A 57,671-nucleotide genomic window follows, 5' to 3' on the forward strand; every position below is an offset into this window, starting at 1 on the left:
CGACCCGCGGCCGGCGCTACCACCCATTGACGTGGAGGAATTTCGGAAGGTGGTGCGAAGCCGCCGTTCTATCAGGCGATTTACCGACGAGGAGGTGCCCGGGCGTATCCTTGACGACTGCCTGGAACTGGCCATGCTGGCACCCAATTCCAGCAACCTCCAGCCCTGGGAATTCTACGTGGTGTCGACGCCCGCCATAAAGCAGAGACTGGCCGAGGCCTGCCTGGGTCAGAACGCCGCCAGAACCGCGCCGGTCCTCATCGGCATAGTCGCGCGGACCAACACCTGGCGGGCCAACAGTCAGCGTAACCTTGACGAATGGCCTGAGGAAAAACGCCCGGGCATCGTTGAAAAATATTATTCCAGGATCGCCCCACTCCATTACAACCAGGGGCCGCTTGGCCTGTTCGGGCTGGCGAAAAAGGCCGCCGGTTTGGCGGTTGGGCTTCGCAGGCCGGTACCCCGGGGGCCCTATTCGCCCTGTGAAATGAAAGTATGGGCTGCCAAATCCACGGCGCTCGCCGCCGAGAATCTCATGTTGGCGGCCCGGGCCCACGGCTTTGACAGCTGCCCCATGGAAGGTTTCGATGACCATCGGGTGAGAAAGATCCTCGGAGTACCCAGGGACGGAATTGTCATTATGGTCCTTGCCCTGGGACGTCGCGCTGAAAATGGCGTGTACAACCGTCAGTACCGCTTTGCGCCGGAAGACTTTATCCGCCGGTTGTAGAGTTCGCCGGACACCGAATTTAACAATAATTTTGTAGGGACAGAGGTCTCCGGTAGCTACCATATAGTTTGGGATGAAGTTTCAGGTCCGGTAGGCCAAGGGCGACTCTGCATGGCTGGCAAGCCGGCACTGCGTGCATGAATAACGGGGTGGGCTTTGGAAGCGTTAGAATTCGTTGAGACCGAAGTTCCGGTGTCTGACCTGCAGCTAGGCATGCACGTTCTGAGACTCGATTGCGACTGGGAATCCACCGATTTTCCGCTGCAAGGGTTCATTATTCGCTGCCAGGAAGACATCCACGCCCTGCAGGAACAATGCACATCGGTTTTCATTGAAGGGCGCGTAACCTACCAGTCCCGTCATACCTCCTCTTCACTGTTTCGCAAGACAAAGGCCGCAGCTCCCGTTCGGCGGGTGACCTATATCAACAAGATTCCTTTCCGGGACGAGCTGGACGCCGCCATGGCGAGTTTCCATGCCTGTCGCAACCTGGCCAAGGACATACTCACCTCCGTCCGGCTGGGCCGTGTTATCGATCTCAATGAAGTGCGTCCAGTGGTGAAAGGTGTAGTGAACAGTGTCATCCGAAATCAGGCGGCACTGCTGTGGCTGACCCAGATCCGGAACAAGGATGACTACACTGCCGAACACTGCATGAATGTCTGTGTGCTGTCCGCCGCCTTCGGAAGGCATCTGGGCATCGAAGGCAAGGACCTTGAGGTTCTCGCCCTGGCTGGTTTGCTGCATGATGTTGGCAAGATCAAGGTGGACGACGCTGTACTTAACAAGCCCGGCGCTTATACGCCGGAAGAATTTGCTGAAATGAAGATGCACCCGGTCTATGGGCGCCAGGTGTTGATGGCGGTTAACGGCCTGGAATCAACTGCGGTCGACGTTGCCTACGACCATCATGAACGCATGGATGGCACTGGCTACCCCAGGGGCTTACTTCAACACCAGATTCCCTATTTTGCCAAGATCGTTGCGGTGGTCGATGCCTACGATGCGATTACCGGCCACCGGGTCTACGACAGCGCCAAATCCTCAAAACAGGCGCTGGATATTCTTTATAAATGCCGCGGCACCCAGTTCGACGATGACCTTGCGCTAGAATTCATCCGCTTCACCGGCATATACCCACCCGGTGCCCTGGTGGAGCTATCCACGGGGGAAATCGGGCTGATACTGCAATCCAACCCCGTCAATCGGTTGCGCCCGCGCCTGTTGGTTGTGCGGGACGCCGGCAAGGCCCCATGCCGTGAGCGGGTGCTTGATCTGATGAGCCTTAACATCGGCGACGGCAAACCCGTCACCGTGCTGAAGGAGTGGCCCAACGGCAGCTTCGGAATAGACCTGAAGCACTACCTTGAGCTTGGCCTTCAGCTCAGGAAAGAGGCAGAGGCTGGGGGACAGGCTGAAAGCGACGTGCTTGAGTACTTCACCTAGCCACAACTCAGTTCTGCAAGCGGCCGACCTCCTCGTTGCCAAGAGCTTCTGCCGAGCCATACAGGGCAGTAGCGTCGTCAGTCACCAGATACACAGGGGTAGCCTCCATTATCGAACGCATTCTGCCCTTGGCCTCGAACCCCGCCCGAAATCCGCTTTCAGCCAGAAACTCCGCCATCCGCGGCAGCAATCCGCCACACAGGTACACCCCGCCACGACTGCCCAGGGTAAGTGCCGCGTTACCGGCAACCCGTCCGAGCCATTCGCAGAACTGTAAGAGCGTTGCCCGGGCCAGTGTATCGGAGTTCCCGACCGCTGCTTGCACAACCTGTTGCGGTGTCGTGAACGGTCCGGACTGGCCCTGCATCTGAGCATAGGCCTGATAGAGGTTGACCAGGCCCGGTCCCGATAGAACCCGCTCTGCGGATACCCGCCCGAATCGCCTGCGCAGGATACGCAGCAGTTCGATCTCGTCATCGGAGCTGACCGGTAGATCCACATGGCCCCCTTCGGTGGCCAGTGGCACCCAGCCATTTCGGGTGGGCACCAACCCCGATACCCCGAGACCAGTTCCGGGACCGATCACCAGACGTGGGCTTGCATGTTCTGCCGGCCCTCCCCCAAGTGCCACCAGATGTTCATTTGATACATGAGGCACTCCCAGTGCCATGGCGGTGAAGTCATTGATCACCTTGAGTGTCTGCCAGCCAAATCGCCTTTTAAGCTCCGAAATACGGAATTGCCAGGGGTTATTGGTCATGGCAATTGCATCACCCCGAATGGGAGAGGCCAGTGCGATACAGGCCCTGTCGATAGCATCCCCGGAGATGGCTGCCTTTTCCAGGTAGGTTTCAATAGCCTGCTGGAGACTTCGATAATCCGCGCACAGGACTCGCTGTGCATGGTCCGGCTGTGCCGGATCGTCTGCCACAAGGGCGAAGCGTGCGTGGGTACCACCGATATCCGCTACCAGCCCTAGGCTTGTTGTGGCGGTCGTGCTGGTCATGATTCATGATTCCAGAACGAGCAGGCGCCCTCCTCCGGGGTGCTCGCAGAGCGGCGCATCCAGCCGAACAACTCACGACCCAGCCCGGTATGCGAGCCTCGCAGATCGGGTAATGCCGGTGACCGCTCCGCCAACTCATGCTCCGGTACATTCAGGTTGAGCCTGCCTTCGACAGCGTCGACACAGATCATGTCACCGGTTTGGATCTTTGCCAGTACGCCGCCGTCCAGGGCCTCAGGGTATACGTGAATGGCAGCCGGAACCTTCCCGGAAGCGCCGGACATACGCCCATCCGTCACCAGGGCGACATGAAAACCCCGGTCCTGCAGGACCCCCAGATAAGGGGTCAGGTTGTGAAGTTCGGGCATGCCGTTTGCCCTCGGTCCCTGAAACCGGACAACCACCACGCAGTCCCGGTTCAGCTCGCCGGCCTCAAACGCGGCGGCAAGCTCATTCTGGTCATTGAACACCACGGCTGGCGCCTCCACCCGATGGTGCTCGCGGGCGACTGCCGAGACCTTCATGACCCCCCGCCCCAGGTTGCCATCAAGAACCCTCAGGCCCCCCTCCGGTGCAAAGGGCTGGCGGGCGGTGCTGAGCACCGAAGGATCTTGGCTTTCCCTGGCAGCGGGCGTCCAGACCAATTTGCTGTCCTTGCATTCAGGCATGCGGGTATACCGGTCCAGGCCGTGACCGACGATGGTCTGGACGTCGTTGTGCAGATATCCCGCATCAAGCAGCTCGCGGATCAGGAAAGGCGTGCCGCCAGCGTCATGAAATGCGTTAACGTCGGCCTGGCCGTTGGGATAAATTCGGGTCATGGAGGGTACAACTGATGACAGCTCAGCATAGTCGTTCCAGTCGATCAGTATGCCGGCGGCACGGGCGACAGCAATCCAGTGAATGGTATGGTTGGTTGAGCCTCCGGTAACCAGCAAGGCGACCACGGCATTAACGATGCTCTTCTCATCAACCATATCTGCCAGGCCGAGCTCGCCGCCGTTGGGACGTGACAGCCGGATCGCCTGTTCTGCTGCGGCTCGCGTCAGTCCATCACGGACCGGCGTATTGGGATTAGCAAACGCTGCGCCAGGCAAGTGCAACCCCATGACCTCAACCATCATCTGGTTACTGTTGGCAGTGCCATAAAATGTGCAGGTACCCGGGCTGTGGTACGACTGTATCTCTGCTTCCAGAAGCTCGTCCTTACCAATCTTGCCCTCCGCATAGAGCTGGCGAATCCGCTGTTTCTCCTTGTTTGGCAAGCCGGAAGGCATGGGCCCCCCGGGCACCAGCACAGTGGGCAGGTAGCCAAAGCTAAGGGCACCAATTAACAGTCCTGGCACGATCTTGTCGCAGATACCCAGAAGGGCCACCGCATCGAACATGTTGTGACTGAGCGCTATGGCCGTGCTCATGGCAATGACGTCCCGGGAGAACAGGCTCAGTTCCATACCGGGCTGGCCCTGGGTTACCCCGTCACACATGGCCGGCGTGCCGCCCGCAAACTGGGCCACTGACCCCATGCTATGGGCGGCATCACGAATGAGCCCGGGAAAGCGTTCATAGGGCTGATGCGCTGACAACATGTCGTTATAGGCCGATACGATGGCCAGATTGGCCTTGTTCATGAGCTTCAAGGTGTCCTTGTCACCAGGACTACAGGAGGCAAAGCCATGGGCGAGGTTGCCACAGGAGAGCACTTCCCTGTGGGGCGACTGGGAAGCGAGTTCCGCCATATGGGCAAGATAGTCCCCCCGGCTTTTGCGACTCCTGTCAATGATTCGGCGAGTAACCTTGTCGACGGTCGGGTGCATGCGTGTTCTCCTCAGTCAGCTTGGGCGGCCCTTTTGACCGTAATTTTACGTTCTTTTGTTCGTTTATTCACGATTCATTGTTCATTAGCTCATAAAATGTTGTTATATTTACTACATCAACAATAAAATTACCTACGCCAGTGGAGCTAATCATGACTATTCGCATTGCAATCAATGGCTTCGGCCGCATTGGCCGCAACATCGTCCGCGCACTTTACGAAAATAACTACCGCAACCGCATTCAGGTCGTGGCGATCAACGATCTGGGCGATGCGGAAACCAACGCCCATCTGTTGAAATATGACAGCGTACATGGACGCTTCAATGCAACGGTGCAACACGATGCCGAATCACTGTCTGTGGACGGCGACCGCATCGCCATTACCGCCATTAAAAACCCGGAAGAGCTTCCATGGAAAGACTACCATGTGGACGTGGTTATGGAATGTACCGGGCTCTTCACCTCCCGGACCAAAGCCGCTGCCCACCTCACAGCGGGCGCGCGCAAGGTCATTATTTCGGCGCCCTCCCCTGATGCGGACGCCATGATTGTATTCGGCGTCAACGACGACATGCTCAACAGCGGCCATGACGTCATTTCCAATGCCTCCTGCACCACTAACTGTCTGGCGCCCGTGGTCAAGGCCCTGCATGAAGCCATAGGCATCGAAAGCGGGCTCATGACAACCATCCATTCCTACACCAACGACCAGAAACTGAGCGACGTCTACCATACGGACCTTTATCGCGCGCGCTCGGCCACCCAGTCCATGATTCCGACCAAGACCGGAGCAGCCGCTGCCATTGGCAAGGTGCTTCCAGCCCTGGAAGGGAAGCTCGATGGCCTGGCCGTCCGGGTCCCGGCAATAAATGTTTCGCTGGTCGATTTCAGTTTCATTGCCTGCCGCGACACCAGCGTCGATGAAATCAATCAGGTGGTCAAGGCGGCAGCGTCAGGCAGCGCCGTCATGGGCTATAACAGTGACAAGCTGGTGAGTGTGGACTTCAATCATGACTCGCTCTCAAGTATTTTTGACAGCAACCACACCCGGATGATCGGCCGTCAGGCAAAGGTCATGGCCTGGTACGATAATGAGTGGGCATTCTCCAACCGTATGCTGGACAATACCCTGGCGCTTATTAAAGCTGCGGGCTAGACCCCGCGAACAGGCAGCAGGTTTCATTGGGACGACTGGTTTCCATGAGTATGGGCTGGCGTAACGAACGAATGAACGAATGAACGAATGAACGAATGAACAAGGATCCGGATAATGCTCAGGCGCACCAAAATTGTCGCTACCTTAGGCCCGGCAACAGACTCACCCGAATCCCTGGCGGCTATTATCGCCGCCGGCGTGGATGTGACCCGACTCAATTTCTCCCACGGCAGCGCCGAAGATCATATCCAGCGTGCTCGCAATGTGCGGGAGACAGCCAGGGCCCAGGGTCGCTTCGTGGCACTGTTGGCCGACCTGCAGGGACCGAAACTCCGGATTGCCCGGTTCAGTGAAAACAAGGTCACACTCAAGCCGGGACAGACCTTTGTGCTCGATGCCGCCATGGATAAAGAGGCAGGCACCAGTGACCGCGTCGGCATCGACTATGAGCAGCTGATACAGGACGTTAAAACCGGTGACATCCTGGTACTGGATGACGGTCGCATTGAAATGACCGTGGAGTCAGTGGACGAACACAGCATTACCTCCCGCGTCCTCATCGGCGGCCCCCTTTCCAATAATAAAGGGTTGAACAAGCGCGGCGGCGGACTGTCTGCCAGCGCGCTGACTGAAAAAGACAAAGAGGACATAAAAACAGCGGCAGCATTGGGAGCCGACTACGTGGCGGTTTCTTTCGTTCGGACGGCTGAAGACATGCATGTCGCCCGGGCGCTCCTGAAAGAAGCGGGCTCTTCCGCCGGCCTGGTTGCCAAGATTGAACGGGCTGAGCTGGCAGACGATGACGAAGCCCTGGACCGCGTTATCGAGGCCTCGGATGCGGTCATGGTGGCACGGGGCGATCTGGCGGTGGAAATAGGCGATGCCGCTCTTGTGGGCGTGCAGAAGCACATAATCAACCGGGCCCGCACCCTTAACAAAGTAGTGATCACCGCAACGCAGATGATGGAGTCCATGATCGAAAACCCGATGCCGACAAGGGCTGAGGTTTCGGATGTGGCAAACGCGGTTTTCGACTACACCGATGCAGTCATGCTGTCAGCAGAGACGGCCGTAGGCGATTACCCAAAAGAAGCCGTGGAGGCGATGGTACGTATCTGCATCGGCGCCGAAAAGCACCCCTCGACCCATCAATCCAAGCATCGCATTCATGAGTCCATGTCGGAAGTGGATGAAGCCATCGCCCTGTCAGCCATGTACGCCGCCAATCACCTGGAGAACGTGACGGCCATCATCTGCATGAGTGAAACCGGCGCCACGCCGCTGATGATGTCCCGCATAAAGTCCAGCCTGCCCATTTTCTGCTTCTCCCGCCACCATAGCACCCAGCATCGAGTAGCTATGTATCGTGGGGTTCAGACGGTGCCTTTTGATACCGAATCCCTGCCCAACGACCAGATCAATGCCCGGGCTGTGACTCAGTTGATGGACCAGGGTGTGGTAAAAGACGGTGATCTTGTGGTCATGACCAAGGGCGATTATGTGAACGCCCAGGGCGGCACCAATACCATGAAGATCGTTCGAGCCGGTGCTGCCATTCAGTAGGGGCGCTAGCTACAAAAAAGCCCGGGGTGGCCGGGCTTTCCATTACCGTCTCTTTTTCGCAGTCCAGCCGGCCATAAACCAAGCCGGTCTCCGGACTCCAGAATCAGAGATCCGCCAGGCTGGCCCGGGCCAGCTCCGCTATACCCTGCCAGTCCCCTGCATTGACCAGCTCTTGCGGTGTCAACCAGGTTCCACCCACCGCAACCACGTTTGACTGAGCCAAATAGTCTTTCGCGGTATCTCTACGCACACCTCCGGTAGGACAGAACGAAACATCCCCGAAGGGCCCGGCGAACGCCCTCAAGGCCGCAATGCCTCCCGAAACCTCGGCTGGGAAAAACTTGAATTCGCGGTACCCGAGCGCGTAGCCCATCATCATTTCCGATATGGTGGAAACGCCAGGCAGCAGAGGTACGTGGGCCGTCATGCCAAACTCGAGTAGTTCCCGGGTGACACCGGGGGTAATCACGAACTGGGAGCCCACTGCTTCGGCCTCCCGATACTGACTTACGTGGGATACTGTGCCTGCCCCTACCCATACGTCGGGGAAAGCCTTCCGCAGCTGCCGGATGGCACCCAAGCCATGTTCGGTCCGGAGCGTGACCTCGAGTATTTTAATGCCGCCGTCCACGAGTGCCCGGGCAAGGGGTATCGTGTGCTCCGGATTCTGAATGCTAATCACCGGTATCAGGGGACATGCCGCCAATACCGACCGCACCTGGTGACGATGTTCCATGGATAGCTGCGACATAACAGGCTCCTTATAGTCACTCACAACCCTGAGGCCGTGTTCGGCCAGACTCTGGCATGGCACAGAGCGAAGCTCACGGGCTCCAGAAAATCCGGAGACCTGGTTTCAGAAAAGCCCGAATCGGCATGACCTGCTCATCGGACCGGGCAAACGCCTCCTCAAGCGTGGCCAGCTTGTCCGTGCCATGGATAAGCAGCACGGCAGACCTTGCCTGTATCAGAGCCGAGCGGGTAAGGGAGAGGCGCTCGGTCGACTGGGAGGGCGGCGTCATGGCAATGGAACGGGCACTGTTACCGGGGTCCAGGGCACGGCTCAGCTCAGGAGCGTCGGGAAAAAGCGAAGCTGTATGGCCATCGCTACCCATGCCAAGGATTACCACATCCAGCGGCCACTTCAGCTGGTCAAGAGCCCGCTCAGCAGCTGATTGACCTTCAAGTGCCGAAGCACCCTCGAGCTTCAAGGGGTAGAATGTCGCGGCTGCGGCCCGGTCCTGGAGCAGATTGGCGTTCACCAGCCTGGCGTTGCTGTCTTCACTGCTTTGCGGTACCCACCGTTCATCGGTGAGAGTAATCTCCACCCTGGCCCAGTCCAGCGCCTGGGTCCGTAAGGCACGAAAGAACTGAACCGGCGTGCTTCCGCCCGGAACCGCCAGGCTGGCGCGGCCATCCCGGTCAATAGCCCGGCTTAGCTCGCGGGCAACAAACTCCGCTAGGTGGCGCGCGAGGGTCTGCTGATCGGCCGCGATCTCTGGCAGGAGCCCCGCCGGCCAAGACAGATCAGGCATCTTCATACCAGCTTCTCCCGTCTCTGGTGATCATGGCAATAGAGGCAACCGGCCCCCAGGTTCCAGCTGCGTACCTTTTCGGGTGAGCCGCTGGGTCCTGCCAGTGGGACATCACCTGATCTACCCAATGCCAGGCATACTCAACCTCATCGCGACGGACAAACAGGTACTGATTACCTTTCATAGCTTCCCACAGCAGGCGCTCGTAGGCATCAGGAATGCGACTTGTGCTGAACGCTTCGGAAAAGGTCAGCTCCAGCGGACCCTGACGTAACCTCATGCCCTTATCCAGGCCTTGGTCCTTGGTCAGTATCTGAAGCTCCATGCCCTCGTCGGGCTGAAGCCGGATGATGAGCTTGTTGTTGGCCAGATGCTTCTGGTCCGGATCAAAGATGTAGTGGGGAGCCGGCTTGAAATGGATGATGATCTGGGAAAGCTTTTCCGGCAAACGCTTGCCCGTACGTATGTAGAAGGGTACGCCGGCCCAGCGCCAGTTGTGGATCTCAGCCTTCAGCGCCACGAATGTTTCTGTGCTGCTTCCTTTCGCAGCGCCCTCCTCCTGCAGATAACCGGGGACAGGTAAACCGTTACTGGTCCCTGCCGTGTACTGACCGCGCACCAGGTGAGTATCGATCATGTCAGAGGTAATGGGGCGGAGCGCCTTGAGCACTTTTACTTTTTCATCACGGATGCTGTTTGCTGAAAGATCCGCCGGCGGGTCCATGGCAATCAGACATAACAATTGCAGAAGATGATTCTGGATCATATCCCGCATCTGGCCGGCTTTGTCAAAGTACCCCCAGCGGCCTTCAATGCCTACGCTCTCGGCTACGGTAATTTCCACGTGGGAGATATGGTTCTGGTTCCACTGTGTAGCGAACAGATTATTGGCAAAACGTAAGGCGATCAGGTTCTGGACGGTTTCCTTGCCAAGGTAGTGATCAATACGGAACAGCTGGTTCTCGTTGAAAACCTCCGCAAGCTGGTTATTGATAACTTTTGACGAGCTCAGGTCGTGCCCGATGGGTTTTTCTACCACGATACGGGTGTCCGCATTGCAACAGCCCTGGTCACGCAGGTTCCGCGCTATCACGCCATAGAGGGAGGGTGGGGTCGCCATATAGACAATCAGCTCCCCACCGCCCCGGGCACGCCATTCATTCAGAAGGCCGTAGCCCTGTTCACTCTCAAAGTCGAAACAGAGGTAATCGACCCGATCCAGGAACCGGGCCAGCACCCCCTCGTCAATATCCTCAGCTTTGACATAGCTCTGAATGCTCTCTGCCAGCTGAGCCCTGATAGCAGCCGTACTGTCATCACTGCGAGCCAGCGCCAGGACACGACTGTTTGGCTCAAGCAAGCCGGCTCGTTCCAGCTGGTAAAGGGCCGGGAACAATTTGCGCTGAGCCAGATCACCCAGAGCACCGAACATGATCAGGTCACAACGCGTACTGCTTTTGCCGACCATAGGCATTTCTTCCTGTCACAGGTGCCGGTGCCAATCCCGCTTGTCTGGGGACAGGCCCGACATATAATGTAGTAATATTACCTAAGTTATGACACACAGAAGTGTGTATTCCCAGGTGGCGCCCGGATATTTGATACTTATACTACCGCTTTTGCTGGCGAAACAGGGTATAATCCGCCTCCAGAGGGTCCTTAAACGCCAAGCCAGAGAGGAGCTTTTCATGGCAGCCAAGCATGCCTACCAGGATGACAATATTCTTAGCGTTATCCAGGACAGACTCGACACGCTGAACAAGTCCGAACGTAAGGTCGCTGAAGCCATACTGAACGACCCGACGTCAGCCACCCGGTACAGTATCGCATCCCTCGCCCGGGCAGCGGAGGTCAGCGAACCGACCGTAAACAGGTTCTGCCGAAATTTCTCCGCCACCGGCTTCCCCGACTTCAAGATACGCCTGGCTCAAAGCATCGCAACCGGCACCCCTTATGTGGGGCAGAACATCAGCCCTGAAGATTCGGTGGCCGAGTTTGCGGACAAGATCGTTCTCACCACCATAGCCAATCTGGATAAAGCCCGGCAAGCCCTCTCGGCCAAAGCGCTAGCCCTGACTATCGACCATCTTATCCAGGCCAAACAGATCAATTTTTTCGGAATGGGCGGATCCGCCCCGGTTGCCCTGGACGCCCAACACAAGTTTTTTCGTTTTAACATTCCGGTGATGAGTTATGACGATGCGCTTATGCAGCGGATGGTTGCCGCAGGCTCTGCTACAGGGGATGTGATCGTGGTGATCTCCTATACCGGTCGTACTAGGGAGATGATCGAAATTGCGGAAATAGCCCGTGCCAATGGGGCCACGGTGATCGGAATTACTGCGCCAGATTCGCCCCTGTCCAAGGTGTGCACGGTAGCACTCGAGGTTACCGCATCAGAGGACACAGAGGTCTATATGCCGATGACTTCGCGGATCATTCACCTGACAGTGATCGATATCCTGGCTACCGGAGTGACCCTCAAGCGCGGCCCTGATTTCCAGCAACACCTCAAGAAAATCAAGGACAGCCTCAAGCCTACCCGCTTACCTATTCAATAAGGGTCAGCGGTCGGCCCCTGAAGAGCGAAGATACAGGACGATAGAGATAGTACAGCCATAGACTGCCGCAATGGGAAGGGTCCGGCAGCCCTGACGCGCCGTCGCATGCCAGGGCTGCCGGATGATTCAGGGCCTTTCGACGTCCGCGCGGTCACGCAGCAGTTGGCGATAAGCCCGGTATTCGCGCTCGGCCATTTGGGCCGCAACAAACTCCTGCCATTGCTCCAGTTCCTGCTCCTTGTTCTCCGTTGCCACGGCTTCCACATCATCAAGGGCAATGATGGTGAGAGCCTGGCCAGACTCGGTCATACCGTAGGTAGTGGCTTCTCCCTCGGGTTCCGGCAGCTCAAAGGTACGACGCAGAACCTGTTGGTCGACTTCCTGACTGGAGCGCGATACGCCCGTGTATGACTGCCAGCTCTCGACAGGTATCTCAAGATCCTCCAGGGATTCCCCATCCTGAAGCCGGGCGATCAGATCACGCCCGAGGTCCGAAAGAGCTTCCTGGGTACGCTGCTCAACCAGCTGCGTCCGAATCTCTTCACGCACCTCTTCAAATGGCTGCTGGGCACCAGGCTGATACTCACGTACCCGCGCCACAACAGAAGTGCCGGGGCTGACATCAATGACTTCGGTATTGTATTGATCATCGAGCACATCATCAGAGAACAGCTGGCGCACCAGCCCCTGATGACTGAAGACGCCCTCGCCCCCTTCCCGGGTTATGCCATCCTGAGTCTTCAGCTCCAGACCCAGCTCTTCTGCCGGTACCTCCAGGTTATCCTCGGCATACGCAAGGTCAGAAAGGCGCGAGCGCAGCTCGGCATATCGGTCGCCGGCGCGCTCCTCGGCCAGCTGACTACGCAGCTGAGGCTTCATCTCCTCAAAAGACGGCGGCTCCTTGGAGCGAACATCCGTGACCTTGATCAGATGAGTGCCGTACTGGGTTTCAACCGGATCGGATACCTCGCCCTCTTCCAGGGCAAACATCGCATCCTCAAACGCACTGTCGAAGACTCCCCGACCGGCATAACCCAGGTCACCGCCGTCCTGCGCTGATGACAGGTCGTCGGAATAGGTTTTAGCCAGCTCGTCGAAGTCCTCGCCGGCTTCCAGCTTCTGCTGTACCTCAGCCAGCTTCTGCTCTGCCTCATCACCGTCTTCAATGAGAATGTGTGAGGTTTTGCGCTCTTCGGAGGCAAGATCGTCCACCTGGTTCTCGTACTCTTGGCGAAGATCACTTTCACTGACTTCGATCTGTTCAGCCAGGTCGTCAAGAGAAAGCTCGACATAGGCGGCTTCAACCTGCTCCGGCTGCTTGAACTGCCCGGGATTCTGTTCGTAGTATTCCTTTACGTCCTCGTCAGAAACCTCAACCTGCCCTTCAACCATGCTGGGGCTAAGCTCAAAGGTCCGGAAGTCCCGGGCTTGATACTGAATGTCCAGGAGTCTCTGTACGACCTGAGGAGACACAAGCCCGCTTTTGAGAATACCGGCACGGATCTGGTTGACGACAAACTGGCGTCGCATAGCATCCCGGAATTCCATGGGCCCCATACCCATATTTCTGATAACAGCCACGAAGCGGTCGCGGTTAAATTCGCCGTCTACCTGGAACTGGGCCATCTGGGTGATCAGGCGGTCAATGTCCTCGTCGGACAGCTCAAGACCCTGACGGGCCGCATCCTGAGTAAGGACCGTTTCCTGGATCATGGCGTTCAGTACCTCGCGCCGGATCTCGTCGTCGTCCAGCAGCGACGGGTCAGCCGTATCCATCTCAGACAGGGCACGTTGACGCTCCATCTGCACCACGCGCATGAACTCGCGTTCGGTAATGGGCTCACCATCAACAACAGCCACTTCGGGCTCTCCTGAGAAGCCGCCAATAATAGCGTCCACGCCCCACATGGAAAGGGCGACAATCAGAAGTCCCACAATGATTTTGGCAATAGTGCCCTGGGAATTTTCTCGGATATCTTGAAGCATGGTCCTCCCAGATCGCCGGCGGCAGTGCAGCCCTTCGTAAAAGAGCGATCACATTTGCAGGCGTCAGGCCTCTCGCAATTCATTCGGAAAGCCAGCGTTCAGGCCCTGCTTTGCACTGTGCGGCAAGCGGTAGTCCCCGATAAACTGACATGCGCAACGTAAAAAGGCGCACCCTGATGGAATGCGCCCCGACTTCGTTTGAAAGCAACCTCTACCCGGTTTTACCGTCCCGAACTTGGATAAGCCGATGGGTCATACGGGGGTCGCTCCGGCTACACCATAAATGATGGAGCCTAGCGAAAGAGACCGTTACTTAACGGCGTCCTTCAGAGCCTTACCTGCCTTGAACCCAGGCACCTTGGATGCCGGAATCTTGATTTCAGCGCCAGTTTGCGGATTGCGACCAGTACGGGCTGCACGCTCTTTAACGGAGAAAGTACCGAAACCAATCAAAGTCACCTGATCGCCTTCTTTAAGGGCACTAGTAACGGAGTTGATCATGGCATCCAGGGCACGACCGGCACTGGCTTTGGAGATATCAGCTGACTCTGCAATTGAATCAATAAGTTCGGACTTGTTCACACTAAACCCCTTCGATTTCAGGTTGAAGATGTTATAGGTTGGTTTGTTTTTCTTGGACGCTCTCGACTATCGCACAAGCAGTCGGAGAATTCCATTTTTCACTTTTCTTATTCCCTGCGGCTGACTCTAGAAGATCAAAATAGCCGCATACTGCGCGGGAGCCCTTGGTATTGGCTGCTTCACGGCGAAACAGTTATACCAATGGGCTCTCTAGCCTGTCAACAAGACCTGTGCTGTTTAATGTGTATTTATGCGCTCTGCGTTGTCCCCGTCATCGTCACGGGTGCTGCCTGATTTGGACCGTGACTCGGGATCTTCAGCGAGCGGTGCTGGCGGGTAGGCCAGTGCGATATCTAGAACTTCGTCAATCCATTTCGCCGGAAGGATCTCCAGTGACTTCTTGATATTGTCTGGTATCTCCTTGAGATCGCGAACATTCTCATCTGGAATGATGACCGTCTTGATGCCGCCCCGGTGAGCCGCAAGCAGCTTTTCCTTGAGGCCGCCTATGGGCAGCACACGCCCGCGCAGAGTGATTTCGCCGGTCATGGCGACATCCGCACGGACCGGAATATTGGTCAGCGCAGAGACCAGGGCCGTGCACATCCCAATACCGGCGCTAGGGCCGTCTTTCGGCGTTGCCCCCTCCGGCACGTGGACATGCAGGTCATGTTTCTCATGGAAATCCTCGGCGATACCAAGACCGACGGCACGGCTTCTGACCACGGTAAGGGCGGCCTGTATCGACTCCTGCATGACGTCACCGAGAGAGCCCGTCTTGACCACGCGACCCTTGCCCTTGGTCAGGGCACATTCGATGGTGAGCAATTCACCGCCCACCTGGGTCCAGGCCAGACCGGTCACCTGACCAACCTGGTTCTTTTCTTCCGCAAGACCATACTTGTACTTCTGGACGCCGGAGTAATCCTCAAGCACCTCAGGGGTGATCTCTACCGTGGTCTTTTCCCCGCTCTGAACGTGGTCGCGAACCACTTTTCGACAGATCTTGGCAATTTCCCGTTCCAGGCCACGTACACCGGCTTCCCGGGTGTAGTACCTGATGACATCACGCAAGGTCGCCTCAGGCATTTCAAGCTCCCCTTTGCGCAGGCCATTGGCCTTGATCTGCTTGGGCAAAAGGTACTTGAGGGCAATATTGACCTTTTCATCCTCGGTGTACCCCGGGATTCGGATAATTTCCATCCGGTCCAAAAGTGCTGACGGAATGTCCATGGAGTTGGAGGTACAAACAAACATCACATCCGACAGATCATAATCCACTTCCAGGTAATGATCGTTGAAGGTGTGATTTTGCTCTGGATCAAGCACCTCCAGCAAGGCAGAGGCCGGGTCGCCCCTGTGATCCATACCCATCTTGTCTATTTCGTCAAACAGAAACAGCGGGTTCTTGACTTCGACCTTTGCCAGCTTCTGCAACAATTTGCCAGGCAGCGCTCCAATGTAGGTCTTTCGGTGACCGCGGATCTCGGCCTCGTCCCGAACGCCACCCAAAGCCATGCGGGTGTATTTCCGGTTGGTTGCCCGGGCAATGGACTGACCCAGGGAGGTCTTACCGACGCCAGGAGGGCCCACCAGGCACAGCACAGGGCCCTTGATCTTCTTGACCCGGCTCTGGACTGCCAGATACTCAAGAATACGCTTTTTGACCTCATCCAGGCCGTAGTGATCCTCATCCAGAATTTCACGGGCCTTCTCTATATCATGACGAACGCGACTGCGCTTTTTCCAGGGCACAGCCAGCATCCAGTCAATATAGCCCCGCACCACGGTGGCTTCGGCCGACATGGGCGACATCATCTTGAGCTTGTTCAGCTCAATTTCGGTTTTCTTGCGCGCCTCTTCCGGCAGGCCGGCTTCCTCAAGCCTGTTTTCGAGATCTTCGAAGTCGTTGTTACCTTCCCCCATAGAGCCCATCTCTTTCTGGATGGCCTTCATCTGCTCGTTGAGGTAGTACTCACGCTGGCTGCGCTCCATCTGCTTCTTGACGCGGCCGCGGATCCGCTTCTCCACCTCGATCAGGTCGATCTCACCATCCAGCTTACCCAGCAGCAGGTCAACGCGCAGCCGGACATCCAGGGCTTCAAGCAGTTCCTGCTTTTCCGGTATCCGCAACTCAAGATGGGCAGCCATGGTGTCGGCAAGACGCTCAAGCTCATGAATGCCGGTCAGGGCATTGGAGACTTCCGAGGGGACTTTTTTGGAGAGTTTGACGTATTTTTCGAATTCCTCGGTCAGGGTTTTAACCAGAACCTCTTCTTCACGCTCAGGCAGCGATTCCTCTTCCATCAGCACGGCTTGAGCGGTCAGATAGTCGCCGTCCGCAATACTGTCCAGTTTGGCCCGGGCGTTGCCCTCCACCAGCACCTTGACCGTGCCGTCCGGCAATCTCAGCATCTGCAGCACAGTTGCCAGGGTACCCATGTTGAACACATCCTTTGGGCCTGGATCATCGGTTCCGGCATCCCTCTGGGCTACCAGCAGAATCTCCTTGCTACCTTCCATCGCGGCTTCCAATGCCTGTATCGATTTTTCGCGCCCGACAAACAGCGGTACCACCATATGCGGGAAAACCACCACATCACGCAGCGGGAGCATCGGGTACTCGTTTACAGACACTTGGGCTGTCAGGGTCATATGGAATCCTCTGATGACGTTTAATTCAGCATACCATCGTTCATTGGGGCAGCCTGCGTAATTACAATCTCTTTTGGGCCGCCTTGGCTGCCTGGAACCGCGGCGCTGCAGCGATGGAACCAACGCCTAAAAGCTTTCCGGTAGCCCCGCGGCGCAAAAAAGAGAAAAAAAAAGGGCGTCGCCGCCCTTTTTTCATCCGTTATCGGTAACCGGAGCAGAACCTGGGTCAATCCTCCGGCACGGCCTTGGCATGATCGCTGCTGGCGTAAATTTTGAACGGCTCCGAATCGCCCTTGATCACGCTTTCATCGATCACCACCTTGGAAATGCCATGCTCAGACGGTATCTGATACATGGTATCCAGCAAGGTCGCTTCCATTATGGAGCGCAAACCACGGGCCCCGGTCTTACGGCTCATGGCTTTATGGGCCACAGCTCGCAGGGCATCTTCCCGGAAGTCCAGTTCGACACCTTCCATGTCAAAAAGTTTCTGGTACTGCTTGGTCAGCGCATTCTTGGGCTCGGTCAGAATCTGGATCAGCGCCTCTTCATCAAGTTCGGTCAGTGTTGCCACAACCGGAAGCCGGCCGACAAACTCCGGAATCAGGCCGTACTTGACCAGATCCTCGGTTTCAACATCCTTGATGATCTCACCGGTATTCTTGCGATCCTCCTGGCTGACAACAGACGCCGAGAAACCGATGCTGCTGCGCTCTGAACGGGCCTGGATCACTTTGTCCAGGCCAGCGAAGGCACCGCCACAAATAAACAGGATGTTACCAGTATCAACCTGCAGGAATTCCTGTTGTGGATGCTTGCGGCCGCCCTGGGGCGGCACAGAGGCAACAGTACCTTCGATCAGCTTCAGCAACGCCTGCTGTACGCCTTCACCGGAGACATCACGGGTAATAGACGGGTTATCCGACTTACGTGAGATCTTGTCAATCTCATCAATGTAGACGATGCCACGCTGGGCCTTCTCTACATCGTAGTCGCACTTCTGAAGCAGTTTCTGGATAATATTTTCAACGTCTTCACCCACATAGCCCGCTTCGGTCAGGGTCGTCGCATCGGCAATGGTGAAGGGCACGTTCAGTACCCGCGCCAGAGTCTCTGCGAGCAGCGTCTTGCCGCTGCCTGTAGGGCCAATCAGCAGGATATTGCTTTTGCCAAGCTCGACATCGGCCTTGCCTTCACCGTATCGCAAGCGCTTGTAGTGGTTATAAACCGCAACAGCGAGTACCACCTTGGCTCTATCCTGCCCTATGACATACTCGTTGAGGGTGTCCCGGATTTCAGACGGTGTGGGAAGACGATCACGGCTGTCTTCCTGTGCATTCTCCTGGATTTCTTCCCGGATTATGTCGTTGCACAGGTCGACGCACTCGTCACAGATGAACACCGAAGGCCCTGCGATGAGCTTCCGGACTTCATGCTGGCTCTTTCCACAAAACGAGCAGTAGAGCAACTTGCCGTTATCGTCGCTTCTGCCGTTTCTTTCATCTGCCATTGAAATACCTCTGTCTTTGAGTGCCGGCGCACAGTCAATCGTTAACTAAACAATACGCCGCCAAAGGAAGTTGCGACCATTTCAGTATTATTTATCCGATACACGCTTATCAAGTACCGAATCAACCAAACCGTATTCCTTGGCCTGTATCGGGTCCATGAAATAGTCACGGTCAGTGTCTTTCGCGACCGTTTCGAGATCCTGGCCCGTATGATGGGCGAGAATTTCATTCAGGCTGTTCCTGATCTTGAGGATCTCGCGGGTATGTATCTCAATATCCGAAGCCTGGCCCTGGTACCCACCCAACGGCTGGTGGATCATGACACGGGAATTGGGCAGACAGGCCCGCTTGCCTGCAGCACCGCCGGCCAGCAACAATGCACCCATACTGGCAGCCTGGCCGACACACAGAGTCGCAACATCCGGCTTTACGAATTGCATGGTGTCATAGATTGACATGCCAGCAGTAACCGACCCACCGGGACTGTTGATATAGAGATGAATGTCCTTATCGGGATTCTCCGACTCAAGAAACAGAAGCTGAGCCACAATCAGGTTAGCCATGTGGTCTTCGACCTGGCCGACCATGAAAATAACGCGCTCCTTAAGCAGGCGCGAGTAGATATCGAAAGAACGCTCGCCGCGCGCTGTCTGTTCGATAACAATAGGCACCAGGCCGGAATTTGTAACCATCGTCGGACCATCGATCGGTTTCTGCATCATGATGCGCCTGAACTCCTTGTGGACGTTGAACGGCCTGGCAGGCCGTAAATGTATCAGTGCTGTGTCGAGCGCTCTAATCATTGCGCAGTCATTGCTTCCTGATGCCTGATGGGCATCCGATATCGCGTACTTTGCCAGCAATGCAACAAGATGAAAACAGCCGGGCATGCCGGCTGTTCACTCTCTTCAGGCGCGAGACCCGACAAAGCGGGGTACGACAGCCTTGCTCAGCGCTGCGGCTGGGCAGTCTGGATCGCTTCCTCGTACTTCATTTTCTTATCGGTGACCTGGGCCTGCTCCAGGACAAAATCAACAACCTTATCCTCCAGCACTGCTGACTCGATCTGTGCTTTTTGCTCAGGGCTGCTGCTGAAATGGGCAATCACTTCCTCTGGCTGTTCATACGTAGACGCCAGTTCCTGGATCTTTTCGTCGACCTTTTCGGGCTCGGCTTTCAGGTCATTCTTCTTGACCAACTCCTGGAACAAGAGGCCGGTTTTAACCCGACGCTGCGCCTGTTCAGTGAACAGCTCGGCAGGCAACTGTTTGGGATCCATCTGACCCCCAAAGCGCTGCACTGCATCCTGACGCAAACGGTCAATTTCCTGGTCGACCAATGACTGGGGAACTTCCAGCTCGGTGGTCTCCAGAAGCCCTTCAACCACATCATTCTTGAGCTTGTTGGACACAGCCTGCTTGAGCTCCCGAGCCATGTTTTTCTCAACTTCAGCCCGAAACTCAGTTTCGTCTTCGGCTTTGATGCCAAACTTTTCGAAGAATTCCTGGTTGAGCTCAGGAAGCACAGGCTCTTCAACCTCATTAACCTTGATTTCGAATTTGGCGGGTTTACCGGCCAGCTCCTCGTTCTGGTAGTCCTCCGGAAAGGTCACCTCAATTTCGAGTTCTTCGCCTGCTTTGGCGCCGACGATGCCTTCTTCAAAGCCCGGAATCATCTGCCCGGAACCCAGGGTCAGCTTATGCCCTTCAGCAGTTCCACCCTCGAACGCTTCGCCATCCACGTAGCCCTTGAAGTCGATGTTCACGACATCCTTCTTCTTAGACTTGCGCTTGACTGACTTCATGGTTGCCTGCTGGCGACGCAGGTTATCAATCATGGTGTCGATATCTTTGTCCGTGATCTCGGTCTTGGGTCGTTCTACCTTGATCTTGCTGAGATCTCCCAGTTCGATTTCGGGCATCACCTCGAAAATGGCGATAAATTCCAGGTCCTTGCCTGGCTCCATGGCCTTGGGCTCAAATTTGGGCCAGCCCGCAGGCGCGATCTTCTGCTCTTCCAAAGCCTTCACGTAGCTGTCACGCATGACTTCACTGACTACTTCCTGGCGAACACCCTCGCCAAAACGACGCCTTACAACACTCAGGGGCACCTTGCCCGGACGGAAACCGTTCATCTTGACGGTACGGGCGGTGTTCTGCAGGCGCTTTTCAACCGCCTGGTCGATTTCCTGGGCGGGCACACCGATCGTCATCCGACGTTCGATGTTAGACGTCGTTTCAACAGACACTTGCATGGAAGATCCTCAAATTGCCGTTTCAGTAGCTGAGTGAATCACGGGCCAGAAGGCGGGTAAAATTGAGGCCTGACTATGCCACTTTCCCCTAACCTACAGGTACACGCGAAAATTAAAAGCGGTAGTTTACCACGGTTTTACAGCTGGAGAGAATCATCAAAGGGATGTTCGTAAAGAAGACGCAATCAAAGCAGATAATGCCCGGAAAAATCGCTCTGTAACTGAACGCAGGCTTACGGCTGATAACAAATAAAGGATGGTACTCCGGGAGGGACTTGAACCCCCACACCTTGCGGCAACAGGACCTAAACCTGTCGTGTCTACCAATTCCACCACCGGAGCTTAATCAACTTCTAGTCGACTCTGGCCTGCCCTGGGCAGTGACAACAGCCGTATTCATCTTAAAGTTCTTGATCTGCGGAAATCAACTCAAGTCAGAAAATTGGGGTGGACGAAGGGGTTCGAACCCTCGACCGCAGGAGTCACAATCCTGAGCTCTACCAACTGAGCTACGCCCACCACATCAAATAACTGCAGAGCACGCTGGGCGTGTCTTGAGCCTCATTACTACCAGTTAACTTTGCAAAGGGCATGGCATGACGCCTGGACCTGAACAGGAACCTTGCCGACGGCATATGGCGCGCCCGGCAGGACTTGAACCTGCGACCCACGGCTTAGAAGGCCGTTGCTCTATCCAGCTGAGCTACGGGCGCATAACCTTTCGCCCACCTGACCTATCCAGCTTAATAATGGTCGGGGTAGAGAGATTCGAACTCCCGACATCCTGCTCCCAAAGCAGGCGCGCTACCAGACTGCGCTATACCCCGATTAACCTGAACAACAAGTGCCTCAGCAAAGTTGGCGCGAATCATACCGGCGGTTTTAAGGCTCGTCAACAGACAATTTCCATAAACCGACGGGGTCCTCGTCCCCTTCTGCGCCGCAAGAGCATACCACAGGAAACACCACGGGTTGACTAAAAATTCCCATGGATTGGCGAAAACGACGGGGCGTGCGACAATACGGTCCTTTCGAGCAAGGGGCGGTGCCATTCCTTTTGGCCATTCGCTGCTATCAGAGTGCCTGACCTCTTGAATGATGCCTTCACTTCAAAGAATTTGTCATGACCGCCAAACTGATAAATGGAAAAGAAATCGCCGCCGGTGTCTGCCAGCAGGTTGCTGCCGGTGTTGAAGCCCGTCGTCAGCAGGGTCTCAGGGCTCCTGGCCTGGCGGTTGTGCTGGTTGGCCAGGATCCGGCTTCGCACATTTACGTGCGCAACAAGCGCAATGCCTGTGATAAAGCCGGCATCATGTCGTTGTCCTATGATCTGCCTGCTGACACTTCCCAGGAAGCCCTCGAGGGCCTGATTGACGAACTCAACAGCAACCCGGCGGTGGACGGCATTCTCGTGCAACTGCCTTTGCCTGACCACCTTGACCCGGACCCGATCCTGGTCAAGATCCGCTCGGACAAGGACGTCGATGGCTTTCACCCTTACAACATAGGGCGCCTGGTTCAACGTCGCCCCGAGCTGCGCCCCTGCACTCCTGCCGGCATTATCGCTCTGCTTGACAGTATCGATACCCCGTATAAAGGCCAGCATGCGGTTATCGTCGGGGCATCGAACATTGTCGGTCGGCCAATGTCCATGGAACTGTTGTTGCGAGGCGCCACTACAACCGTCACCCACCGGTTCACTCCGGATCTGGCAAGCTTCGTTCGCAGTGCCGATATTGTAATAGCGGCGGCGGGCAAACCGGACCTGGTCAAGGGCGAATGGATCAAACCGGGCGCCACGGTCATTGATGTGGGCATCAACCGCATGTCAGACGGCACGCTAAACGGCGATGTTGAGTTTGAAGCCGCCGCAGAGCGCGCTGGCCACATAACACCGGTCCCTGGCGGGGTTGGCCCCATGACGATCGCCATGCTGCTACAGAACACGCTGTACGCCGCCAACATCCTCCACGGCGACTAGACGCCCAGACAACGACCAGCGCCACCGCAACCTGGTTCTCAGCCACAAAAAAACCCGCCTGAGCGGGTTTTTCTGATTCCGGAGCTTACTTATTGCCCGGCTTTTCTTTTCGCCTTGAGGCGATAGGCATGCAGCAGCGGCTCAGTGTAGCCATTGGGCTGCTCGCGGCCTTTCAGCACCAGGTCCAGGGCAGCCTGATAGGCCACTGAATCATCAAAGTTCGGCGCCATTGGCTGGTACAGAGCATCGCCCGCGTTCTGCCGGTCGACAACTGCGGCCATGCGCTGCATCGCCTCGACCACTTGCGCTTCTGTATAAATGCCGTGATAGAGCCAATTGCATATGTGCTGTGACGAGATACGCAGCGTAGCTCGATCTTCCATCAGACCGACATCGTTGATGTCAGGAACCTTGGAGCAGCCGACACCCTGATCAACCCAGCGCACAACATAGCCCAGAATTCCCTGGGCATTGTTGTCGAGCTCCTTCTTGGCAGCTTCATCCGACAGCGACTTGGGGTCGTCCATCAATGGCACGGTGAGGATATCGTCGAGACTGGCGCGCTCGCGCTTGGCCAGTTCCGCCTGGACCTCCGCCACATCTACCTGATGGTAGTGAATGGCGTGCAGGGTAGCCGCTGTGGGCGACGGAACCCAGGCGGTGTTGGCCCCGGCCTTCGGATGGCCGATCTTGGCCGTCATCATATCCGCCATCAGGTCAGGCATAGCCCACATGCCTTTGCCGATCTGGGCTTTTCCGCTGAGGCCAGCTTCCAGGCCGATGTCCACGTTCCAGTTCTCGTAAGCCTGGATCCAGGCGGCCTTTTTCATATCAGCCTTGGGCAGAACCGGACCGGCTTCCATGGAGGTATGAATCTCATCGCCAGTACGGTCAAGGAAGCCAGTGTTGATAAAGACACAACGCTCTTTTGCCGCTTCAATGCAGGCTTTCAGGTTGACCGTGGTGCGACGCTCTTCATCCATGATTCCTACTTTGAGGGTATAGCGCGGCAGACCAAGCGCATCCTCAACCCGACCGAAGAACTCGTTGGTAAAGGCTACCTCTTCAGGGCCGTGCATCTTGGGCTTGACGATGTAAACGCTGCCAGTCGTACTGTTCTGGAAGTTACCGCTGTTCTTGAGATCATGGATTGCGATCAGGGAGGTGAAGGCACCGTCCATCAGTCCTTCGGGAACTTCGTTTCCATCCTTGTCCAGGATCGCGCCGTTGGTCATCAGGTGACCGACGTTGCGGATGAACATAAGGCTTCGTCCTTTCAGGGTCAGGTCACGGCCATCTGCCCCGGTATAGGTACGGTCCGAATGCATCTTGCGTGTGATTGTCTCGCCACCTTTGTCGAAGCTCTCCTGCAGATCGCCCTTCATCAGACCCAGCCAGTTGCGATACGCCAGGGTCTTGTCACCGGCGTCGACAGCTGCAACGGAATCTTCACAGTCCATGATGGTGGTCAGGGCCGATTCCATGAGGACGTCCTTGACGTGAGCACCGTCACTCTTGCCAATCGGATGGCCGGCGTCGATCTGTATCTCGAAGTGCATGCCGTTCCTGATCAGCAGGATCCCTGTAGGCTCGTTCTTGGAACCGGTATAACCCACGAAAGCAGCCTCATCCTTCAGACCGGTAACGGTGCCGTTCTGGAGCTTGACCGCAAGCTTGCCGTCCTCGACGGAGTACTTGACCGAGTCTTTATGGCTGCCGTTCGCCAGTGGAGCCGAGTCGTCGAGAAGCTCACGGGCATAGGCAATCACCTTGGCGCCACGGACCGGGTTGTAACCACGACCCTTCTCTGCCCCGTCTTCCTCGGAAAGCACGTCAGTGCCGTACAAGGCATCGTACAGACTCCCCCAGCGAGCGTTGACGGCGTTGAGAGCGAAGCGGGCATTCATGATCGGAACCACCAGCTGCGGTCCGGCCATGGTGGCGATTTCCGGATCCACGTTTGAAGTGCTGATCTTGAAGTCAGTCGGCTCTTCGACCAGGTAGCCGATCTCAGCCAGGAAATTCTTATACTCTTCCATGTTCAGCTTCTGGCCTTTGCGGTCGCGGTACCAGGCATCCATCTTGGACTGGATCTCGTCACGCTTGGCAAGCAAATCGCGGTTGCGGGGTGCCAGCTCGTGGATGGTGGCGTCCAGTTCTGACCAGAATTTGTCAGAGTCGACACCCGTTCCAGGAATCGCTTCCTTATTAATGAAGTCGAACAGTGTTTTTGCGACCTGCAGGCCGCCCACTTGCACGCGTTCCGTCATCGTTGTTGCCTCGATAGTTGCTGAGTTATCGGAACCGGTATTTAGCAAGGCCGGCTCCCACCCGCCGTTCCCGCGGGTTTGTCGTTTAATTGGGCCGCTAGTTTACGTCAAAAACCGGAGCAGTTCACACCCGGGCGAATCAGCCCCGTCGCCAGCTCGTACCGTCCCGTGAGTCGTCAAGTACGACGCCGTTGTCGGCCAACTCGTCCCGGATCCGATCTGCTTCTGCGAAGTTGCGTTCTTTCCGGGCCTTATTGCGAGCGGCAATCAGACTTTCTATGGTTTCTGCGGTCAGGTCACCTACATTGCCGGCCTTGAAATACGCCTCGGGATCCTGCTGCAGAATCCCAAGCACCTTGCCCAGGCTTACCATCACGGCAGCCGCCTCTGACGCTTCCCGGTCCCTGCCCTCGCGGCGGAAGACATTGATGTCCGACGCAAGGGCATGAAGCACTGTCAGTGCGCCGGGTGTATTGAAATCGTCGTCCATGGCGGCGTGGAATTGCTGGTCGGCGTCCCCTGCAATTTCAACGGAAGGTTTTTTATCCGGGACAATCCCTCTCAGCGCCGTGTACAGACGTGTAAGCGTCCGGCCTGCCTCTTCCAGGTTCTCTTCCGAGTAGTCCACCTGGCTCCGGTAGTGGCTTGAAACCAGAAAATAGCGCACCACTTCGGCAGGGTACTTTTCCAGGATCTCGCGAATGGTAAAGAAGTTGCCCAGGGACTTGGACATCTTCTCTTTATTGACCCGAACGGCACCAGCGTGCATCCACACATTGACAAAGGGCTTGCCGGTCGCCGCTTCCGATTGCGCAATTTCGTTTTCATGGTGGGGAAACAGCAGGTCCGGGCCGCCGCCGTGTATGTCGAAAGTGTCCCCCAGGCAGCAGGTCGACATGGCAGAGCACTCGATATGCCAGCCCGGGCGCCCGTCACCCCAGGGCGAGGGCCAACTGACCTCGCCGGCTTTGGCTGCTTTCCACAAGGCAAAGTCGGCGGGACTACGCTTGGCCTCTGACACACCTACTCGGGCGCCGGCAATCAGATCTTCCAGCTTTTTCTTGCTTAACTTGCCGTAGCCTTCAAACCCGTCAACCGCAAAATACACATCGCCATTGTCAGCCGGATAGGCAAAACCCTTGCTGATCAGGATGTGAATCATGGCAATGATTTCGTCAATGTAAGCTGTAGCTCTCGGCTCTTTGGTGGGCGGAAGGATACCGAGACGGGCTTCATCCTCGTGCATGGCCTTGATCATGCGGTCGGTCAGGGCCAGGTAGTCCTCGCCATTGGCCTCGGCCCGCTGAAGTATCTTGTCATCTATATCGGTGATGTTTCTAATATAGGTGACGTCGTAATTCCGGTGCCTCAGGTAACGGGTAATCACATCAAAAGCGGTCAGTACACGGGCATGCCCAAGATGGCAGTAGTCATAGACAGTCATGCCGCAGACGTACATCCGTACCTTGCCGGGCTCCAGGGGTCTGAATTCTTCCTTGCGCTGACTCAGGGTGTTATGGATCTGGATCACGTGTTGGTTGCCCGTTGCTCAGGTGTTGGCTTTGGCCCAGGAATCCCTGAGCGTGACGGTCCGGTTGAAGGTCGGTCGGCCCTCTTCAGATACCTCGGGATCGAAGAAGAAGTAGCCTTCCCGTTCAAACTGGTAGGGCAGATCCTGCCGAGGTTTCAGCAGACTCTTTTCCACCCGTGCGGCGCTGATCCGGACAAGAGAGTCAGGATTCAGGTGAGCAACGAAATCGCCTTCCTTATCGCTGTCAGGGGACTCATGGAGGAACAGCCTGTCATATTGATTAACGTCCACCTCGACGCTGTCGGTAGCGGAGACCCAATGAATGACACCGTTGGGTTTGTAACCCTGGGGGTTCACTCCCAGTGTGTCAGGGTCGTAGTCACAACGCAGCTCGGTTATTTCGCCTGCGTTGTTCCGGATCACTTCCCGACAGGTCATCACATAGCCTCCGCGCAGCCGCACGGCCTGATCCGGTGCAAGGCGCTTCCATTTCCGCGGTGGCTCTTCAGAAAAGTCCTCGCGATCGATATACAGGGTCTGTGTCCAGGTCACGTCCCGTGTTCCCATGGCCTCGTTCTGCGGATGCACAGGCAGAGAAAGGGTTTCGCTCTGGTTCTGCGGATAATTGCTCAGAGTCACCTTCAACGGACGCATGACGCACATGGCCCGCGGCGCCCGTATATTCAGGTCTTCCCGGATAGCATGTTCAAGCATGCCCATGTCCACTGTGCCGCCGGCCTTGTTCACCCCGATCATGTCGCAAAAGGTGCGGATGGATTCCGGCGTGTAACCACGACGGCGCATACCGGAAATCGTCGGCATACGGGGGTCGTCCCAGCCCGTGCAATGGCCTTCCTCCACAAGGCGCCTGAGCTTGCGCTTGCTGGTGATGGTGTAGTTCAGGTTCAGCCGCGCAAACTCGATCTGCCGTGGTTGGGCTGGCGCGGAAATATTCTCCAGAACCCAGTCGTAGAGTGGACGATGGTCTTCGAATTCCAGAGTGCACAGGGAATGCGAAACACCCTCAAGAGCGTCTGAGATCGGGTGAGTAAAGTCGTACATCGGGTAGATGCACCACTTGTTGCCGGTCTGGTGATGCTCGGCATAACGTATGCGGTACAGAATGGGGTCACGCAGGTTGATATTGGGCGAGGCCATGTCGATCCTGGCTCTCAGTACCAGTTCACCATTGGCATACTTGCCATCACGCATGTCCCTGAACATCTGCAGATTTTCATCCACCGGCCGGTCGCGATCCGGACTGTTGCGGCCCGGCTCCTTCAGGGTGCCGCGGTACTCGGCCATCTGGTCCGCGCTCAGACCGCAGACGTAGGCCTTGCCTTTTTCAATCAGCTCAACCGCGAAATCGTAGATGGCATCGAAATAGTCAGATGCGTAGCGGACCTCTCCGGCCCACTCGTAACCCAGCCAGCTGACGTCCCGCTTGATGGCATCAATGTATTCCTGCGATTCTTTCTCGGGATTGGTATCGTCAAAGCGCAGGGTGCAAACCCCGTCAAAGGTCTCGGCAATGCCAAAGTTCAGACAGATAGACTTGGCGTGCCCCACGTGCAGGTAACCATTGGGCTCCGGCGGGAACCGGGTAACCACCTGACCTGTGTGTTTGCCCTCACGGATGCTGTCTTCAATAAGGCTGCGTATAAAGTTATGGGCTTTCTTTGACTCGGCGCTCATACGGTCTCGACTAATGGGGTGAATCCAGGGCCGATATTATACGCATAATTGGCGGCCTAACTCATGCACGGGGCCAAACTCTCCCGTACAATGACCGATAATCAGCCAACACCACGCTCTCATATTCAACTGAACAGGAAACTGGAATGATTCTGCTGAAAACCACCCACGGTGATATCAAGATTGAACTGGACTACGAAAAAGCGCCGGTGACCGCCAAAAATTTCGAAAAATACGTCCGTGACGGATTCTACGATGGCCTCATCTTCCACCGTGTAATCAGCAACTTCATGATCCAGGGGGGTGGTTTCGAACCGGGCATGAAGCCCCGGAAATCTGGCGAACCGATCCGGAGTGAAGCGGACAACGGGCTCAGCAATATGGCAGGAACCGTTGCCATGGCCCGCACTATGGACCCCCACTCGGCCACCGCGCAATTTTTCATAAATGTCGAGAACAACGGCTTTCTGGACCACACCGGCAAAAATGCCGAGGGCTGGGGCTACACGGTGTTTGGCAGGGTCGTGGAAGGCATGGACGTTGTGAACGACATCCGGTTCGCCAAGACTACCCTCAAGCACGGCCACCAGGACGTGCCGGTGGAAGATGTTGTGATTGAAAAAGCGGAAGTGGTGGAGGAAGAGGGAAACGGAGGCACCGCTTGACCACGCTTTTCATCTCTGACCTTCATCTTGAGGAAGCCCGCCCGGACATTACCCGGGCCTTCCTGGGCTTTCTGGATAGTCATACAGCCAATGCCCGGGAACTCTATATCCTGGGAGATTTCTTCGAAGCCTGGATTGGCGACGACGAGCACACCCCCTTGCAGGACCAGGTGGCCGAAGCACTGAGCACCGTTAGTGATCGCGGCACCCGGGTCTTCCTGATGCATGGCAACCGCGATTTTCTCATTGGCGATGATTTCTGTGCCCGGGCAGGTGCGGAGCTGCTGGAAGATCCGACCGTAGTAGACCTCTATGGCACACCGACTCTCCTCATGCACGGCGACAGTCTCTGCACGGCGGATGTGGAGTACCAGAAGTTCCGGACCAGTATGAGGAACCGGGAGTGGCAGCAAACGTTTCTGCAGCGCACCCTGGCCGAACGCCAGACCGTTGCCCGCCAGTTACGGGAACTCAGCATGGCCAAGAACAAGGGCAAGCAGGAGTCCATCATGGATGTGACACCGGAAGAAGTTGTCCGAGTGATGGAGACATTCAGGGTGCAGCGCCTCATCCACGGCCATACTCACCGCCCTGCGGTGCATCAGCTAGAGGCGAACGGTAGCCCCGCCGAGCGAATCGTGCTGGGGGACTGGGGCGATCATATCTGGTGGGTTGAAGCTCAGGCCGGCCAGCAGCCGCAGCTGAAAAAAGCCCCTTTGTCCTGAGGAATCGACTCGGGAGCGCTGAGCAACTGAGCCATAAACGCCCCGCCTCTCACCCTGGCTTTGATGCCGCAGGTACCGACTAGTTTTCGCGTTCGCACTCGATTAAAGGTCGGACGCCTTCGAGCTTTTCGGCCAGAAACTCCATCACCAACCTGATACGTGCACCCTGGCGCAGGTTAGGATGTGTCAACAGCCACAGGTCAATACCCTCCCCCTTGATAGGCGGTGACAGTCGCTGGAGCTCCGGGTCGGCGTCGCCAATATAGCAGGGCAGGACCCCCACCCCACTGCCTGCCCGGATCAGGCTGTACATCGAATAAAGGCTGTTACAACGGATTACCGGCTGGGATTCCTTGAGGTTTTTCTGGTACCAGCGCGCGCCCGTGGCCAGGTGACTGAAGCTGTCATCCGGCATCACCCAGGCCTGGGCTTCAGGGTGTTTCGGGTCAAAATCGGGATTGCAGTCCATATACTGGACCGCACTGTAGATAGCGGACCCGATGGTGGCTACTCGCCGGCTTACCATGGCCTCGGGTGGCTGATTACTGGGATGCAGGGCAAGATCGACATCACGCCGACTCAAACTGTTTACCTCATTGCCGGTATTGAGCTCCAGCTGGATACCTGGGTAAACCGCCACCAGATCGCTGAGCACGGGGTTCAGAAGGCAGTTGAGCAACGTATCGGTGGTTGCCAGGCGCACTTTACCCTCTGGTCGCACGCTCTGGCCCGCCAGCTTCTGTTCCAGGTTTTCCATTTCATGGCTAAGCCTGTCGGCTTCCTTGAAAGCGGTCTCACCGGCAACCGTCATCACCAGTCCGTCCCGGTTGCGCTCGAACAATTGCACGCCCAATTGCTCTTCTATCTGGTCCAGTCGGCGCAAAACCGTGGTCTGGTGGACCCCAAGAATTTCACCCGCCCGACTCAGCGTCCCACCGGTCGCAAGGGCGTGAACGTATCGAAGATAATCCCAATCCATTGTCGCTGCACTTTTGCAAAATTATATGAGTTTAAACCTATTCAAACTGCAAAAATAAACGTTTATAGTTCCGCCCACAAGTCACCCACATGGAGGAAGAACCATGGCACAACATCTTTATACCTCAACACCCGTACCCTCCAGCATTCTGCACAACAGCACGAATGTCCGGGCTCACTATACCCGGGTGGCGGCAAAACAGGCGAGTAATGCGATCCGCAAGCAGTTGGAATTACTGTACAAGCAGGTTCGCGCCAAGAAAACATGGCAGAATCCGCCCATGCCAGAAACCTGATTTAGTGTAAGAAACAAAAAAAGGCCTCTCGAGGCCTTTTTTTGTTCCAGGTACACAGCACAGGTCAGATACCGAGCCTGTCACGGAGACCATAATACCAGGCGCCCAGGGCTGTGAAGGGTACCCGCAGGAGCCGACCACCCGGAAAAGGGTAATGAGGCAAACTGGCAAAAGCATCGAACCGCTCGGCCTGACCCTCTATTGCCAGAGCCACCGCCTTGCCAGCCACATGAGTGAATGTGACACCGTGTCCGGAGCAGCCCTGGGAATAGAGTATATTCCGGTCCAGCCTGCCCAACTGTGGCAGCCGGGATAACGTAAGCAGGAAGTTGCCGGTCCAACTGAAATCGATGCCTACGCCGGCGAGCTCCGGAAAGGTCCTGAGCATCTTGGGCCCAATGATCTTCTTGATATTGGCCGGGTCCCGGGCACCGTAGACTACCCCTCCGCCGTAGATCAGGCGTCTGTCGGCCGAAAGTCGGAAGTAGTCCAGCAGGTAGTTGCAGTCCTCTACACAGTTATCATCCGGCAACAGCCGCTGTGCCAATGCTTCGTCCAGAGGTTCTGTGGCAATGATCTGGGACCCGCAGGGCATGGATTTCGCATTCAGTTCCGGCATCAAGCCACCAAGGTAAGCGTTACCTGCTACCACGACGAACTGCGCCGTCACCCGGCCATCGGCCGTACTTACCACGGCAGGCTCACCCCGCTCAACCTCGATTACAGCAGAGTGCTCGCAAATAACGCCGCCCAGGCTCTCTAGCGCGGCCGCTTCTCCAAGAGCAAGATTAAGGGGATGGACATGGCCGCCAGTATGATCAATAGCGCCTCCTACGTAACGCTCGCTGCCCACGCGCTTGCGGATCGCCGGTCGGTCCAGGAGCTCCAGCCCGGTGTAGCCGAACCGCCGCCACAGTCGCTCCTGTCCTTCAAGATGAGTCAGTTGCCCCCGGTTAAGTGCCGCAAACACACCACCGTCCTTCAGGTCGCAGTCGATGCCGTAGTGTCCGACGCGCTGGCGGATGATCTGGCTGCCTTCGAAAGCCATATCGGCCAATAGCTTGAGATTGTCACCACCGGTCTGTTTCTCAATGCTATCCAGATCCCGGCTGTAGCTGTTAACGATCTGCCCGCCATTGCGTCCAGAGGCACCCCAGCCTACGGTCGCGGCCTCCAGAACCACTACCCGAAAGCCGGCTTCAGCCAGAAACAGTGCCGTGGACAACCCCGTGAAGCCGGCACCGATCACGCACACATCGGCTTCCCGCTCACCATCCAAAGGCGGACGGGAAGGTGCTGGTTTGGCAGTAGCCTCGTAGAGTGAAGGAACCGGCTCGAACTGCTTCATGGCAATATCTGGCGTAAGGGAAAGGACCGCTAGTTTATGCCACAGAAAACACCCTGGGAAGCCAGCGCCCATGCGTACAAATTGCTATGATTCTGGCATCGAATCACCCTTTCTGCCATCCGAGGCCGCTATGCCGATACCTGACACCCGCGAACAATGGCAACACCTTGCTGACAGCCTGAAGATCAACGGTCAGGCCTTTATCAACGGCCAGTATCAATCCGCCAGCAGTGGCAAAACCTTTACCTGTATTAGTCCCATTGATGGCCGGACTCTGGCAGAAGTAGCCAGTTGCGACGCAAAGGATGCTGACATCGCTGTGGTGGCTGCGAGGCAGTCCTTCGAAAGGGGTACCTGGCGCCACTTGGCCCCGGCCCGCCGCAAGGCGGTGCTTATGGCGTTCGCCGACCTGATACGCCAGCACCAGGAAGAACTCGCGCTGCTGGAATGCCTCGATATGGGCAAGCCCATTAGCCATGCCCTGACCGGCGACGTTCCCGCCTGCGCCCGGGCGATCAGCTGGACCGCTGAAGCCATTGATAAGGTCTACGGCGAGTTGGCTGCAACCCCTCATGACCAGATCGGCATGGTCTCCCGTGAGCCGGTGGGCGTGGTCGCGGCTATCGTGCCCTGGAACTTTCCTCTTATCATGGCGGCCTGGAAAGTCGCGCCGGCGTTGGCAACCGGCAACTCGGTGATCCTCAAGCCCTCCGAGAAATCACCACTAAGCGCCATCCGCCTGGCCGCCCTGGCGCAGGAGGCGGGCATTCCCGATGGCGTTTTCAACGTACTACCGGGTTACGGTCATACCGTGGGCAGGGCCCTGGCTCTCCATATGGACGTGGATTGCCTGGTGTTTACCGGCTCAACAGCGGTCGCGAAACAGCTCATGATCTACGCCGGCCAGTCCAACATGAAGCGGGTCTGGCTGGAAGCCGGCGGCAAGAGCCCCAATATTGTGTTCGCCGACGCTCCTGACCTGCCCAAAGCCGCTGCCGAGGCAGCCAGCGCCTTCGCTTACAACCAGGGGGAAGTCTGTACTGCAGGCACCCGCCTGCTGGTTGAAGAAAGCATTCGTGCCGAGTTCGTCGGCCTGGTCAGGGAAGCTCTGCAGCAGTGGAAGCCAGGGCATCCCCTTGACCCGTCTACTACCTGCGGCGCCATTGTTGACCAGCAACAACTTGATCGAATAATTGAATACATTGGCGTAGGACGGGATGAAGGTGCCGAACTGGTCGAAGGCGGGCAGCAGGTCATGCAGGACAGCGGAGGCTTTTTTGTCCAGCCCACGGTCTTTGACAAGGTGAACAACGGCATGCGCATCGCCTCGGAGGAGATCTTTGGCCCTGTACTCGCCGTAATCGGCTTTCGAACGCCAGAGGAGGCCATTGCCATAGCCAATGACTCAGTCTACGGCCTGGCCGCAGCGGTATGGACCTCCAACATCAATGTTGCCCACAAAACAGCCAAAGCCCTCCGGGCCGGCAGCGTGTGGATTAACCACTATGGCGGCGGCGACATGACTGCGCCCTTTGGTGGTTTCAAGCAGTCCGGCAACGGCCGCGACAAATCCCTGCATGCCTTTGACAAGTACACCGAGCTGAAGGCGACCTGGCTGATGCTGGAGTAATTGCCAGGTTGGCCTGATGTCCCGGACAGCTTGGCGTGTGCACCGCTTAGCAGATTGCAGTGCAGCTAGACCGTATGCAGGTACCAGAGATACTCCAGGTCTGAAATGGTCATCTCGAACTCTGTCAGTTCGTGTTCCTTGCAGGCCACGAACACATCGAGAAAGCGGCTGCCCAGGTAGTCGTTCATGACTGGTGACTGGGTCAGGCCGCGCAGAGCGTCCCTGAGATTATTGACCAGGCTGGCTTCGTGTTGCTCATGGGCATTGCCAACCGTAATCGGCGGCGGCTCGATTCTGTTGGTAATGCCATGGTGGATGCCTGCGAGCACCGCAGCCATGACCAGGTACGGATTGGCATCGGCCCCGGCGACCCGGTGCTCGATACGTAGCGCCTCTGGATCACCCCCGGGCAACCGGAGCGCAGCGGTGCGGTTATCGACACCCCAGGTCGGCGCGCTGGCAACATAGTATTCCGGGCTGAAGCGACGGTAGGAATTGATATTGGGACAGAACATGCCCATGGCGTCGTTCATGGTTTCGGATAGCCCGCCCAGGGCCCAACGCAGCATCTCGTTGGGGGAATCCGCATTGCCGGCAAAGACGTTGCGGCCATTACTGTCAATCAGGCTGACGTGAAGGTGCATGCCACTGCCAGCCTGGTCGTGATAAGGCTTTGCCATGAACGTGGTATCCATTTCATGGTCGTAGGCCATATTCTTGATCAGGCGCTTGAGCAAAGTGGCGTGGTCGCAGGACCTGACCGCATCGTCCACATAATGGAGATTTACCTCAAACTGGCCCGGTGCTGACTCGGCCACCAGCGCATCGGCAGGAATTTCCTGCTCCCGGGCCGCATCCAGAACGTCTGCCAGGAATTCGGCGTATTCGTCCAGATCGTCTATGGAATAGGCCTGGACACCTGCTGGGCGTTTACCCGACATGGGAGATTTGGGCGGCTGGGGCCGGCCGGCGAGATTCTCCTGGTCAATCAGGTAGAACTCCATTTCAAAAGCAGTTACAGGCGTCAGGCCCAGCTCGGCAAAGCGACTGACGATATTCTCAAGGACCACCCGTGGGTCAGCAAAAAACGGAGTCTTCCGGTCAAGCTCGTACATGGTCAGCAACAGTTGTCCGGTGGGCCGCTTCTGCCAGGGCTCCATGGTGAGGGTGCCCTCTACCGGCAAACAGACGCGATCAGCCTCGCCTATGTCCAGGCCAAGACCGGTTTCCTCGACGGTGGTGCCCTGGATATTCAGGGCGAAAATGGACGCAGGCAGAGCAATGCCCCGCTCGAACACTTTCAGCAGCCCGGACGGATCCATACGCTTGCCGCGCACAATGCCGTTCATGTCAGGGATCAGCAGATCAATAAATTGCAGTTCAGGATGTGCCAGAAGAAACGCTTCGGCAGCTGTGGAGCCAGGACCCATAGGGAAAACCTTCTGTACGAACTTTTAGCGCTGGAAAACACCGCTTGATTCTGTGCCTGCGTAAGGCCGCCAGATAGTGCGGCATTGCAGGTGGCAAGGACATAGGTAATTTAGGATATTAATCAGTTTCGCGCCGTCTTTCTTCTTCTTTACGGATGGCCTTTTTGACTGCCTTGTCGTACAGCGCCCGAAGCGCACGGGCTTCCTTACCCTTCCCTACCCCGTGAGAACCCAGCACACGGCGCCAGACCGCGTCTTTCTCTTCCGCCGACATCTGCTTCCACACTTTCTTCTCTTCCCGAGTCCGGCCGCAAGCTTTGCACTGGTCCTTGCGATCGAATTCGCAGATATCTATACAGGGCTTTTTGGTCACTAAAGGCATAACTCTAATCGTCCTTGGCTTGGTCCTTTTCCTGGCTTTGCCGTACCTTGTCCACAATACTGGCCGGAATCAGTTCCTGCTCTACCGCGTGCTCAGCCATGGTCAGGCTGTCGCCTGCCAGCATGAGGTCACTCCCCGATGCTTTAACTTCCCGGGCCAATTCGGCGATGGCGTCGTCGCGGCGAGGGTCGTCACTAACATTGCGTATGTAAATGCCAAGAATCCTTCCGGGATGCTCATGGAGTATTTCCGCATACACTTCGGGGTCACGCTGGCCACTGTCGCCAATAAGAATAAATGGCAGCTCCTTATACACCGATAACATGTGCCGTATAGCATCCACCTTGTGATCCTTGGCGCGTCGTGGCAGCAGACTTCCCCGCTTCAGCCCCCATTCCCGCAATATCAAAATGGGACCATTAGGTATGCGATGCAGACGGAAAAACTCCACCAACACCTGATAGATACTCCAGGGGGCGCGGGACACGTACAGCAAGGGGTTGCCTTGGGCACCGTCGGGGCCTCCGTGGAATGCTTGGTAAAGCGCCGAAACCCCGGGAAACACCACCCTGCTCTCAGCTCCCTGGGCAAACAGGCGCCACATCATCATGGCGGTATTCGCTACGCCGGTGTAGACCACCGTATCGTCGATGTCGCTGATGACTCCGTAACGGGCGCTGGAGGTAGGGGTATAAAACTCCCCCGTGGTCGCCGCCCGCTCGTCAACCGGGTGCACAAGAGACAGATCAACCGAATGCCAGGTGACATCCGAGGGCATGGTGGTCAGCTCCATATGAACCCGAAAGAACCCATGCCGGTCAGTACGAACGAGGGTTTCGGCATCTTTATAGCGAACCCGGACCTGGGCGTTCACGATGGGTTTGCGCAGAAGGCGACGGAGGAGATCAATCAAATCCTGTTTTAGCGAGTGCTCGCGCCTGTCGGTACCTGAGCCCGGTTGCTTGAATACCCGACCCATGAGAAAGACCTGTTGCCGGGAACCAAAGCCGCGGTAGGCCTGGATAAAAAGCCCGCCGCGACCACTATCCCCTTTCACTGGTGCCGCAAGGATCCGGAGCGCCTTGCGAAGTGATCGCGCGCGCTTGTGGTAGCTTCTCCTGATCACTGGGTTCTCCCTTGGAAAATATCTAGGCCTGCCCGGTGGCCTGCATCTCTGCCCTTGCAGAGGACAACACCCGAATCGCCGAGCGCAGAAAAAGGATAGCCAGACATGATGCGACCACCAGATCCGGCCAACCGGAACCAGTAGCCCAGACCCCTGCCGCAGCCACGAAAACGGACAGATTGGCCGCTATGTCATTGCGTGAACATTCCCACACCGAGCTCATGTTGACGTCTTCGGCTCTATGCCTCCAGAGCAAACCCAGGCACAGGCTGTTGGCCGCAAGTGCCACCAGGCTGAAGATGCCCATCAGCTCGAACACCGGCACTGAGGGATTGAGCAGCTTGTAGACAATCTGCCCAATCACAACCACAGCCGCGAGAAGAATCAGCAGGCCTTTGAAAAAGGCAACCCGGGCCTTGGCCTGGGCACCAAGGTAAACCGCCCATAAGCTCAAGGCGTAGGTGAGCGCATCGCCAAGATTATCAAGACTGTCGGACAGCAGTGCCGCCGAGCTGGCATAAAGCGCAGCCGTGACCACCACCACAAACATGACGGCATTGATGGCGAATACCGCTTTCAAGGTACCGCTCTGCCGGTCCCGGAGGAGCTCCAGATCCGAACTGTTATTGCAGCAGTCTCCCATACACCTCTCCAAAAAGTGCTTCCGTCCAATCGGTAACGGGGCGGAACTATCCATTCGCTCTTAGGGGCTTTAGAATCCCCTTCGCACCATATTCAGGAGTCGATTCCGATCATGCCTTCCGCCTTCAACTCATCCTCGGGTCTCGAACGTCTGCGTCGGATCGAGTCCAGCCGTCTTTTCCAGGGTGCGGTGGTTTCGATCATCATTCTGTCGGCACTTGCGATCGGTGCCAAGACCTACGAACTCTCGCCCCTGGCAGATCGCACCCTAAGCGTGCTGGATTTTGCCATTACTGTCTTCTTTCTGGTGGAAATTCTTTTCAGGTTTGCCGCCTGCCCGAACAAAAAGCGCTTTTTTTTCGATGGCTGGAATCTGTTCGACACCATTGTCGTGGTCGGCAGCCTCATTCCGCTCAACAATTCTGATGCAGTCCTGCTCGGCCGCCTGCTGAGGGTATTCCGGGTTCTTCGCCTGGTCTCGGTGCTCCCCGAATTGCGATTCCTGATCAACTCGCTGCTGAAAGCCATTCCAAGAATGGGCTATATCGCACTGTTAATGTTCATTATTTTCTATATCTACGCTGCCGTCGGCTCGATGTTCTTTGCCAAAGTGGATGAGGTACTCTGGGGAGACGTGGCGATCTCGATGCTGACCCTGTTCCGGGTGGCAACCTTTGAAGACTGGACCGATGTCATGTACGCCACCATGGAGATCTACCCCATGAGCTGGCTGTATTATGTGACCTTTATTTTCCTGACCGCCTTCGTTTTCCTGAACATGATGATCGGCGTCATCCTCGAAGTCATGAGCGAGGAACAGAACGCCAAGCAGGCCCAGGAAGCCCATGACGAACGTGATGATATAAACCGACAGCTGCATAATGTTCAGCGCCAGCTGACCGAGCTCTCGGACCAGATAGCACGTACCGGTCAGCGCTGAGACGGTTGACGCGCTGAAACAAAAAAAACCCCGGAGCTCAGCACTTCGGGGTCAATGACTTCTAACATCTTCAACAACTGCAGTCGTCTGACAACTTTCGGTTTTACCACTTCGTTAACCCGGGCGCTTGTTCGGGGATAATCCGCCGAAGCCCCATAAGGATTACTTCTCCACAAAGGCCCTTTCAATCACATAATGTCCCAGATCCCCATGGCGTGATTCCTTGAAGCCCTGGCGGTCCAGAATGGCACACGTATCCTTCAGCATGCTGGGGCTGCCACAGATCATGAAGCGGTCATCCTCCAGGTTGAACTCGGGGAGCCCCAGGTCTGACATCAGCTTGCCGCTCTCCATGAGGTCGGTCAGGCGGCCCTGATTACGGAAATCCTCCCGGGTCACGGTGGGGTAATACATCAACTTTCCCTGGACCATCTCACCGAAGAATTCGTTATTGGGCAGGTCGTCAATATCCTTCTGGTAAGCCAGTTCGGAGGTATAACGGACGCCATGGGTCAGTATGACCTTGTCAAAATGCTCGTAGATTTCCGGATCCTTGATAATACTCAGGAATGGCGCCAGGCCCGTGCCCGTGCTGATCATATACAGGTTGCGGCCCGGCAGAAGATGATCCACCACCAGCGTCCCCGTTGGCTTTCGGCTGACTAGAATCTCGTCACCTACCTCAATTTTCTGTAGGCGTGATGTCAGGGGCCCGTCCTGAACCTTGATGGAAAAAAACTCAAGCTCTTCCTCATAGTTTGCGCTGGCGATGCTGTAAGCGCGCATCAGGGGCTTTCCGTCGGTCTGCAGGCCGATCATGGTGAAATGACCATTCTTGAAACGAAAGCCGGGGTCCCGAGTCGTGGTGAAACTGAACAAGGTATCGTTCCAGTGACGGACGCTTGTCACTTTTTCACTGTTCAGGTTGCTCATAGTCTCGCCTTACTCCAGAAGAAGTAGTTGGAAAATTCTGTTTCAAAGTTGAGCGAATCATAACCCGGGAGTAACCTATCGATGAAATGGGATATTTTCATAACCTTATTCGGAAAAATCGATTTATGCGTTACTCGTTCCGCCAACTCGAGGTTTTCCTGGCTGCGGCTCATACCCAGAACATCACCAAAGCCGCCAGCGCCCTGGCCATGTCGCAGTCGGCTGCCAGCAGCGCGCTCAAGGAACTGGAAACACAATTCAACATCCAGCTCTTCGATCGGGTGGGCAAACGCCTGCAACTGAACGAGTTAGGCCGGCTGTTCCGCCCCCAAGTGGAGGCTCTTCTGGCCCAGGCTCAGGAACTGGAACAGGGGCTGACCCAACATAACGATGTCGGCGCGCTCAAAGTGGGCGCCACCCTCACCATCGGCAACTACCTTGCTGTAGGTGTTATGGCCGACTACATGAAAATTCAACCCCATGCCCGGGTGTCTCTGGAAGTGGCCAACACCCGGACCATTGCCAGGCGCGTCAGCGACTTTGAACTGGATATCGGCCTTATAGAAGGCGAACTTCAGTCACCCGACCTTGAGGTTATCCCCTGGCGCAACGACGAGCTGGTAGTATTCTGCAGCCCGAGCCACCCGCTCGCCCAACGTGGTGCCCTGTCTGACGATGACCTGCGCCAGGCCACCTGGATCATGCGGGAACAGGGCTCAGGTACCCGCCAGACTTTCGAAAGGGGCATGCATGGCCTGCTCCCGGACCTCGACATTCTTCTGGAACTGGAGCATACCGAGGCAATAAAGCGTGCGGTGGAAACCTGTCTGGGGATCGGTTGCCTCTCCCAGGTATGTCTTGCCGATGCCTTCAAACGCGGCAGTCTGGTTCCTCTGGAGGTTCCGGAACACCGTCAGTTTGACCGCCGGTTCTACTTTATCCTTCACAAGCAGAAGTATCGCAGCGCCGGCATCGCCCGTTGGATGGAACTGTGTCGCGCGTTAGGACACTAGCTCAGCGGGCCGCTGTGAAAGCGGAACTCGGTGTCCGGCTGTGTTATGAGGTTTTCTTCCAGGTCCAGAAAGACACTGATGCGGCCACTGATGGACCCACCTGCTGCCTTCTCTGCCAGGGCGAGGTAGTCGCGGTAATGCCTGGCCTCTGATTTGAGCAGACCGGTGTAGAAGTCCGCCAGCACCGGGTCCAGGTGCTGTGCCAGTATCGCAAAGCGCTCACAGGACCGGGCCTCGATTATGGCACCGACGACCAACACATCCACAAGCCGGTCCGGATCCTGCGGCCTTACCGCCTGGCGCAAGCCGGCGGCGTAGCGGGACGGACTGAGGTGCCCGTAACAGATGCCACGGTCGTTCATAATTGCCAGTACCTGCTCGAAATGACGCAGCTCTTCCCTGACCAGCCGGGACATCTTGTTCAGTAACTCCGGGTTGTCCACATAGCGGTACATCAGGCTCAGGGCTGTAGAGGCGGCTTTCTTCTCGCAATGGGCGTGATCAATGAGCATGATGTCTGGCGAAGCCAGAGCATTCTCGACCCAGGCATCAGGCGTCCGGCATGGCAGAAAGGCGATGACAGCATCTATGTCGGCTTGCATTTGGCGAGGTCCATGGCTGAGCTACAGGGGAACTTCAGTGCATTATACACACGCCCTGGCCCACCTCAGTCTTTTGGCCAACTTAACTTTATGAGTCGGTTCCTATAGAATACAGCGCCAATTCGCGGCCTTTCCGCCTATAAATTCCCGCCAGCCAACGCTGACCGTGCGGGATATCCCAACTGATGAGGGTCCTTATCGTGTTAGAAGCCTATCGTGAACACGTTGCAGAACGCGCAGCTCAGGGCATTCCCCCGCAGCCGTTGAATGCCGAGCAGACAGCTGCCCTGGTGGAGTTACTGAAAAACCCCCCGGCCGGTGAAGAAAACTCGCTGGTCGACCTGCTGGAGAACCGGGTACCGCCGGGTGTGGATGAGGCTGCCTACGTCAAGGCGGGCTTCCTTAGCGCCATCGTCAGGGGCGAAACCTCCTCTCCCCTTCTGGACCGCAGCAAAGCCGTGGATCTGCTGGGTATGATGCAGGGCGGCTATAATATCGTCGCTCTCGTGGACCTGCTGGACGATGCCGAACTGGCAGAACAGGCTGGTGAGAAACTCAAGAAGACCCTGCTGGTTTTCGATGCGTTCAACGATGTCAAAGAGAAGATGGAAAACGGCAACGCCGTTGCTAAAAGCGTGATGGAGTCCTGGGCCAACGCCGAATGGTTCACCAGTCGCAAGAAGGTACCCGAAAGCACCAAGATGATCGTATTCAAGGTCACCGGTGAAACCAATACCGATGATCTGTCTCCGGCACCCGATGCCTGGTCACGCCCCGATATTCCTCTGCACGCACGGGCGGCCTACAAGATGCCCCGTGAGGGCCTGAGCCCGGATGAGCCCGGCTCCATCGGTCCCATGAAGCAGATCGACGAGCTCAAGGCCAAGGGCCTGCCCGTCGCGTTCGTAGGTGATGTTGTCGGTACCGGCTCCTCGCGCAAATCCGCCACCAACTCGGTGCTCTGGTTCTTCGGCGACGACATGCCGGGCGTGCCCAACAAGCGCACGGGCGGCGTCTGTATCGGTAGCAAGGTTGCCCCCATTTTCTTCAACACCATGGAAGACGCCGGCGCTCTGGTATTCGAGGCGCCCGTAGACAACATGAACATGGGCGATGTTATTGAAATCCGTCCCTACGACGGCAAAGTGCTGAACGAAGCCGGCGAGACCATCTCCGAGTTCAAGTTCAAGTCCGACGTTATCCTGGATGAAGTCCAGGCCGGTGGCCGTATTCCTTTGATTATTGGCCGTGGCCTCACCGCCAAGGCCCGAGAGGTGCTGGGCCTGGGGGCAACGGATCTTTTCCGGCTGCCAAAGGATCCCGAAGCGGGCACCAAGGGGTTCACCCTGGGTCAGAAAATGGTCGGCAAGGCCTGTGGTCTGGATGAAGGTCAAGGCGTTCGCCCGAACACCTACTGTGAGCCTCGTATGACCACAGTAGGCTCCCAGGACACCACCGGGCCCATGACCCGGGACGAGCTGAAAGATCTGGCCTGTCTGGGCTTCCAGGCGGACCTCGTCATGCAATCGTTCTGTCACACGGCGGCTTACCCCAAGCCGATCGACGTGGAAATGCAGCACACCATGCCTGACTTCATCCAGACCCGCGGCGGTGTTGCCCTGCGTCCCGGCGATGGCATTATCCACTCGTGGCTGAACCGCATGCTGCTGCCGGACACTGTCGGTACCGGCGGTGACTCCCATACCCGTTTCCCCATGGGCATTTCCTTCCCTGCGGGCTCAGGTCTGGTTGCGTTCGCTGCGGCCACAGGTGTTATGCCGCTGGACATGCCTGAGTCTGTACTGGTCCGCTTCAAGGGCGAGATGCAGCCTGGCATTACCCTGCGCGACTTGGTCCACGCCATACCGCTGTACGGCATCAAGCACGGCCTGCTGACCGTTGAAAAGAAAGGCAAGGTCAACGAATTTTCCGGTCGGATCCTGGAAATCGAAGGTCTGGAACATCTGACAGTCGAGCAGGCATTTGAGCTTTCCGATGCCTCTGCCGAACGCTCTGCAGCCGGCTGCACCATCAATCTGTCGGAAGAGTCTGTCGCCGAATATCTGCGTTCTAACATCACCATGCTGCGCTGGATGATCGCCGAGGGCTATGGCGACCCACGCACCCTTGAGCGCCGCGCCAAGCAGATGGAAGGCTGGCTGGCGGATCCCAAGCTCATGCGCGCTGACAAAGACGCAGAGTACGCCCATGTGGTGGAAATCGACCTGGCAGACATCAAGGAACCCATCGTCTGCTGCCCGAACGATCCGGACGACGCCCGCTTCCTGTCAGAAGTGGCCGGCGACAAGGTTGACGAGGTATTCATCGGCTCCTGCATGACCAACATCGGTCACTTCCGTGCCGCGGGCAAACTGCTGGCCCAGAACAAGGAACCCCTGAAAACCCGGCTGTGGATGTCGCCGCCGACCAAGATGGATGAAGCCCAGTTGATGGAAGAAGGCTACTTCAACATCTACGGCACCGCGGGAGTCCGTACTGAAATGCCTGGCTGCTCCCTGTGCATGGGTAACCAGGCACGGGTGGCCGCCAAAAGCACGGTTCTGTCCACCTCTACCCGTAACTTCCCGAACCGCCTTGGTGACGGCGCTAATGTGTACCTGACCTCGGCGGAACTGGCTGCGGTAGGGGCTGTTCTGGGCAAGCTGCCGACTCCGGCGGAGTACATGGAATACGCCAAGGACCTGAGCAGCATGTCAGATGAGGTCTACAAGTACCTCAATTTTGACAAGATGGAGAACTACACCAAGCGTGCCTCAGAAGCCAACGTTGCCTAAACGGAACAGGTTTCCGGCCAGAGCGGTGTAATGAATGAAACGCCAGCCCCAGGGTTGGCGTTTTTTATGGCCATAAAAAAAGCACCCATCGGGGTGCTTTTCAGGTTGGCAGGGCAGCGGCCTGCCCTGCCTTGCTAACTTACAATCTACTTGGGGTTCATCGCCCGCTCAAACCCTTCCTGAACGTCCGCAGCCGGATCACCCGTCGCCAATGAACCGACGACGATGGCGATAGTGGCCAGAATGACTCCCGGAATGATCTCGTACAGATCGAGGATGCCGCCAGACATATTGCCCCAGATCACCACCGTGGCTCCACCGACAACAATACCCGCTACAGCACCGACTTTGTTCATTTTTTTCCAGTACAGGGACAGCACCAGTGCCGGGCCGAAGGCGGCACCAAAGCCTGCCCAGGCATAGGAAACCAGAGTCAGAACCTGACTGTCTGGATCAAACGCCAGCGCCGTCGCAATAATGGCAATGCCCACCACTGCGAAACGCCCCACCCAGACCAGCTCGGTTTGTGACGCAGCCTTCCGGAAGAGTGCTTTATAGAAATCTTCCGCCAGCGCAGAGGACGACACCAGCAACTGGGAATCTGCTGTACTCATGATGGCTGCAAGAATCGCTGCCAGCAGTATGCCGGAAATGATGGGATGGAAAAGCGCGTCAACCAGCAAGATGAACGCCTTTTCGCCGTCGTCCAGGGCCGTGTCGAAATAACCGATGGCCGCAAAACCCACCAGCAGGGCACCGAAGAGGCCGAAGGCACTCCAGATAACGGCAATACGACGGGCGGTCGGGACATCATCTTCACTGCGAATTGCCTGAAATCGGGCCAGAATATGGGGCTGACCGAAATAACCGAGGCCCCAGCCAAGCAGTGACAGAATGGCGAGAATACCGAGCGCCTCGCCATCTGCGCCGGTGAAGGCATTCAGGAACTCAGGATTCTTTGCTTCCATGGCCGCCTGGGTGGCAGACCAGCCACCATCAGCATTCAGGGCCATGATTGGCACCAGCAGTAGAGCCGCAAACATGAGCAGGCCCTGAATAACGTCCGTCCATGCGACCGCAAGAAAGCCCCCGAAGAAGGTATAGGACACAACCGCAACGGTTCCGACGATCACTGCAATTTCGTAGTCCAGGCCAAATACGGTTTCAAACAGCTTGCCGCCGGCGACAAGACCGGAGCTTGTATAGAAGAGGAAGAACAACAGTATGAAAAAAGCCGAGACGACCCGCAGGATCCGACTGGTATCGTGAAAGCGGTTCTCGAAATAGGACGGCATCGTCAGCGAATCGCCGGCCGCAAAGGAATAGGTGCGCAGACGTCTGGCAACGAACAGCCAGTTCAGCCAGGTCCCTGCAAGCAGACCAACGGCAATCCATATGGCTTCATAACCTGCGGCATAGGCGTAACCGGGCAAGCCAAGAAGCAGCCAGCCACTCATATCCGATGCCCCGGCACTCAGGGCTGAAGGCAACGGGCCCAGGCTCCGGCCACCCAGAATGTAGTCTGAAAGATTCGTTGTGCGCTTATAGGCGATGTAGCCAATAACCAGCATCAACACGAGATAAATGAGGAACGTGATCGTCACCCCAACGTTGTTTCCTATCATGTGGTTGTTTTCTCCGTGCGCTTTTTACAGCTTAGTTATGCGTTATGTAACGGCCGGTCCGTTCGACCGGCTGTCTTTCACGGCCACTGTTGACCCGGCTCCAGATTATTCGGTGCCGGGGTACAGAAACGACGCTTTACCGCCGACGGCTATCGTGCTGCGGGTCCTTATCAGGAACTCACAACGTAAAGAGGGCTCCCGCAGGAGCCCTCTGAATCACTCCGAGTGGTTTTTCCACCCGGACTACCGGTTGATAATCTGATACTCGCCAGCATCGGCTGTGGCACTGCTCACCACCATGATGGCTATCCACGAGGCAATGAAGCCGGGAATGATCTCGTAAACACCAGGGCCGCCCATGAATTCCGCGTTCCAGCCCAGTGATATCCAGATAATAACGGTGGCGGCACCCACGACCATGCCAGCGATGGCGCCAGCGCCATTTGCGCGAGGCCACATCAGCGACAGGATGATCAGCGGGCCGAAGGCGGCACCGAAGCCTGCCCAAGCGTTGCTCACCAGTGCCAGCACCTGGGAGTCCGGATCGGAAGCAATGATGGCGGCAACCGCGCCAACCAGTACGACACAAACCCGGCCGACATTCACGCACTCGCGGTCCGTCGCTTCTTTACGCAGGAAGAGACGGTAAAAGTCTTCCGTCAACGAAGATGATGACACCAGGAGCTGGCTGGAAATGGTGCTCATGACCGCCGCCAGCAGAGCAGCGTAGAGGAAGCCGGTAATCAGCGGATGGAACAGCAGCTCAGACAGAATGATGAAGATGGTTTCCGGATCTTCGACATCCATTCCGTTACGAACAGCATAAGCCCGACCAAAGATACCCAGGGAAATGGCACCTACCAAAGAAATCAGCATCCAGGACATGCCGATGTTACGTGCAATAGGAACGTCTTTCAGGGTTCGGATTGCCATGAAACGCACGATGATGTGGGGCTGGCCAAAGTAACCCAGACCCCAGGTGACCGCTGACAGCCAACCGATCACCGTCAGTCCTTCGGTCCAGGACAGCAGCGTGGGGTCAACTTCGTTCAGCGTTTCGGACGCCTGGGCGTACCCGCCACCGCCCTCACCGAACAGCACCACCAGCGGCATGATAACCAGTGCCACCATCATGATGCAGCCCTGAACGAAGTCGGTCATGCTCACTGCCAGGAAACCGCCGACCACAGTGTAGATAAGCACCACGCCCAGCGTGATACCAATCCCCACGGCGTAGTCACTCATGCCACCGACGTTGATGATTTCCGCGAACGCGCTTTCAAACAGTTTGCCGCCGGCAACCAGGCCAGATGCAGTGTAAACAGCGAAGAAGATAACGATAACAATGGCTGACACCGTGCGCAGCGATAACGCCTGAGTGGGAAAACGATTTGCCAGGAACGACGGGATGGTAATCGCATTGCCATAATGAACGGTTTGTTCACGAAGACGGGGTGCCACCAGAACCCAGTTGAAGAACGCGCCCACAAGCAGACCGATGCCTATCCAGGCTGATGCCAGGCCGGATACAAACAGCGCCCCAGGCAGACCCAGCAGCAACCAGCCACTCATGTCGGAAGCCCCGGCTGAAAGAGCTGCCACTTTTGGACTAAGGGCACGTCCGCCCAGCATATAATCCTCTGATGAGGACGTCGATGTGCGCATCGCGAAAATGCCGATGGCAATCATGACTGCAAAATAAGCAAACAGACTGATCCAAACACCAATAGCCATGAGACCTCTCCAAGTCATAATATCGGGCATAGCCCCGATTGTTTTGTCACGTTTACCGGGTTTAATCGGTAGCGTGCACCTTGTTGTTGTTACTTTTCTCCTGATCACGTGATCGTGTGCGACCGCCTGCCAAGCCAGCGTCTTTATACTGGTACTGGTACTCGCCTCCTTATTGTTAGTTTCTGGTGCGCGCTGCGTTTACCGCTTCGCGATGTCAAACCTTTTCAATCCCCAGCGAAAGTAGCGATGCATTCCCGCCCACCGCTGTGGTATTGATGGTACGTGCTCTCTCGGTAGCGAACCGTAAAAGATAATGCGGCCCACCTGCTTTCGGGCCGGTACCTGACAGGCCACGCCCCCCGAAAGGCTGGACCCCCACCACCGCGCCAATCTGGTTACGATTGATGTAGGTATTGCCCACTTTCACCCGTCTCTCGATATAGGCAGCTGTTCCTTCGCTTCGGCTGTGTATGCCAAGGGTAAGGCCATAGCCGGCCTGGTTGATCTCATCAATCACTTTGTCCAGGTTTTCTGCCGCGTATCGGACCACATGCAGAATCGGGCCGAAATGTTCTTTGTCCAGTTGGCTGATACTGTCGATGCCATAGGCGGAAGGCGGTATAAAGTACCCGCTATGGCACGATGGCGGCAACTTTACCTGGGCTATAAACCGAGCCGACGTTTCCAGATGAGCAAGATGCTGCTGCAACCCGGACTGAGCCTCCTGGTCAATGACTGGCCCCACGTCTGTGCTATGCAATGCAGGGTCGCCTATTGATAATTCGTGCATGGCTCCCGCCAGCAGGGTTTCCATTCTTTCTGCCACGTCTCTCTGAATATAGATCACTCTCAGCGCGGAACAACGTTGCCCTGCACTGGCAAAGGATGAATGCAGAACATCCCGGATAACCTGCTCTGATAGAGCACTGCTGTCCACGATCATGGCATTCTGACCACCAGTTTCTGCGATCAGCGGCACAATAGCGCCAGACCGGTCCGCCAGAGCACGGTTCAGGATGTGCGCCACCTGGGTCGAACCGGTAAAGGCCACCCCGGCAATACGCTGGTCGGGCACCAACAGGGCACCGATCCGTGCCCCGTCTCCTGGCAAAAACTGAATGACGTCTTTCGGAAACCCCGCCTCGAGCATCAGTTGCACAGCCCGATGCGCAACCAGACTAGTCTGTTCCGCCGGCTTGGCAACGACCGTGTTGCCTGAAACCAGAGCTGCCACAACCTGACCTGTGAATATGGCCAGCGGAAAGTTCCAGGGACTGATGCAGAGAAACACGCCCCGACCTTCCAGGTAAAGCTCGTTGCTCTCTCCGGTCGGACCAGGCAGTACCGTCGCAGCCCCAAACCGGGAGCGGCCCTGTATGGCGTAGTATCGACAGAAGTCGACCGCTTCCCTGACCTCATCAATACCGTCCTGGAGTGTTTTGCCCGCCTCCCTACTGCATATGGCCATCAGCTCCTCAAGATGGGACTCCATTAGATCTGCGAACCGTTCCAGGCAGGCCGCACGGTCATCCACCGCAGTTTCGTTCCAGTTCGGGTAAGCCTGGCCAGCCAGTTCAAGGGCTTCTTTAACCTGGGCATCATTAGCGAAATAGACCTGTCCCACAGAACGGGATTGATCGTAAGGCGCATTCACCTGTTGAAGGTCGCCTGCATACCGTGTCTCGCCTCCAATGATGGGGCCTGCTGACCACTGGGTCTTGCGCCAGGGATCCAGCTTCCGCATGAGCGGATCCAAATGAGCCGCAACATGGAGATTAATTCCTTTGGAATTGGGTCTCTCCTTGCCGTATATCTGGCGTGGCAGGAGGATACGCTCGTTAGGTAACTTGTCGTATTTCTGAAGATCCTGAACCGGGTTGGTCACCAGGTCTTCGATTGGTGTGCCGGCGTCCACCAGCCTGTGCACGAAGGAGGAGTTAGCGCCGTTTTCCAGCAGGCGCCGGACCAGATAGGGCAACAGATCCTTGTGGGCCCCGACCGGCGCGTAAATGCGCACCGGAAAGTCATTTTCTTCAAGTACGGTGTGATAGAGCGCATCGCCCATGCCATGAAGCCGCTGGAATTCGATCTTGCGCCCCTTGTTTCGGGCCATGGTAAGGACCGAGGCTACCGTGTGGGCGTTATGACTGGCCAACTGCGGGTAGAGCGCACCTTTGGTGTAGTCGCTCAGCAGGAATCGCAAACAGGCCAGGTAGGAAGTGTCGGTCGCCTCCTTGCGGGTAAAGACCGGGTAACCGTCAAGCCCGAGCTGCTGGCAAAGCTTGATTTCAGTGTCCCAGTAAGCCCCTTTCACAAGCCGAATGGGAATCTCTTCCCCCACTTCCCGAGCGAGCTTAGTGAGCCAGCACAATACCGGCAGCGCCCGCTTGGAATAAGCCTGAACGACCAGGCCGAAACCACCCCATCCCTTGGCGACGGGGGACGAGAACACCTTCTCAAATAGCTTCATGGAAAGCTCGAGGCGATCCATTTCCTCTGCGTCAACGGTAATCGCAACGCCTTTCTCCCGGGCCATTTCCAGCAGGTTCACCAGGGTTTCGTAGAGCTCGCTGAGTACCCGCTCTTCCTGGGCCTCTTCATAGCGTGGGTGCAGGGCGGAAAGTTTTATGGAAATAGACGGGGCCGGGGCCCTGTTCTTCGGATAGGGGTCATTACCGACAGCGTCAATAGCGTCTAGATAGTCCTTCAGATAACGGTCCGCATCATCTCTTGTCATCGCGGCTTCGCCCAGCATATCGAAGGAATAGGTGTAACCCTTATCCCGATAGTCCCTGGCGTTGTTCAGAGCCTCCCGAATATCCCGGCCCAACACGAATTGCTTGCCCATGATACCCATGGCGCGATACATGGCGCTCCGGATAACAGGCTCGCCACTACGTTTGACCAGACGTTTCCAGACATTCGAAGGCGAACCGTCCAGGCGCTTGTCCATCTTGACCACCCGCCCTGTAAGGAGGAGGCCCCAGGTAGAGGCATTCACAAGCGTGGACTCACTGCGGCCAACATGTTTCTGCCAGTCTGCAGTAGACATCTTGTCGTGAATCAGCGCATCGGCGGTATGCTTGTCGGGAATTCTCATCAGGGCTTCGGCCAGGCACATCAGCAGAATGCCCTCTTGGGTGTCCAGACTGTACTCCTGCAGCAGGGCGTCAATCATGTGGATCGAGTCGTCCTGCTCCCGAACCTTTCTGATCAGTCGAGTGGCGGTTTCAGTGACTGCCCTGTACTCCGACGCATCGCTTTGGGCAAGGGGAATAAGCTCTTTGAGACAGGCTGCCTCGTCGACAGCATAATTCTCGATAATGCCCTGCCAGAAAAACGACCTGGGCTGTTCCTGGAAGGCAGGCTCAAGGACCTTACTTGCACTGAACATGAAGCGCCTCTCAACTAAATAATCTGGTTTAAGCCGAAAACTACCTGCGGGGTTTCCGACATGGCTCAACTAACCATTAAATTTAGTTTGGAATTGGCGTTTAAACTTACAAAAACCTACTATTTTTTTGCAAATTTATCCGATTGTTGCGTATCTGATGCAAAATGGCTGGAATCAGTCCGCTGCACGCAGGGCGGAGGGTGTTATGGCACGATGTTTCTGAAGCGCATTGGTCAGGGCTCCCTGGCTTGAGAAACCCGTGCGAAAGCTGATTTCCGATACCGTCAGACTGGTGCCCGTGATCAGTTTCGTTGCCTGTTCGAGGCGAACCTTAAGCAGGTATTGATGCGGGGTAATACCGGTCAGGGACCGGAAGGTCTCATGGAATCGGCTGACACTGAGGCAGGCCACACTGGCAAGATCGGCCACGGTAATCTTCTTGTGCAGGTTCTCCATCACATATCTGCGTATGGTTTCAGGGCTGAAGCAGGCTCTTGCCTGATGGGCCTGCTTGTACCCTAGGCGCTCAGACATGCAGTGCAGAATGCCGGCGGCGAGATGCCGCTGCATGGCGGCGTTATCCGGTGCCCGGGAGAACTCACCGGCACAGAGTTGGACAAGGCCCTGCAACTGGTTATCGAAACTGAGCACCCGCGCCCTGTCAAACAGAGGCGCCATCTTTTCATAATCACTATGGGCCGGGTTATTCAGGGCGGGAAGGTAGGGGTCGAGATCGATGACGAGCACGTGGTTGCGCTCGTTACCGCAATAGTCATGTTCAGCCTCGGTAGGGACAAGGCACGCGTTCCAGGTATCAAGCCGGGAGCCCACCCCCGCCACACTCATCTCTGCCTCACCCCGTACGCCGATCACCAGTTGGTGATGCTCATGGCGATGATGCCGGGCGGACTCTGGCAATTTGATAACGCGTGCATTCAACATAATAAGGGTGTGGGACACTCCGGCCAACTTACTGCTTTCATTAAAGCAGACTAAGTGCACGCTTGCACGGCCGCACTCCGGACCGGTTCGGGCTAGGCGTGTTCCTGTATGAGCCGGCCCATGAGCGCAACCACCGCGCCACTCACCTCTTCCATGGACATTGAGGCGTCCAGCACGTGGTAGCGATCACGGTCAGACTGGGCACGCTCGAGGTAGGTCTGCCTGATACGCTGGAAAAAACCACAGGCTTCTGTTTCGAAGCGGTCCAGTTCACCCCTGTGCCGGGCACGGGCCATGCCGACATCCACCGGAGCATCCAGCAGTACGACGTGATCGGGACGGAAAGAGCCCTGCACCAGAGTCTCCAGTTGGGCGATCCGGTCCATTGAAACCCCCCGGCCACCGCCCTGGTAGGCAAAGGTGGCATCGGTAAAACGATCACACAGAACCCACTTACCAGCGGCAAGGGCAGGCAAAATACGAGCATTCAAGTGTTGGGCCCGGGCTGCGAACATGAGCAAAAGCTCTGTGGTTTCATGGACCGGCTCGTCACGGGGCGCAAGCAGAACCTCACGAATGGTTTCCGCCATAGGCGTGCCCCCGGGTTCACGGGTCAGCACAACCTCTATCCCGGCATTTCTGAGATACTCTGCGGCTACCTGGATCTGGGTAGATTTGCCCACACCTTCGGAACCTTCAAAGGTGATGAACCGACCTCGTCCGGTCATTCGGTCTCCGCCTCTTCAACAGGTACTACCGGTGCCGGGCTGGAGCGGTAATCCGAGCGGCGCTTTAACTGATAGGCCCGAACCGCTTTCTGATGCTCTTGCAGGGTGCGAGAGAACTTATGCGTGCCGTCCCCTTTGGCTACGAAGTAGAGTGAGTCCCCGTCGGCCGGGTTAAGTGCGGCGTGAATGGCCTCTCGCCCTGCCAGGGCAATGGGTGTCGGCGGCAAGCCCGAGATACGGTAGGTGTTGTAAGGCGTCGTGGTGTTCAGGTCGCGCCGGGTGATCCGGCCCTGGTAACTGTCTCCCATGCCATAGATAACCGTAGGGTCGGTTTGCAGCCGCATGCCTTTGTCCAAACGGCGGACAAACACGCCTGCCACCTGCTTTCGTTCAAACGCGGCCCCGGTCTCACGCTCGATTATGGAGGCCATTATCAGGGCATCATAGGGCGTTTCGTAAGGCAGTCCCTCCTGTTTCCTCTCCCACTCTTCAGCCAGCACTGTGTTCAGTCGGTCAAAGGCACGCTGCAATATTTCCAGATCCGTATCGCTGCTCTGGAACAAATAGGTATCGGGGAAGAAACGGCCTTCGGGATGAGCGCCTTCCGCCCCAAGTTCAGCCATGATGCGCTCGTCACGCCAGTCAGTAGTGACTGTTTTCAGCTTAGGGTGAAGCGCCAACGTAGCCCTGACGTCGCTGAATTTCGACCCTTCGATGAACTGAATACTCCAGCTCTTGGTGCGCCCTTCATTCATCTGTGCCAGCATCTCAAGGGGTGACATACCTGGCAGAAATTCGTACTCGCCCGCTTTGATCGCGGTATCCGCAGGATTCAGCCGGCCATGCAGACGCAGCCAGAAACTGTCGGAAAGCAGCTCCCTCGCTTCCATCTCCCGGGTGACACGAGAGAACGGAGTTCCGGCAGGAACTTCGAACAACATCGACTCGCTCAGCGGCCGGGAGGATTCCAGGGACTCCAGACCTTGCCAGGCCCAAAGACCCGTGCCGGCAGCAGCCAGGATGAGAAGACAGATAACAGCGATAAGAAAGGATTTGATCAAACGTACGAGTCCACAAAGAAATTTATAGAGGCGATTGTCGCAAGGCCTGCCGAAACGGGCAACTCAACACAACCAATACTGCGAACCGGCATAACGCCGATAACGCTGTTCATAATAAGCATGCCTTCGCAGCGGGGTGAAACAAGTTTGGCAAATTCGATCGATCGCTCACGCACGGGCTCGCCCCTCGCAAGCAATGCATCCATTACCTGCGCCCTCATGACACCTGCCACCGCAAGATGAGTCGCCGGAGGTGTCAGCCAGCCGTCATCGAAACGCAGCATCAGGTTGGTACGGGTGCCTTCCAGAAGGCGACCTGCGGTGTCGGTCATCAAGGCCTCGAAGCAGTGCCTGGGCAGGCTCCGGCTTGCCAGCACCTGCTCCGAGCGGGCCAGGGACTTGAGCCCGGCCAGGACCGGATTCACTGTCAGATTGAGCCTGGCCAGAGCGACCTTCACCCCGCCCTCGGCAGGCAGTGGTGGCATGGCATGAGCACTGAGGATAAGGCATGGTACCGGCGCATCCGGCGGCCTGTAGCCTCGACCGCCGCTGCCGCGGGTAAGAATTAGCTTCAGGACCCAGTCTTCGGCCCTGGCATAACGGCGACAGGCTTGCACTATTGCGCTTTCGAGCTCCGTTCTGATTAGCGGGATGCCCAGCCGCAATGCGCCGTTCAGTAGTCTCTCGACATGCCGGTCACACAATGTCGGCCGCCCATGCTGAATCCTGAGCGTCTCAAATATGCCATCGCCGTAGGCCAGCCCGCGGTCGCTGGCTGGCACCTGGTCAGTATCGGCCCAAAGGATGCGGATCATGGCCGTGCTCAGTCTTCGAAACGTTTGAAAATCAGCGTTCCATTGGTGCCACCAAATCCGAAGGAGTTAGACAGGGCACAGCGCACATCTGCTTTACGTGCTTCATGGGGTACCAGATCCAGGTCACAGCCATGATCCGGATTATCCAGGTTAATGGTTGGGGGCAGCAGCCCTTCTTTAATGGCCAACACCGAAAAAATGGCTTCTACAGCTCCGGCGGCCCCAAGTAGATGCCCGGTCATCGACTTGGTACTGCTCATGGCCAGAGAGTAGACCGAAGTCCCAAAGACTGCCTTTACGGCCGCCACTTCTGCCAGATCCCCTACCAGGGTGGAGGTACCATGCGCATTGATGTAGCTGACTTCCCCAGGTTCAATCCCGGCATCTCGCAGGGCGTTTTTCATCGACCGTTGCGCGCCTTCCCCTGCTTCCGGGGGAGACGTAATGTGATGGGCATCATCGCTCATGCCAAAACCGGCTACTTCTGCGTAAATAGTTGCGCCCCGGGCCCGTGCATGCTCAAGCTCTTCCAACACCACTACACCGGCGCCATCGCTCAACACGAAACCGTCCCGGTCCCTGTCCCAGGGCCGGCTGGCTTTTTCCGGTTCGTCGTTGCGCGTCGACAAGGCTCGTGCTGCTGCGAACGCTGCAATACCGGTTCGGGTTGTAGCCATTTCAGAACCGCCCGCCAGCATGACATCGGCATCGCCGTACATAATGGTACGGGCCGCATAACCAATGTTATGGGTTCCGGTGGTACAGGCAGTTGTGATGGCAATGTTCGGCCCCTGGTAACCAAACCGGATGGCAACGTTTCCGCTGATCATATTGATGACAGAGGCTGGCACAAAGAACGGCGATACCTTTCTGGGGCCGCTCTCGGCAAGGATGAGTACATTCTTTTCAATGTACTCCAGCCCACCAATACCGGATCCTATGGCGACCCCCACCCGCTCGGGATCAAGGCCGTCGAACTGGTCCAGGTGGCTATGCTCAATTGCCTGGTGGGCTGCTATAAGGCCATAGTGGATAAAGGCATCGAGTTTACGGGCGTCTTTAGCCGACAGATAGGGTTCCATATTCAGGTCGCGGATCGCACCACCAATACGGGTGTTGTACCCGGTGGCGTCAAAACGCTCAATGGGACCAATGCCGCTACGCCCCGCGATTATACCCTGCCAGGAGGAGGTTACGTCGTTGCCCAGTGGAGAAAGCATCCCGAAACCTGTGATGACCACACGTCTTTTAGCCATAGCTGTTCCTTACCTGTCTACTCGGTGCCCGGTGCCCGATGTCCGCAGAAACCAGACACCCTACCAATAAAAAAGCCGTCCTGGTTCTTCATCAGGACGGCTTCTGCTTGGCGAAATACGTCGAACGAAGTATCAGGTATGGGCGACGATGTAGTCGATCGCGTCCTGGACACTGGCAAGCTTCTCAGCTTCCTCGTCCGGAATCTCTGTTTCGAACTCTTCTTCCAGTGCCATGACCAGCTCAACGGTGTCCAGTGAGTCAGCGCCAAGGTCCTCTACAAAAGAAGATGAGTTTTGAACTTCGGACTCTTTAACGCCCAGTTGTTCACAAACGATCTTCTTAACGCGCTCTTCAACTGTACTCATAATTTCCTCACTTTGATGTCAACCAAGCAATAATGGGATTGCCAGTTTAGTTTAAACCCTACCTGCACACAAGCAGGGGTGTGTGTCTAAAGTCTTGAGCTATAAGGGGTTGCCAGACTACTGGCTAGCCCATGTACATGCCGCCGTTTACATGAATGGTGTCGCCAGTCACATACCCGGCCGCATCTGAGGCGAGAAACGCCACGACGGCTGCTACTTCTCCGGGATCGCCGAAACGACCAGCCGGTATGACTTCCATCATAGCGTTACGCTGGGCATCGTCCAGCTTTCGTGTCATATCTGTGTCAATAAATCCTGGTGCAACGCAATTAGCGGTGATGCCGCGATTGCCCATCTCCTTTGCCAGGCTTCGCGTCAGGCCCTCAACACCAGCCTTGGCGGCGCAATAATTCACCTGGCCTGGATTGCCCATTCCCGCGACAACCGAGCTGATGTTAATGATCCGCCCCCAGCGGGCCTTGGCCATTCCGCGCATTACTGCCTTACTGGTACGGAAAACACTGGCCAGATTGGTGTCGACCACAGAAGACCATTCGTCATCCTTCATCCGCATCAGCAGGTTATCACGGGTGATGCCGGCGTTGTTGACCAGAATCAGGGGCGCGCCTAGTTCGGCGATAATTTTTTTCAGGCCCTGGTCAATGCTCTCCGGCTCGGCGACGTTCATGACGATACCCATGCCTTTGAAACCCTCGGCTTCAAAGGCCGCCTGTATGGACTCTGCTCCGCTGGCGCTGGTAGCTGTGCCCACTACCGTGGCGCCCTCCTTTGCCAGTGCCAGGGCGACGGCCTTGCCAATTCCGCGAGTGGCTCCGGTGACCAATGCAATTTTTCCCTCAAGGGACATGTGCCGTTCCTTTTCTAAATCCATTTGTTCAGCTAACGCCTAGACTTTGCCTAATGCAATTACTGCTTCCTGAAGGGCTTCCGGTGTCTCAATGCTATGAACCGGCAGCGACTTATCGATGCGTTTCACCAGGCCTGCCAATACCCGACCAGCCCCGCACTCAACTGCCTGCTCGGTGCCTTCGGCCATCAGCCTGCGAACGGAGTCCGTCCAGAGTACCGGGGAATAGAGCTGCTTTACCAGGTTCGCCTTTAGTATGACGCGGTCCTGCTCGGGCCTGGCAGTCACGTTCTGTACAACCGGTACGACCGCATCATTAAAGGTGGCTTCATCCAGGGCGATCGCCAGCTCCTCTGACGCACCCTTCATCAGGGCGCAATGGGACGGCACACTAACAGGCAGCGGCATGGCCTTGCGAGCCCCGCGGGCCTTGCATGCGACAATGGCGCGCTCTACAGCAGCCGCGTTACCGGCAATCACAACCTGCCCAGGGGCGTTGAAATTAACCGCGGAAACGACCTGGCCCTCTGCCGCTTCTTCACAGGCCGCGGCAACCTGATCATCATCAAGGCCAATGATCGCTGCCATGCGGCCTTCGCCCGCGGGCACGGCCGTTTGCATCAACTCGCCACGCAGCCTCACAAGCTTGACTGCCTCAAGAAAATTCAGGCTCTCGGCAGCCACCAGGGCGCTGTACTCGCCCAGACTGTGGCCTGCCAGCAGATCGGGTTGACGGCCGCCCGCAACGAACCACTGCCGCCATAGCGCTACACTTGCCGTTAATAGAGCCGGCTGGGTTACTGTGGTCTGGTTCAGCTCCTCTTCGGGGCCGTTCTGACACAGGTGCCACAAGTCGTAGCCCAAAACCTGGGAGGCTTCGGAGAATGTGCGCTCAACGATGGGCCAATGTTCAGTCGCAGCACCAAGCATGCCGACCGACTGAGACCCCTGTCCTGGAAAAATAAAGGCTGATTTCATAGGCGCGATCTTACCGTGATTGGGGAAGCCGTGAGATTAGCCAATAGTACAAGGTATGGCCTTCGTGCAGAAGTCGCCTTGGCGATCCGGTGTCAGACCAGCAGGTCGTCAAGACGCTC

General features: G+C 56.7%; 47 protein-coding genes and 4 tRNA genes (2 of these 51 cut by a window edge). 13 read left to right on the forward strand and 38 right to left on the reverse strand.

What is annotated here, in order from left to right; translation table 11 throughout:
* Positions 1 to 730, forward strand: the 3' portion of a protein-coding gene (locus tag G7W63_RS07485) for a nitroreductase family protein (RefSeq protein WP_166255539.1). The gene continues 44 nt to the left of window position 1, outside the view; only the last 730 of its 774 coding nucleotides appear in the window; the start codon falls outside the window, past its left edge; the stop codon is at positions 728 to 730.
* Between the two features lie 156 nt (positions 731 to 886).
* Entirely contained in the window at positions 887 to 2,176 is a 1,290-nt protein-coding gene (locus tag G7W63_RS07490; protein ID WP_242634349.1) for a cyclic di-GMP phosphodiesterase, read from the forward strand.
* A 7-nt stretch (positions 2,177 to 2,183) separates the two neighbouring features.
* Here G7W63_RS07490 and glk read toward each other — a convergent pair whose 3' ends face one another.
* On the reverse strand, positions 2,184 to 3,182 hold the full coding sequence (gene glk / locus G7W63_RS07495; RefSeq protein ID WP_166255542.1) for a glucokinase: 999 nt from the start codon (positions 3,180 to 3,182) through the stop codon (positions 2,184 to 2,186).
* On the reverse strand, positions 3,179 to 4,999 hold the full coding sequence (gene edd, locus G7W63_RS07500; protein ID WP_166255545.1) for a phosphogluconate dehydratase: 1,821 nt from the start codon (positions 4,997 to 4,999) through the stop codon (positions 3,179 to 3,181). The genes glk and edd overlap by 4 nt, the downstream gene beginning before the upstream one ends.
* A 152-nt stretch (positions 5,000 to 5,151) precedes the next feature.
* Here edd and gap point away from each other — a divergent pair, with 152 nt between their 5' ends.
* Both gap and pyk read left to right on the forward strand, forming a co-directional pair.
* Positions 5,152 to 6,156: a type I glyceraldehyde-3-phosphate dehydrogenase gene (gene gap / locus G7W63_RS07505; RefSeq protein WP_166255548.1), complete on the forward strand. Its 1,005-nt coding sequence runs from the start codon at positions 5,152 to 5,154 to the stop codon at positions 6,154 to 6,156.
* A gap of 114 nt (positions 6,157 to 6,270) precedes the next feature.
* Positions 6,271 to 7,719 carry a pyruvate kinase gene (pyk, locus tag G7W63_RS07510; RefSeq protein ID WP_166255551.1) on the forward strand — a complete coding sequence of 483 codons (1,449 nt, stop codon included), beginning with the start codon at positions 6,271 to 6,273 and terminating at the stop codon, positions 7,717 to 7,719.
* 103 nt (positions 7,720 to 7,822) lie between these two features.
* On the opposite strand, the gene G7W63_RS07515 is transcribed toward pyk, so the two are convergent.
* The 3 genes from G7W63_RS07515 to zwf form a co-directional block, all read right to left on the reverse strand.
* On the reverse strand, positions 7,823 to 8,470 hold the full coding sequence (locus G7W63_RS07515) for a bifunctional 4-hydroxy-2-oxoglutarate aldolase/2-dehydro-3-deoxy-phosphogluconate aldolase (RefSeq protein WP_166255554.1): 648 nt from the start codon (positions 8,468 to 8,470) through the stop codon (positions 7,823 to 7,825).
* Between the two features lie 73 nt (positions 8,471 to 8,543).
* The gene (pgl, locus tag G7W63_RS07520) at positions 8,544 to 9,260 is read right to left on the reverse strand and encodes a 6-phosphogluconolactonase (RefSeq protein ID WP_166255557.1); all 717 of its coding nucleotides are present in this window, start codon (positions 9,258 to 9,260) and stop codon (positions 8,544 to 8,546) included.
* A complete protein-coding gene (gene zwf / locus G7W63_RS07525; RefSeq protein ID WP_166255560.1) occupies positions 9,247 to 10,722 on the reverse strand; it encodes a glucose-6-phosphate dehydrogenase in 1,476 nt (491 codons plus the stop codon). The genes pgl and zwf overlap by 14 nt, the downstream gene beginning before the upstream one ends.
* Positions 10,723 to 10,942: 220 nt before the next feature.
* On the opposite strand from zwf, the gene hexR reads away from it, so the two are divergent.
* Positions 10,943 to 11,815: a transcriptional regulator HexR gene (gene hexR / locus G7W63_RS07530; RefSeq protein ID WP_166255563.1), complete on the forward strand. Its 873-nt coding sequence runs from the start codon at positions 10,943 to 10,945 to the stop codon at positions 11,813 to 11,815.
* 126 nt (positions 11,816 to 11,941) lie between these two features.
* Here hexR and G7W63_RS07535 read toward each other — a convergent pair whose 3' ends face one another.
* From G7W63_RS07535 to G7W63_RS07580, 10 genes are all read right to left on the reverse strand, one after another.
* Positions 11,942 to 13,801: a SurA N-terminal domain-containing protein gene (locus tag G7W63_RS07535; RefSeq protein WP_166255566.1), complete on the reverse strand. Its 1,860-nt coding sequence runs from the start codon at positions 13,799 to 13,801 to the stop codon at positions 11,942 to 11,944.
* Between the two features lie 309 nt (positions 13,802 to 14,110).
* Positions 14,111 to 14,383 carry a nucleoid-associated protein HU-beta gene (gene hupB, locus G7W63_RS07540; RefSeq protein ID WP_166255570.1) on the reverse strand — a complete coding sequence of 91 codons (273 nt, stop codon included), beginning with the start codon at positions 14,381 to 14,383 and terminating at the stop codon, positions 14,111 to 14,113.
* A 237-nt stretch (positions 14,384 to 14,620) separates the two neighbouring features.
* Complete coding sequence (gene lon / locus G7W63_RS07545; RefSeq protein WP_166255573.1) at positions 14,621 to 17,038, reverse strand: endopeptidase La; 2,418 nt, start codon at positions 17,036 to 17,038, stop codon at positions 14,621 to 14,623.
* A gap of 226 nt (positions 17,039 to 17,264) precedes the next feature.
* A complete protein-coding gene (gene clpX, locus G7W63_RS07550; RefSeq protein ID WP_166255576.1) occupies positions 17,265 to 18,548 on the reverse strand; it encodes an ATP-dependent Clp protease ATP-binding subunit ClpX in 1,284 nt (427 codons plus the stop codon).
* 87 nt (positions 18,549 to 18,635) lie between these two features.
* Entirely contained in the window at positions 18,636 to 19,271 is a 636-nt protein-coding gene (clpP, locus tag G7W63_RS07555) for an ATP-dependent Clp endopeptidase proteolytic subunit ClpP (RefSeq protein ID WP_166255579.1), read from the reverse strand.
* 227 nt (positions 19,272 to 19,498) lie between these two features.
* Positions 19,499 to 20,803 carry a trigger factor gene (tig, locus tag G7W63_RS07560; RefSeq protein WP_166255582.1) on the reverse strand — a complete coding sequence of 435 codons (1,305 nt, stop codon included), beginning with the start codon at positions 20,801 to 20,803 and terminating at the stop codon, positions 19,499 to 19,501.
* A gap of 257 nt (positions 20,804 to 21,060) precedes the next feature.
* Positions 21,061 to 21,145: transfer RNA gene (locus tag G7W63_RS07565), tRNA-Leu, on the reverse strand.
* A 101-nt stretch (positions 21,146 to 21,246) separates the two neighbouring features.
* Positions 21,247 to 21,322 (reverse strand) — tRNA-His (locus G7W63_RS07570).
* Between the two features lie 117 nt (positions 21,323 to 21,439).
* Positions 21,440 to 21,516, reverse strand: a tRNA-Arg gene (locus G7W63_RS07575).
* A 37-nt stretch (positions 21,517 to 21,553) separates the two neighbouring features.
* Positions 21,554 to 21,630 (reverse strand) — tRNA-Pro (locus tag G7W63_RS07580).
* 296 nt (positions 21,631 to 21,926) lie between these two features.
* Here G7W63_RS07580 and folD point away from each other — a divergent pair.
* A complete protein-coding gene (folD, locus tag G7W63_RS07585) occupies positions 21,927 to 22,784 on the forward strand; it encodes a bifunctional methylenetetrahydrofolate dehydrogenase/methenyltetrahydrofolate cyclohydrolase FolD (protein WP_166255585.1) in 858 nt (285 codons plus the stop codon).
* 89 nt (positions 22,785 to 22,873) lie between these two features.
* On the opposite strand, the gene G7W63_RS07590 is transcribed toward folD, so the two are convergent.
* From G7W63_RS07590 to G7W63_RS07600, 3 genes are all read right to left on the reverse strand, one after another.
* Positions 22,874 to 25,054, reverse strand: a complete 2,181-nt coding sequence (locus G7W63_RS07590; protein ID WP_166255588.1) for a malate synthase G — start codon at positions 25,052 to 25,054, stop codon at positions 22,874 to 22,876.
* A 139-nt stretch (positions 25,055 to 25,193) separates the two neighbouring features.
* Positions 25,194 to 26,585 carry a cysteine--tRNA ligase gene (gene cysS / locus G7W63_RS07595; RefSeq protein ID WP_166255591.1) on the reverse strand — a complete coding sequence of 464 codons (1,392 nt, stop codon included), beginning with the start codon at positions 26,583 to 26,585 and terminating at the stop codon, positions 25,194 to 25,196.
* An 18-nt stretch (positions 26,586 to 26,603) separates the two neighbouring features.
* Positions 26,604 to 28,280, reverse strand: a complete 1,677-nt coding sequence (locus G7W63_RS07600) for a glutamine--tRNA ligase/YqeY domain fusion protein (RefSeq protein ID WP_166255594.1) — start codon at positions 28,278 to 28,280, stop codon at positions 26,604 to 26,606.
* 146 nt (positions 28,281 to 28,426) lie between these two features.
* Here G7W63_RS07600 and G7W63_RS07605 point away from each other — a divergent pair, with 146 nt between their 5' ends.
* Both G7W63_RS07605 and G7W63_RS07610 read left to right on the forward strand, forming a co-directional pair.
* Positions 28,427 to 28,945: a peptidylprolyl isomerase gene (locus G7W63_RS07605; protein WP_166255596.1), complete on the forward strand. Its 519-nt coding sequence runs from the start codon at positions 28,427 to 28,429 to the stop codon at positions 28,943 to 28,945.
* On the forward strand, positions 28,942 to 29,670 hold the full coding sequence (locus tag G7W63_RS07610; RefSeq protein ID WP_166255599.1) for a UDP-2,3-diacylglucosamine diphosphatase: 729 nt from the start codon (positions 28,942 to 28,944) through the stop codon (positions 29,668 to 29,670). Before G7W63_RS07605 ends, G7W63_RS07610 begins: the two co-directional genes overlap by 4 nt.
* Positions 29,671 to 29,749: 79 nt before the next feature.
* On the opposite strand, the gene G7W63_RS07615 is transcribed toward G7W63_RS07610, so the two are convergent.
* A complete protein-coding gene (locus G7W63_RS07615) occupies positions 29,750 to 30,649 on the reverse strand; it encodes a LysR family transcriptional regulator (RefSeq protein ID WP_166255602.1) in 900 nt (299 codons plus the stop codon).
* A 103-nt stretch (positions 30,650 to 30,752) separates the two neighbouring features.
* On the opposite strand from G7W63_RS07615, the gene G7W63_RS07620 reads away from it, so the two are divergent.
* Positions 30,753 to 30,944, forward strand: coding sequence for a hypothetical protein (locus tag G7W63_RS07620; protein WP_166255605.1), 192 nt, complete (start codon positions 30,753 to 30,755; stop codon positions 30,942 to 30,944).
* Positions 30,945 to 31,008: 64 nt separating this feature from the next.
* Here the strand turns inward: G7W63_RS07620 and G7W63_RS07625 are convergent, their stop codons facing one another.
* Entirely contained in the window at positions 31,009 to 32,292 is a 1,284-nt protein-coding gene (locus tag G7W63_RS07625) for an NAD(P)/FAD-dependent oxidoreductase (RefSeq protein ID WP_166255608.1), read from the reverse strand.
* Positions 32,293 to 32,422: 130 nt separating this feature from the next.
* Between G7W63_RS07625 and G7W63_RS07630 the strand changes: the two genes are divergently transcribed.
* Positions 32,423 to 33,922, forward strand: a complete 1,500-nt coding sequence (locus G7W63_RS07630) for an aldehyde dehydrogenase (RefSeq protein ID WP_166255747.1) — start codon at positions 32,423 to 32,425, stop codon at positions 33,920 to 33,922.
* Between the two features lie 65 nt (positions 33,923 to 33,987).
* Here G7W63_RS07630 and G7W63_RS07635 read toward each other — a convergent pair whose 3' ends face one another.
* From G7W63_RS07635 to G7W63_RS07650, 4 genes are all read right to left on the reverse strand, one after another.
* Complete coding sequence (locus G7W63_RS07635) at positions 33,988 to 35,352, reverse strand: glutamine synthetase family protein (RefSeq protein ID WP_166255611.1); 1,365 nt, start codon at positions 35,350 to 35,352, stop codon at positions 33,988 to 33,990.
* A 118-nt stretch (positions 35,353 to 35,470) separates the two neighbouring features.
* Positions 35,471 to 35,734 (reverse strand): DUF1289 domain-containing protein, encoded by a 264-nt coding sequence (locus G7W63_RS20185; protein ID WP_166255614.1) that lies wholly within the window; start codon positions 35,732 to 35,734, stop codon positions 35,471 to 35,473.
* Between the two features lie 4 nt (positions 35,735 to 35,738).
* Entirely contained in the window at positions 35,739 to 36,860 is a 1,122-nt protein-coding gene (locus G7W63_RS07645) for an App1 family protein (protein WP_166255617.1), read from the reverse strand.
* A gap of 22 nt (positions 36,861 to 36,882) precedes the next feature.
* Positions 36,883 to 37,503: a cation efflux transmembrane domain-containing protein gene (locus G7W63_RS07650; protein ID WP_166255619.1), complete on the reverse strand. Its 621-nt coding sequence runs from the start codon at positions 37,501 to 37,503 to the stop codon at positions 36,883 to 36,885.
* 111 nt (positions 37,504 to 37,614) lie between these two features.
* Between G7W63_RS07650 and G7W63_RS07655 the strand changes: the two genes are divergently transcribed.
* Positions 37,615 to 38,442, forward strand: coding sequence for an ion transporter (locus tag G7W63_RS07655; protein WP_166255622.1), 828 nt, complete (start codon positions 37,615 to 37,617; stop codon positions 38,440 to 38,442).
* A 162-nt stretch (positions 38,443 to 38,604) separates the two neighbouring features.
* Here G7W63_RS07655 and G7W63_RS07660 read toward each other — a convergent pair whose 3' ends face one another.
* Positions 38,605 to 39,375: a ferredoxin--NADP reductase gene (locus G7W63_RS07660; RefSeq protein WP_166255624.1), complete on the reverse strand. Its 771-nt coding sequence runs from the start codon at positions 39,373 to 39,375 to the stop codon at positions 38,605 to 38,607.
* 125 nt (positions 39,376 to 39,500) lie between these two features.
* On the opposite strand from G7W63_RS07660, the gene G7W63_RS07665 reads away from it, so the two are divergent.
* Entirely contained in the window at positions 39,501 to 40,388 is an 888-nt protein-coding gene (locus tag G7W63_RS07665) for a LysR family transcriptional regulator (protein WP_166255627.1), read from the forward strand.
* On the opposite strand, the gene G7W63_RS07670 is transcribed toward G7W63_RS07665, so the two are convergent.
* Entirely contained in the window at positions 40,385 to 40,990 is a 606-nt protein-coding gene (locus G7W63_RS07670; RefSeq protein WP_166255630.1) for a MiaE family protein, read from the reverse strand. The two genes, G7W63_RS07665 and G7W63_RS07670, sit on opposite strands and share 4 nt — an antisense overlap.
* Positions 40,991 to 41,190: 200 nt before the next feature.
* Here G7W63_RS07670 and G7W63_RS07675 point away from each other — a divergent pair, with 200 nt between their 5' ends.
* Complete coding sequence (locus tag G7W63_RS07675) at positions 41,191 to 43,785, forward strand: bifunctional aconitate hydratase 2/2-methylisocitrate dehydratase (RefSeq protein WP_166255750.1); 2,595 nt, start codon at positions 41,191 to 41,193, stop codon at positions 43,783 to 43,785.
* Positions 43,786 to 43,931: 146 nt separating this feature from the next.
* Here the strand turns inward: G7W63_RS07675 and putP (G7W63_RS07680) are convergent, their stop codons facing one another.
* The 12 genes from putP (G7W63_RS07680) to plsX form a co-directional block, all read right to left on the reverse strand.
* On the reverse strand, positions 43,932 to 45,410 hold the full coding sequence (putP, locus tag G7W63_RS07680; protein ID WP_166255633.1) for a sodium/proline symporter PutP: 1,479 nt from the start codon (positions 45,408 to 45,410) through the stop codon (positions 43,932 to 43,934).
* Between the two features lie 243 nt (positions 45,411 to 45,653).
* Entirely contained in the window at positions 45,654 to 47,144 is a 1,491-nt protein-coding gene (gene putP / locus G7W63_RS07685) for a sodium/proline symporter PutP (protein WP_166255636.1), read from the reverse strand.
* A gap of 214 nt (positions 47,145 to 47,358) precedes the next feature.
* Positions 47,359 to 50,538 (reverse strand): bifunctional proline dehydrogenase/L-glutamate gamma-semialdehyde dehydrogenase PutA, encoded by a 3,180-nt coding sequence (gene putA, locus G7W63_RS07690; RefSeq protein WP_166255639.1) that lies wholly within the window; start codon positions 50,536 to 50,538, stop codon positions 47,359 to 47,361.
* 174 nt (positions 50,539 to 50,712) lie between these two features.
* Positions 50,713 to 51,480 carry a helix-turn-helix transcriptional regulator gene (locus G7W63_RS07695; RefSeq protein ID WP_166255642.1) on the reverse strand — a complete coding sequence of 256 codons (768 nt, stop codon included), beginning with the start codon at positions 51,478 to 51,480 and terminating at the stop codon, positions 50,713 to 50,715.
* Between the two features lie 92 nt (positions 51,481 to 51,572).
* Positions 51,573 to 52,208, reverse strand: coding sequence for a dTMP kinase (gene tmk, locus G7W63_RS07700; RefSeq protein WP_166255645.1), 636 nt, complete (start codon positions 52,206 to 52,208; stop codon positions 51,573 to 51,575).
* The gene (gene mltG / locus G7W63_RS07705; RefSeq protein ID WP_166255648.1) at positions 52,205 to 53,269 is read right to left on the reverse strand and encodes an endolytic transglycosylase MltG; all 1,065 of its coding nucleotides are present in this window, start codon (positions 53,267 to 53,269) and stop codon (positions 52,205 to 52,207) included. Before mltG ends, tmk begins: the two co-directional genes overlap by 4 nt.
* Positions 53,266 to 54,084 carry an aminodeoxychorismate lyase gene (gene pabC / locus G7W63_RS07710; protein ID WP_166255651.1) on the reverse strand — a complete coding sequence of 273 codons (819 nt, stop codon included), beginning with the start codon at positions 54,082 to 54,084 and terminating at the stop codon, positions 53,266 to 53,268. The genes mltG and pabC overlap by 4 nt, the downstream gene beginning before the upstream one ends.
* Positions 54,085 to 54,092: 8 nt before the next feature.
* The gene (gene fabF / locus G7W63_RS07715) at positions 54,093 to 55,340 is read right to left on the reverse strand and encodes a beta-ketoacyl-ACP synthase II (protein WP_166255654.1); all 1,248 of its coding nucleotides are present in this window, start codon (positions 55,338 to 55,340) and stop codon (positions 54,093 to 54,095) included.
* A 132-nt stretch (positions 55,341 to 55,472) separates the two neighbouring features.
* A complete protein-coding gene (gene acpP / locus G7W63_RS07720; protein ID WP_012136033.1) occupies positions 55,473 to 55,706 on the reverse strand; it encodes an acyl carrier protein in 234 nt (77 codons plus the stop codon).
* 124 nt (positions 55,707 to 55,830) lie between these two features.
* Positions 55,831 to 56,574 carry a 3-oxoacyl-ACP reductase FabG gene (gene fabG, locus G7W63_RS07725; protein ID WP_166255657.1) on the reverse strand — a complete coding sequence of 248 codons (744 nt, stop codon included), beginning with the start codon at positions 56,572 to 56,574 and terminating at the stop codon, positions 55,831 to 55,833.
* Positions 56,575 to 56,613: 39 nt separating this feature from the next.
* The gene (gene fabD, locus G7W63_RS07730) at positions 56,614 to 57,552 is read right to left on the reverse strand and encodes an ACP S-malonyltransferase (RefSeq protein WP_166255660.1); all 939 of its coding nucleotides are present in this window, start codon (positions 57,550 to 57,552) and stop codon (positions 56,614 to 56,616) included.
* A 92-nt stretch (positions 57,553 to 57,644) separates the two neighbouring features.
* Positions 57,645 to 57,671: the end of a phosphate acyltransferase PlsX gene (plsX, locus tag G7W63_RS07735; protein WP_166255665.1), read on the reverse strand. 975 nt of this gene lie beyond the right edge of the window; 27 of the gene's 1,002 nt are visible here — the last part of the coding sequence; its start codon lies beyond the right edge, outside the window — the gene reads right to left on this strand; it ends in the stop codon at positions 57,645 to 57,647.

The sequence above is a fragment of the Marinobacter salicampi genome (assembly GCF_011074795.1).
GTDB classification, from domain to species: Bacteria; Pseudomonadota; Gammaproteobacteria; order Pseudomonadales; family Oleiphilaceae; genus Marinobacter; species Marinobacter salicampi.

Coding starts and splice junctions, on each gene's coding strand:
- glk (WP_166255542.1), bottom strand. CDS start 3,182: ATGACCAGCACGACCGCCACAACAAGCCTAGGGCTGGTAGCGGATATC.
- edd (WP_166255545.1), bottom strand. CDS start 4,999: ATGCACCCGACCGTCGACAAGGTTACTCGCCGAATCATTGACAGGAGT.
- gap (WP_166255548.1), top strand. CDS start 5,152: ATGACTATTCGCATTGCAATCAATGGCTTCGGCCGCATTGGCCGCAAC.
- pyk (WP_166255551.1), top strand. CDS start 6,271: ATGCTCAGGCGCACCAAAATTGTCGCTACCTTAGGCCCGGCAACAGAC.
- G7W63_RS07515 (WP_166255554.1), bottom strand. CDS start 8,470: ATGTCGCAGCTATCCATGGAACATCGTCACCAGGTGCGGTCGGTATTG.
- pgl (WP_166255557.1), bottom strand. CDS start 9,260: ATGAAGATGCCTGATCTGTCTTGGCCGGCGGGGCTCCTGCCAGAGATC.
- zwf (WP_166255560.1), bottom strand. CDS start 10,722: ATGGTCGGCAAAAGCAGTACGCGTTGTGACCTGATCATGTTCGGTGCT.
- hexR (WP_166255563.1), top strand. CDS start 10,943: ATGGCAGCCAAGCATGCCTACCAGGATGACAATATTCTTAGCGTTATC.
- G7W63_RS07535 (WP_166255566.1), bottom strand. CDS start 13,801: ATGCTTCAAGATATCCGAGAAAATTCCCAGGGCACTATTGCCAAAATC.
- lon (WP_166255573.1), bottom strand. CDS start 17,038: ATGACCCTGACAGCCCAAGTGTCTGTAAACGAGTACCCGATGCTCCCG.
- clpX (WP_166255576.1), bottom strand. CDS start 18,548: ATGGCAGATGAAAGAAACGGCAGAAGCGACGATAACGGCAAGTTGCTC.
- clpP (WP_166255579.1), bottom strand. CDS start 19,271: ATGATGCAGAAACCGATCGATGGTCCGACGATGGTTACAAATTCCGGC.
- tig (WP_166255582.1), bottom strand. CDS start 20,803: ATGCAAGTGTCTGTTGAAACGACGTCTAACATCGAACGTCGGATGACG.
- folD (WP_166255585.1), top strand. CDS start 21,927: ATGACCGCCAAACTGATAAATGGAAAAGAAATCGCCGCCGGTGTCTGC.
- G7W63_RS07590 (WP_166255588.1), bottom strand. CDS start 25,054: ATGACGGAACGCGTGCAAGTGGGCGGCCTGCAGGTCGCAAAAACACTG.
- G7W63_RS07600 (WP_166255594.1), bottom strand. CDS start 28,280: ATGAGCGCCGAGTCAAAGAAAGCCCATAACTTTATACGCAGCCTTATT.
- G7W63_RS07605 (WP_166255596.1), top strand. CDS start 28,427: ATGATTCTGCTGAAAACCACCCACGGTGATATCAAGATTGAACTGGAC.
- G7W63_RS07615 (WP_166255602.1), bottom strand. CDS start 30,649: ATGGATTGGGATTATCTTCGATACGTTCACGCCCTTGCGACCGGTGGG.
- G7W63_RS07620 (WP_166255605.1), top strand. CDS start 30,753: ATGGCACAACATCTTTATACCTCAACACCCGTACCCTCCAGCATTCTG.
- G7W63_RS07625 (WP_166255608.1), bottom strand. CDS start 32,292: ATGAAGCAGTTCGAGCCGGTTCCTTCACTCTACGAGGCTACTGCCAAA.
- G7W63_RS07630 (WP_166255747.1), top strand. CDS start 32,423: ATGCCGATACCTGACACCCGCGAACAATGGCAACACCTTGCTGACAGC.
- G7W63_RS07635 (WP_166255611.1), bottom strand. CDS start 35,352: ATGGGTCCTGGCTCCACAGCTGCCGAAGCGTTTCTTCTGGCACATCCT.
- G7W63_RS20185 (WP_166255614.1), bottom strand. CDS start 35,734: ATGCCTTTAGTGACCAAAAAGCCCTGTATAGATATCTGCGAATTCGAT.
- G7W63_RS07650 (WP_166255619.1), bottom strand. CDS start 37,503: ATGGGAGACTGCTGCAATAACAGTTCGGATCTGGAGCTCCTCCGGGAC.
- G7W63_RS07655 (WP_166255622.1), top strand. CDS start 37,615: ATGCCTTCCGCCTTCAACTCATCCTCGGGTCTCGAACGTCTGCGTCGG.
- G7W63_RS07660 (WP_166255624.1), bottom strand. CDS start 39,375: ATGAGCAACCTGAACAGTGAAAAAGTGACAAGCGTCCGTCACTGGAAC.
- G7W63_RS07665 (WP_166255627.1), top strand. CDS start 39,501: ATGCGTTACTCGTTCCGCCAACTCGAGGTTTTCCTGGCTGCGGCTCAT.
- G7W63_RS07670 (WP_166255630.1), bottom strand. CDS start 40,990: ATGCAAGCCGACATAGATGCTGTCATCGCCTTTCTGCCATGCCGGACG.
- putP (WP_166255633.1), bottom strand. CDS start 45,410: ATGATAGGAAACAACGTTGGGGTGACGATCACGTTCCTCATTTATCTC.
- putP (WP_166255636.1), bottom strand. CDS start 47,144: ATGGCTATTGGTGTTTGGATCAGTCTGTTTGCTTATTTTGCAGTCATG.
- putA (WP_166255639.1), bottom strand. CDS start 50,538: ATGTTCAGTGCAAGTAAGGTCCTTGAGCCTGCCTTCCAGGAACAGCCC.
- G7W63_RS07695 (WP_166255642.1), bottom strand. CDS start 51,480: ATGTTGAATGCACGCGTTATCAAATTGCCAGAGTCCGCCCGGCATCAT.
- tmk (WP_166255645.1), bottom strand. CDS start 52,208: ATGACCGGACGAGGTCGGTTCATCACCTTTGAAGGTTCCGAAGGTGTG.
- pabC (WP_166255651.1), bottom strand. CDS start 54,084: ATGATCCGCATCCTTTGGGCCGATACTGACCAGGTGCCAGCCAGCGAC.
- fabF (WP_166255654.1), bottom strand. CDS start 55,340: ATGGCTAAAAGACGTGTGGTCATCACAGGTTTCGGGATGCTTTCTCCA.
- acpP (WP_012136033.1), bottom strand. CDS start 55,706: ATGAGTACAGTTGAAGAGCGCGTTAAGAAGATCGTTTGTGAACAACTG.
- fabG (WP_166255657.1), bottom strand. CDS start 56,574: ATGTCCCTTGAGGGAAAAATTGCATTGGTCACCGGAGCCACTCGCGGA.
- fabD (WP_166255660.1), bottom strand. CDS start 57,552: ATGAAATCAGCCTTTATTTTTCCAGGACAGGGGTCTCAGTCGGTCGGC.